The following is a 46131-nucleotide window of genomic DNA, read 5'->3' on the forward strand; positions in this document are numbered from 1 at the left end:
ATGGGTATATTGCCCGCCATTTTCTCGAATTCCCGGCACATAGCCTTTTATGTAACCCGGCTGCAGTTCACGACGCTCCTCTACTATCTGCACTGCACCAACCCGGACAACGGGCTTGTTCGCGACAAGACGCAACCCGACGCTCCGGCGAGCATTGCCGCGATCGGCATGGCCCTTGCCACAATCCCCGTGCTCGTGGAGCGGGGGATCATCATTCGCCAGTTCGCCTCGAAAATAGCGCGCCGACGGCTCAGATGTCTCCTGGAGTGTCCCCAGGGCCCTGAACCTGACGCGTCCGGCTACAAAGGCTTCTTCTATCATTTCCTTGACATCGAAACCGGCAGACGCGTGTGGGAGTGCGAATTGTCCACCATCGATTCAGCCTTCCTGTTCGCAGGAGCGCTGACTGTCGCAGCCTATTTTGAAGGGGATGCGGATGAAGAAGTCGAAATTCGCCGCCTGGCAAACGCACTTTACGAACGCGCCGACTGGAACTGGGCTTGCGATCACGGGCTCACGCTGACCCATGGCTGGCGGCCCGAAAACGGGTTCATACCCCATCGATGGCGCGGCTACGACGAAGGCCTGCTGCTCTACATCCTTGGCCTCGGTTCACCCACGCATCCGCTGCCGCCGCAATCCTATGCCGCCTACACCGAGAGCTATGAGTGGCGGAACCTCTATGGCCGAGAGTTGCTCTATTCGGGACCGCTGTTCACCCACCAGCTTTCGCATATGTGGATCGACTTCCGCGGCATCCGTGACGCATTCATGAGGGAGCACAACAGCGACTATTTCCAGAACAGCCGCCACGCGACCTTTGTCCAACAGGAATACGCCATACGCAATCCCTTGAACTTTGTCGGCTATGGCGAGCACTGCTGGGGGTTCACGGCCAGCGATGGGCCCGGTTGGACCAAGCGAAACATCGACGGCGTCGCCAGGGAGTTCTTCGACTACATCGCCCGCGGCGCTCCATACGGGCCGGACGACGGAACCGTGTCCCCGTGGGCAGTCGTCGCTTCGCTGCCATTTGCGCCGGAGATCGTCATCCCGACTGTTTGGAACTGTGCGCGCATGAATCTCGGCATGACGCGGCTCTACGGATTCAAGCCCTCCTTCAACCAGACCTACGCCGTGGAAAACAGCGAAACCGGGTGGTGGGTCAGCCCCTATCATTTCGGTATCGACCAAGGTCCCGTCGTTCTGATGATCGAAAACTACAGAACCGGGTTGCTGTGGAACATTATGCGTCGCTGCGCGCCACTGGTCGTGGGCCTGAGGCGAGCCGGCTTCTCGGGCGGCTGGTTATGAAGTGGGGTAAGCCGACTAGCGGAATGCCGACAGCACTGGACCTTCTGCAGAAAGGAAATCGCCATGAACAAGGGCTTGCTCTCTGATCAGCATGACGGGATCTCCAGAAGAGATCTCCTCGTGATGGCGGGCACTGCCGCCGCCACGCTCGCAAGCTACGGCCATACGGCGCGGGCGGCGCCTGCCGGAGGCGCCTTTGCAATTGACGAGGTCAAGCAGGGCGAGGACATCTTTGCCTATGTCAACAGGATCAAAGGAGGGTTTGATCAGACGGCTTACCAGCAGGTGATAGGCGCCGCGAACGCGTTCAAGGAAGGAGATCAAGCGATTGGCGTGGGGGCTGAAGATGAGACGACGCGAAGGAACGCTCGCACCCTTTTGGCAAACACGAAGATCGAAGACCTCCACCGGCGCCCGCTGTTTGAGGATGATCTGCAAAAATTGATCTGGCAGACGACGGACCAGCCCCAGTACGAAAAGGTCAAAGACTGGACCATGGGACAACTGAAGGAATTTCTTCTGGCCGAACCCGAGGAAAACATCAAAGGCATCATGAATGGCCTGACCAGCGACACGATAGGCTTTGTCCCGAAACTGATGAGCAATGAGGAACTGGTCTCGCTCAGTCAGAAAATCTTCAATGTAATGCCAGGTACGAGGATGGGAGCGAAGGGGTACATGGGTGCCCGGATCCAGCCCAATTCTCCTACCGATAATCCCGATGACATCGTCTGGCAGGTCTTCGATGCGTTCTCCTATGCAACCGGGGATATTGTCATCGGCACCAATCCGGTGGACAGTACGGTAGCGAGCGTCGTCGCCGTCGAACGCGCGCTCAAGGATATCGTCGATACTTTCGGGCTTGGTGAAGTGATCCCCTGGTGCGTGCTCGCACATATCGATGTCCAGGCCGAGGTCAACGACAGTTTCCCAGGAACGGTCTCCACAGTGTTCCAGAGCCTTGCTGGGACGGATGACTGCAACAAGATCTTCGACATCACCAATGAGAAAATCCTGAAGTACGCGCGCGCGAAGGAGGGGGAAAGATACGGCCTTTACTTCGAAACCGGGCAGGGTTCGGAATTCACCAACGGCGCCGCAAACGGCGTCGACATGATGGTGCTCGAGTCCCGAAAATACGGCTTCAGCAGAGCGGTGGGCATCGAACTCGCAAAGGTGCAACCCAGGGGCGCATGGCTGCATATCAACGATGTTGCCGGTTTCATCGGACCGGAGGTCTTCAAGAGCCGTGAACAACTAGTCAGATGCTGCCTCGAAGATATGGTCATGGGCAAGCTCCATGGGCTCACCATCGGTCTGGATATCTGTACGACCCTACACATGACGGTCAGCCTTGAAGACCTGGACTGGTGCCAGGATCAGATAATGCCGGCCAACCCCGCTTACCTGATTGCTCTGCCCACCAAGAACGACCCGATGTTGAGCTATCTCACCACGTCGTTCCAGGATCACGTGCGGATCAGGGAAAGATTTGGCTTCAAGGTCAACGATGCGATGTGGGACTTCTACAAGCGTATCGGGATCGTTGGCGAAGACAACAGCTACACAGCGAATTATGGAGATCCTCTCTGGGTATATTACCAGTATCGCCTCGCCAAAGGGGACGGACGTTCCAAGGACGCTATCTACGTCGAGGGCGGCCAGAAGATGCGGGAAGTTGAAGGAAGAGGTGTCGACCTGGCCACCGGGCATGGAGAGGAAATCTGGGATCTCAATGCAACGCTCGCGGCCAAGGTGAAGAGTCTCTACGACGACGCCAAGCAGTCTCTCTGGGCGGAGCTCACCCCGGAGTTTATCGCCGCCGTGCCTGACGTTGTGCCCGTCCGTACCTTATCCATGGACCGCAACGATTACATTGCCCACCCGAACACAGGTGAAACGCTGAGCCCGGATGCAATCGCGGAGATTCAACGAATAAGAGATGCGTGGGAAGGCAACATGCCCAAGGGCCAAATCGTCATCTCAGACGGTCTGAACGCCAAAGCCATCATGGACGACGGACACCTTGCGCCCTACCTCGAGGAGATGCGCCGGTTGCTCGCCGAAGCCGGTGTCACGATGAGCGACAAGAACATCATTGTCACCAGCGGAAGGGTGCGCGCCGGCTACCGGATCGGTGAAGTGCTTTTCGAAAATGCGGATCCAAACAGCTTCAGGGGCATTCTCCACGTCATCGGGGAGCGGCCTGGAACCATGCACCACGCCTACTCGGTCTACATCACCGTCGCCAAGGGCAAGCAATGGTCCGAGAAGAAGATCGATCACGACATGACGAAGCTGGTGAGCAATGTCGCAGACACTGCCTTGGCACCAAAGGAAGCTGCCAGGGAGACCTTGACCATTATCCGGGAGATCGTCGGCAAAGATGTGAATGGCAGCCGTCGTTATGGCTAATAAATGAGGGAGTAGGCACTAAGCTGGCATCGCAACGATTGAAGCCGCGCAACCTTGAACGGAGATCGTCCGGTTTTGGGAACCAGCACCAGAAATTCCGGTCGGCATGGTCCAATGACCGCAGTGGGTCGAAGGGAGCCGTTCTTCCTGAGCCCTGTGCACGGTTTGTTGCGAGGATGTTCACGTTCTGGGCTAGGAAGATCGCATAATGTATCGAAGGGAACTGCCAGCGCTGCCGTTAGAAACGGCAGCGCTCCCTACCGCTTGCACTTCTCTCAGGGCTCCAGGCCATGGTGCTGCGGTGAAGCTGCTTCGAAGATCGACTTCACTCGCTCAGCGTATTTGGCGAGTTGTCCTTCGTGTTGACTGCTGTGGAACTTGTTCTCGATGACGAACGCCCAGTTCAGCCGAGGTAAAAGAACGAAAATGTCGATTTGCTGCCATTCACGGCGAACTTCAGCGTCTCGTAGGTCAGCTTGCGCGATCTCCAACGCGGTTGGACTACCCAAGGCGCTCTGGCCTCTCATCGCCTCGCACAGGAAACCACGCAAAAATCTGTCGCTGAGACCGTGTGTCTCTCGAGGATCGAGAAGCCATGCGAGTATCGAAGAATGGCGGATCTCCATTCCGTCCATACGCATCGTCCTTATCGGATTAAACCTATTCAGATAAGCGGCAACCCGCTGCAGGTCTCTGTTATTGACAAATAGGTCTTCGAGTTCCTTTGGTGTGGGGAAAGCATAATGGGTAGTCAAGGCCGCTTTATCCCTTCGACCATCGGCGCGTGGCGTGTTATCGAACGATATCAACTATTTAAGGCTCCTTCACCCAGGTAGATAGCATATTGTGATGGAGCGAGGGTTCATATTCTTTCAAGGCGAGGGACAGGAGACATCCGGACTGGGCGGCATATTGCCGGCTTCCGGTGGTCTCAGTCGGGTGGAGAGTTCGCGTTACTGCCTCTGATCTGAACGTAGAGCCAAGGCCAACGTCAAACCGATCGGGGTTTCGCGACAACTAACAACTGTTTTCGGCTCGATGAATTCCAAGAGCATCGGACAACCGTGACGTAATCGTTTTCATCACATCGGGTGCGCTTCTATCCACGCCATAGACGAAACCAGGAAAATCCAGTGTCTTCTGGAGTGCCCAGATAGCTTCGTGCTGATCCGGCGACAGAATGTGCACTGGGTCACCGACAGCGACCCATCCGATAGGCACGGTCGAGCCCGGTTCCAACCGCGTTCGCAGGTGCACGGTTCCGTTGATGCGGACTTCCGACCCGCGCCCGATCTGCGCCCCGTGAAACACGGCTGCCCCAGTGGCGAGGAAAACTTCGACGTCAATTTGGGCGCCAACCACATGGCTGTTAGGACCAACAATACAATGGTCTCCAATGGAACAGTCATGACGACTGGTGGCTCGGATCACCGCATTCTCGAACACGATGCAATTCCGTCCGATGCGGATGGAGCCGCCGGCTTCCGCCACCAAGCGAGCACCATGCATGATTCTGCTACCTGCACCGATGGTAACATCGCCACAGACCGTCGCGTCCTGCGCAACCCAAGCATCGGAATCGATCGTTGGCGACTGTTCTTCGTAGGATAAAATCATGTTTTTTACTCCTGCCTCGATCTTGGCCGCTACGACGATGCCGAGACACTTTCGAGGTGCCAGACCTTTGCGACGATCCGCCAACCATCAATGCCTTTCACGAAGCAAAGATGATCGATGAAGACGTTCGCGTGGATCCGCAGCTTGACTTTTACGGTGGCCGCAGCCGGCGAAAGCCAATCAATTAGAATAATCTCGTCTTCGCGTTCCTGCGAGCGACTTGCGGGAGACTCACGCTTTGCAATCACCTGACGATAATCCGAAATCGGGTCCACCATGATTGCGCCTTCGTCAGCGTCGAACAGGCTGCAGGCCGGATGAAATATCTGGTCAAAGAGTGAGAGATCGCAGGTGTAGAGGGCATCGAAATAGATTTGTGTTGCGTTTAGCAGGTCGGTATCGCGGCTCATCGTGTTTCTTCCGTAGTTTGTTGGCGAGTGACCGTGTCGCATGCCGACAGCACGAGTTGCCAGCGGCAGGATTGCCAGATAAGACGGCATTCATGCCAAAAAATGAGAACCCGTGGTGTCCTGCAAACAGGCGTGTCGTCAGCCTCGTCTATGACGGCCTCTGTACCTTCGAGTTCGGGATCACGGCCGAAGTCTTTGGCTTGGATCGCCCTGAAGCAGGACCCAACTGGTATCAGTTCAAATCGGTCTCGCTGGAGGATCAGGTTCTTCATGCCTGTGGTGGCCTGACGGTCGCAGCAACAGGCACCGAGGCCGATCTGCACCGGGCCGGAACGATCATCGTCCCCGGCTGGCGCGGACCCGATGAGCCTGTACCGGACCAGATCTGTAACGCATTGGTCTGCGCTCATGCGGGCGGCGCTCGCATCGTTTCCATTTGCGGGGGCGCCTATGTGCTCGCAGCCGCCGGCTTGCTCGATGGCCGCCGTGCCACGACGCACTGGCGCTTTGCCGAGGGCTTGGCCCAACGCTACCCTGCCATCGAAATCGACGCGAGTTGCCTCTATGTCGATGAGGGTGACGTTCTTACCTCGGCCGGCAGCTCAGCGGGAATCGATCTTTGCCTGCATATCGTCCGTTCGGATTTCGGGGCGGAGCTCGCCAATACGGTGGCGCGTCGCCTCGTGATGTACAGCCATCGCCAGGGGGGACAATCCCAGTTCATAGAGCGCCCGGTGCCCATGAAGCGGGAGGCATATCGATTGTCATCGATCCTCGACCATGTTCGGGCCCACCTTCAACACCCACATACCGTCAGCTCTCTGGCCCGCCATGCCGGCATGAGTGAACGCACCTTTCAGCGCCGCTTTTGCTCATTGACGGGCTTGCCGCCGCTCAAATGGATCCTGAGGGAGCGGCTGGAGCAGGCCCGCATCCTGCTGGAGACGAGTTCCACCCCACCCAATGACATCGCGAGCGTGACCGGACTCGGAAGCGCTGAAAACCTGAGGTTTCAATTTGGCCGACACTATGGGGTTAGCCCATTGATCTATCGCAATCGTTTTGGGCAAGGGCCGGAAGGAGCACGACCGGAGACAAGTCAGGCCCTTCCAAGGCACCCTGGCTAAAATTCGTCGAACTCCGATTTCCGAGTTGATTGCGCTGCAGTTCCGCCCGCGAATGTCACGATTCATACTGCGGGATTGGCACGGCGCAAATATGGCCCGGCTTGAGTATCCGGTGAACCTGCCGAGGATAGTTGAACTGCTGCTTTCGGCGGCGGCATGCGTGTGCCGATGGCGAACAGAACTGCGCTGGCCGCCGCAAATCCAGCAAATAGCAGGAACATGCCGGGTCCGCCAAAGGCACCAAGCATGGCACCTCCGAGTGTCGGTCCTATGAAGTTCCCGATGGTCGAGAACGAGTGAGCACCAAAGTAACTGCCTCGGTTCCTGTTGTTCGAAATGCGGTCGACCAGCATGTATTCGCAAGGCACGACGAGAATCTCTCCGATCGTGAAAACAACCATCGAGGCCGCCGCTAGGCCCCAAAAGCCGGCGGCATTGAGAAAGCCGATTTCACTGAAGACAATCAAAACACAGCCGACTACGAGACCATTGAGTGCGCCCGTGCGTTCGATGAACCTCCGGGCAAACGGGTTCCCGATCAGAACCACAGCACCGTTGATCGAAACGAGATAGGCAAAGATTTCCATGCCTCCGATGATGTGTCCCGTAAGGTACGGAGCAAGTGTCGCTGACCATTGACCATATACCGCAATCAGCAATGTGCCGCCGCCGACAAAGAGAGCCAACCGTGGATCCCGTATCGCCATCTTGAGGCTCTTGAGTAGCGGCGCCGGTACGGGAGCAAGGGTATTGTCGCTTTGATGGATCGGCACGTGCAGCACGTGAAGGGCGAGCGCGAAGATCGCGTAGACGACGCCTGCAGTGATGAAGAGAGCGGTGGACGCAGCGCCAGCGGCGATCCCAATCAAGGGTCCGACGGCCCAGCCGACATTCGTGGCCGTGTAGCGCCAGGAAAAATAGTTGAGGCGTAGCGGCTCGGGGCAGACGTCACTCATTAGGGCGCGCGAAATCGGCTCATAGATCGCGAGAGCGACGGCGGCAACGATCTGAGCAATGCAAAATGCCAGAACGGTTTCGGCGAGCCCCATTCCGACCAGCGCAAGTGCCATGGAAAGCAGGGTGAGCGTCAGCACGCTCTTGCGCCCCATCCCATCCGACAGGGATCCCGCGAAGGGAGCCGCGACAGCACCCATTAGCGGGCCGATCCCCAGAAGCGCACCAATCATGGCCGGACCGAGCCCGAACGATTGTTGCAGCTTGATGGCAAGAAATGAGAGCGTCATTGCCCGCGCGATGGTCACGAGTCCTGAGCCCGCAACGAGGAACAGGACGTAGTTCAGTCTTTGTTTATCGTGGCTCATCTGCGCCCTCGGCCTCCATCGTCGTCAGCTATATTCGGATTCGCAAAATCCCGATTCTCAATCAGCTGAAACGCGGACCTTTGCAATCTGTGAAGTAAAGCTACTGCGACCACGCAAGTGATGCGGTTTTCGGGAGAGAAGCGCAACGCGAGCAACAGGAGCAGTCCGATCCCGACAGCCATCGTTGCCCAGGCTTGTGACAAGTCATCTGAATGGCTCCGCAGCCAGCCGGCCGCAAAAGGCATGATGCTGGCGATGATGTACCCGCCTCCCTGCACAAAGGCAGTGAGGCGGCCGGCGCTGGTCGGTTCGTCGGTGGTCGAGTGTGACGATCAACGACAGCGGAAACAGCGCGCCGATGCGACGATCAACTTGCCAAGTCTGGGTAGACTCACTCTGGATGAGCAAAGCGGCATTGAGAGCTGCGTCACGAGCGCTTCTGAAGAAGCAGGCGAGCCGAGGCGAAACAGCAGTGGCCGTTTCTCTGGGCGATGCCCTGCGCGTCGCATTTGCACCGAACGACACGCGAGGGAAGCACAAGTTGCTCGCTGGGTTTGAGCGTGCGATGCTCAACATCTACACAGAGGCATCCAGCTTTGGGTACCGTCCAAATGAGCTGCGGAGAATGATTCTCGAACACGGTGCCGTAGCCACTGTGCGGCGGCTCGTCATGTCACCGGCTCCGTCTCCCGGGTCATTAGACTGCTGGAGAATAATCGACTTGACCTTGCGGTAGCATCTCTTGTCCTGAAAGACGAATGGAAAGGTCTATTCGATGAAGAGGTAAGATCGGCCGCGGCGAAGAGGCTTCGGCCGTAGGACGAGGCAGCTGCCGGCATCGCTTCTTTGGCATTCTAGCGGGGAGCATTGCCGAGGACGTACGATCTACCGCTTACTTGGGTTTGGGGTTAACGAGTTGGCGCTAGGTAACACGCATGTCACGGGCTTGAAATGGTACGAGGCACAATCGGTCGCCGCGACGGGACACTACAAAAGCCACAAGGGTGAGAGGTGAGCCATGGCGCGATCCAGACGTAAGACTGCTGTCACCGGCATCACGACGGCCGAAAGCGACAAGGGTTTCAAGGTGAAGGAGCACCGGCGCGAGCGAGCAGCGTTGCGTGCGCTCGCAAGCTGTTTGGCGATCCTTGGCGGGGAGACAAGGACGGCAAGCAGTGGTTCGACGCGGCTGCGTACCCCCAGTTTATGCGCAAGTGATGCCGGGCGCCACGACCAAGCCCCCAATAATCGGCGCTGAGTGCTCTAAACAGTGACTATCGGCTGCGTAATCAAATCGGAGATCAGCATGGAGCTCTCAGAGTTTCACATAGGCGGCGACTTCTGGTGTGGTAATCGCAGATGGCGGTGTACGGACGTCGGCACGCGAACAGTTGTCGCCATCCGCATCGATCAGGTTGAAACGACGAGCCGCGACGCCGACGGCACGACCCACGAAACGCTCACGTATGAGCAGGCAAATGTGGCGGGCTGGTTTACCGACCCTCCGTATGCAGTCGCTGAGGTGGTATTCGACGAAAACGATCTTGAAGCCTGCTCGCTTGAGAGGGATGAGTTATGAACGGCCAACTGGGCGATGCTTTGATATAAGCCGTACGCGACGAACTGCTGAGCGAGAGCCTCTTCTGCGGGCTCGGCCACGCCCGCAGTGCCATTTCCGAATGGATCTACGCCTACAATACATTCCCGCCGCACTCGTCGCTCGTATACCGTACCCCGGCAGCCTATGCCGGGACCATCGCCGGAGCCGGCTCCAACGCTGCGCAAGATGAAAGCTACGCGACGATTGGCACCGGGCGTTTCTGGAAACGAGCTTCTCGGAAACACTACGAGATAGAGCACATCGGGTCTGCATTCGAGCATGACCGGCCCTACGCCCTCGCGTAACATGTAAATGCTTCTCGGCAGTTGGAGCAGGCTCCACAAACAACCCGACATAGAAAACTACTGCAAATTGTGGTAGGTCACAACTCAATCGCAGTGGGGGGCAACGGCCATGCCGATACAGGAAAATGCGATTGCGTTTATAGACGACTGCAACGGCAAGTACCAGATTAAGGCAAAAGTTCTGGGGAAGGAACCGCCGGTAAGGGCCGAAGGAAGCGCGATGCCTGGAAAGAGGCTGCGATGTTGTGGGGCGATGTTGTGTTCGTCCGCAAGTTCGTCGGCAGCAAAGTGGAGGTCTCTGCGAAGGGCCATATCCTCGAGATACCGAAGGCACGACTTACCGACGAGCCAATCCTCAATGTCTGGCAGATCGATGTCGGTCAGGGCGACGCCAGCCTGATCCGTTTTCCCGACGGCAGATGGGCGGCCATTGATCTCGGTCCCGCCCGCAGCGGATTCATCAACACGAACAGCGGGCGGACGGCTGTCGACTTCATGGCATGGATGGCTTTCGAAGACCACGGCTGGATGTTCCGCGGCGCTGCCAACGCCGACCGAACATTCCACCTCGACTGGATCGTCTTTACACACCCCGATGACGATCACATCGGGGTGTAAGCAATTCACCGACATGCTCGGCCGATATTGGAGCGTTGGGACCGTCTATCACAACGGGATGGGCCGCTTTGACGGGACACCACGGGAATGGACATCGTCGGTCGCCGGAATGTCACAACTCGGGGAAGTTAAGGGCAGTCACGAGGGCGAACTCTATCTGAGTTCGCTTATCGACGCGTTTGATGATGTGACGCTTACGAGAAACCCGATGGCGGGCGCTCGTGGAAGCTGTCCGGAAGCTGGGCGAACATTCTCAAAAAACTGCGCGATAATCGCGGAAGCACGGTGGGAGCCCTTGGACGGCTGTCCGATAAATCCAGCGGTGCTGCCCTTGGCTCGGCGCCGGTATCGGTCAGGGTGCTCGGTCCGATCGAGGACACTATCCCTGGCACAAGCGCAGTGGGGTTGTGGCTTGGCAGATAACTGTGAGAATGCGGCTGTTTCGCTTTGATTTGGCATTTAATTTGAGAATCGAGCGGTCAGAATTCTCAGGCTGACTGCCGTACACTGTTGCTATCTCATTGTATTTACGTATCTTTGTCTTCGTTCTTCATAGTAGCCGTGCGATCACGCTCCGGCGTTGGTTTCTCAAATTAAATGCCAAATGGCCGCCGTATGTCTCAAATTAAGTGGCAATTCTCAATTTATGTGTGCGTGACTAACTGTTTGAAATTATTGCAACTAGAGTCTGGCAATTAAATGGAAAGCGACACGCGACGCAAAAAACCAGCCAGCTCTGGCCAGCGAGCAGCTAGAGTTTGGTCACTCGGTACGCGCGAACATGGTCAATAAGTGCGCGCAGCTTAGGCGCCATATTCCGGCGATTGGGGAAATAGAGGAAGAACCCTGGGAACGGCGGCAGATACTCGTCCAACGCCGTGATCAAATCGCCACGATCGATGTATGGGCGAAACGTCTCTTCCAATGCGAATGTGATACCGCCGCCAGCGAGCGCAGTCCGGATCATCAGTTGCAGATCGTTTGTGGTAATCTGCGGATCAACAGCAACGTCGAAAGTTATGCCGGCCTCCTCGAACTCCCATCGGTACGGCGCTGCACTTGGAGAAGGCCGCCAACCGATACAGCGATGACGCACCAGTTCCCGAGGATGCCGTGGCATTCCGTGGATCTCGAAATATCTCGGTGTCGCGACCACCACTTCTCGCTCTTTGTTGGTTAGTGGCACCGCGACCATATCCTGCTCGATGACCTCACCCAGCCGAACTCCTGCATCGAAGCCGGCGGCAACGATATCGAATATGTCGTCGGTAACCGTGACATCGATCGTGATGCCGGGATGGGCTTCGGCGAAAGACGCGATCAGCGGGCCGGAAAGAAATTGTTCCGCAATCGATGTGACCGCGATCCGTAGCAAGCCGCTGGGTCTGGCGTCACCCGCCACGTTCTCGAATGCGGATTTTACGTCGGCTATTGGCTGAGCCAGCGTTTCACGGAAGCGGTTGCCCGCCTCGGTCAGCCGCACGCTGCGCGTCGTGCGGCTGACCAGCGCGATGCCGCAAATATCCTCAAGCCGTCTGATCGCTTGGCTCACGGCCGAGCGAGTGACGCCGAGGCGATCAGCGGCCGCCCTGAAATTCCCCTCTTCTGCGACTGCGAGAAACACTGGAACCAAGTTTAGATCGATTGTCATTGTCGTTTCTCACTAACCAATCACGTTAGCAGAAAGGGAATACAAGCGACAATCGAATTTGTCTACCTATTGCTCGTGGCCGACAGTCGCCCTAGCGGCACGGCAGACACGAAGACCGAGCATCGAAGGAGATATTCCCATGACACACATCAAATTCAGACTCGCCGCGGCTTTGGCTCTTGGCCTCTGCGCCGAACCTGTCGCTGCGCAGGATAGCTCCTGCCCTCGGGAAGGAGCCGATGCTCCTCTCGCACTCCATGCCGACTGGATCATGGAGGGTTGGGAACGCCATGAAGGCGACGGCAAGTTCGTGTTCGCGGAAAAGCTGAACCGGTATTACGACCTGGAAAACACCAAAGGGGTTTTCTACGACAATTTCGCGCCTGGCAGCACACAGCTCTTTGACCACTCCGCCCGCTATGGAGCGAACTGGGAGGCGTTGCAGAACGCTGCCCGATCGGTTCGCCACGGTCTAACCGGCGGTCACGACGCGATCGTCAGCGACACCGTTGCTTCGACGACGCTTGGCTTCGTCGGCCGCATCGATCGTCTCGACGGCAAGGTGATCGCTTTTGATGGTCGCTCGCAGCTCGGCTGGGCATGCACCGGCGGCAAATGGAAGATCCGCCATGAACTGAACTACGCCTGGGTCGTCGAGCCAGAGACCATTCAGTCTTTCCTGGGCAAGACGGAGCCGGCGCAATGACCACCCAAGCATTCTCGCACCCTTATGTCGGCATGTGGGAGACTGCAGACGGTCGCATCCGGCACCAGTTGCTCCCGAATGGCCGCTACGACGAGGCGCGCGGTTCACGCGAAAGCGCCTATCAAGGACGATACGAGGTGTCCGGAAATCATATCGAGTACTGGGACGATACCGGCTTTACGGCCGACGGCGATTTTGTCGATGACATCCTGCACCATGCCGGAATGGTTCTGTACCGCAAGCGGTAGTCCACGAATGATCACGCCTGCATATGCAGTGCCGGCGTGCTCTAATTTTCTTTCGCGCGATGCGATCGCCGGCACCCGGAAAAAACAGATTCAAGGAAGAAAGCGATGACAACGACCGATATCGAGCAGCAGCTCGAGAACTTGGCTTCGCCACGAGAGAGGGAGAGACTCCTGCGGGGTCTTGCCGTTCTGAAACAGATCGGGGGTGAGAATTTTGGGGGGCCGATAAGCCATCTTGCCAGCTTCTCGGGAGATTTGGCTCGCTTCACCATTCAATATCCCTATGGCGATGTGTTGTCGCGGGATGGCTTGGATCTGCGGACACGGCAGATTCTGACTGCCGCCACATTGTTGGCCCATGGATCGGCACAGTCTCAGCTTTCTTTTCACCTCAATGGATTGCTGAACGCCGGGGGAACCCGCGATGATGTCGTCGACCTGTTGTTTATTTCCGCGGGTCTTCTCGGATTCCCGACGGCGATCAACGCCGTTCCGATCGTCCGAGACGTTCTCGCCGCCCGGCACGAAACCAAAAACGCTACTGAGGCTCAGGCATCAGCTGCTATCCCGGACTTCCCCTCTGACCGTCTCGCTGTCCTCGATCGGATTGCGCCTGCGTTCTTGAAGTGGCGCCAACAGGTTCTCGACGAGGAGATGTTCGGCGCGGTGCATCTGGAGCCCAGGCTGGCCCATCTTGCGTCTGCCGCAATGCTGGCGGCGCGGGGGAAGGTAGGGGCGAACTTTGACGCCCATATCGCTTCGGCATTGGCTGCGGGTGCAACCGATAGTGACATTGTCGAAATGGTTATCCAACTGAGCGTCTATTCCGGGTTCCCTGCCGCGCTAAACGCTGCCGGCAGAGCAAGAAATGTCCTGGAGGCACAGGAGCGGCCCGAAGCGAGGGTCCAAAAAAGAGTCGATGCCATAAGGTATGATGATAAGCGCTTCATGCGGGGCGCCGCAACGCTTGCGGCGACATCGGGAGGATCCGGGGCCGATGTGGTCGATAGTTTCAAGGATATCGCTCCTGATCTCGGAAGACTTATAGTCGCCCACTGCTACGGCGATATCTTCTACCGCCCGGCCCTCAATCCCAAGATGCGTGAGTTGGGTGCGATCTCCGCTCTCGCCGCCCAGGGAACCGTCGCGGCAGAGAAGCCACTTGGCGTCCATATCGATGCCGCTCTCAATCTCGGGGCCGCCAGAGAAGAGATTGTCGAGACCCTCTTCAACGTCATTCCCTATGCCGGCTATCCATTGATCGAAAAAGCTCTGCTGATTGCTCAGGAGCGCATGGCGTTGTTTGAAGCCAGGCACGCGGACGACAATCCTTCATGATCACGGAAGACTATATCATGTCCTCCTACTGATCGTTTGAGGCCATAGCGCCTCCGGTCCGCTCTGGCGGCGGGCCGGTCTTTTTCACGAGCGACCTTGTGGCGCCATGCACCAAGCTTTGCAGAATCAACCAATTTGACTGGAGCGTCGTTCTCCCGTTCATCGGCCGTCATGGGCGGCATTTGCTTCATCGAACCACCAATGGAGCAGATCATGTTCAGCGATGCAGCAGTCACTTTCATTCGAACAGTACCGGGAGAGGGGGCGACCTTAGGTTCGCTCCTGGAAAAAGATGCTGTCTGCAGCTTTCGCAATTTCGCCGCTAACCTGGAGAAACCGGCTTGCGACGCAGATGCGAATTTCACTTGCCGCCGAGGGTTGAACGAGACCGGCATTGTTTTCATATCGGACGAACCCAAATGCCGCAGTGCATCATTGATGGTGGTTGCGGGCGCAGAAGTGAGCAGGGACATGTTCCATTGAAGCTCCATGGAATCTTAAGGCAGCTATCCCCGTCTAAGAGAGGATCCGCGTTGGCAAACATCGAAGCATCTCGTCAAAACGTATTGCCTTCAATGCCGGCTGATACCGGTAAGCCCATTTATCCAGCGACCCTCGTGCCTGAACTGGAAGAGGTTATTGCAAGGCCCGAGCGGACGTCACCGCTCGGGCTTGAACAGTATATAGCCGGTCGCACGCTTGTCAGTGGCGATAGTCCGGCGTGGACCGACATGTTCGTGCAGGTCTATTCTCGTCTCGATAAGCAGGAGGCCTTTCTCGTTCCCGCGGTTGCAGAACCCCTGATCGTCTGGGTGATGTCGGGAGAGGCCGTCGTCGAAGAGCGGGACCTTGACGGTGACTGGGTCGCAAACACAGTCACCGTAGGCGACTTCTTTCTGACTCGTTCCCCCACGCCCTATGAGATGCGTTGGCGGGCGCTCGGAGAAGCGCCCTTCCAGGTCATGCATCTTTATCTCTCCGTTCCGCTGTTCGAGCGCGTCGCCTACGATGTGTTGGGCTGCGCCGCCCCTCCTGCACTGCGCGACATCTCCGGGGGCAAGGACACGCAGCTGTCACACCTTCTTGCATTGATCCATCAGGAGCTGGCGTCTGAAGGGAAGGGGAGCCAGCTGTTCATCCAAGGCCTTGCCCAGACCCTCGCCGTGCATCTGATCCGGAATTATGCCGCGACTGAAGCTGCCGACGATCACCAAAATGCGCTTCCCGGCTTCAAGCTTCGTCGGGCCGTCGCCTACCTCGAAGAACATCTAGCCGAGCCGTTCAATCTCGCACAGCTTGCCGAAACGGTGGGCATGAGCGAATTTTATTTCAGCCGTCTGTTCAAGAAGGCGACAGGGCTCTCGCCCTCGCGCTACTTCATTCGCCAGCGCGTTGCCCGAGCGCAGCTTCTCCTGCAGGAGACGGATACGAGCATCATCGAGATCGGCATGTCGGTTGGCTATTCCAGCCCAAGCCATTTCGCGCAGGTATTCCGCCGGGAGACCGGCCTGCCGCCGAGCCACTATCGGCAAGGCTAGTTTTTTGACCTGTCGCGATTTCGAGCAAGATCGCGACAGGTCGAGCAAGGCCCCGAGAGAAGGGCGCCGATGAAAGGCTTAGCTTCCTCCTTGTCAAAACGAAACGCCCACCGCGGTGGTGGGCTTCAAGACAAGGAGTGAAGACAATGACTAACCTCAACGGAAAGATCGCACTGGTCACTGGTGCATCGAGTGGCATTGGCGCTGCTACCGCCGTCAAGCTTGCTGAAGCCGGCGCAAAGGTCGGCATCGCTGCCCGCCGCACCGAGAAGCTCGAGGATATCAAGAAGCAGATCGAAGCCAAGGGCGGTGAAGCTCTCGTGATCGAAATGGACGTGGTTGACACGACCTCGGTCGAAGCGGGCGTCAAGAAGCTGGTTGATGCCTATGGTTCGATCGACATCCTCGTCAACAATGCCGGTCTTATGCCGCTTTCCGATATCGATCAGTTCAAGGTCGACGAGTGGCACCGGATGGTGGACGTGAACGTGAAGGGTCTGCTCAATACGACGGCCGCTGTTCTGCCACAAATGATCAAGCAGCATTCCGGCCACGTCTTTAACATGTCCTCGATCGCAGGCCGCAAGGTCTTCAAGGGGCTGTCGGTTTACTGTGCCACGAAACATGCGGTCACGGCCTTCTCCGACGGCCTGCGCATGGAAGTCGGCCAGAAGCACGGCATTCGCGTGACCTGCATCCAGCCAGGCGCGGTGGCCACTGAGCTCTACGATCACATCACTGAGCCGGGCTACCGCAAGCAGATGGACGAACTGGCTAGCCAGATGACCTTCCTCCAGGGCGAGGACATTGGCGACACCATCGTCTTTGCAGCCCAGGCCCCGGCTCATGTGGACGTCGCAGAGCTGTTCGTCCTGCCAGTAGAACAGGGCTGGTAACAGGCCGGCCCTGACGGGTCCCTGCTTTAACGCAGGGACCTCTCAAGGGAGATTGACATGAAGGAAGTACTCGCATCTCAAGCCTATCGCGTCCTGGAACCTGGCCCGATCGTCATGGTCTCCACCAGCGATAACGGCAGGCCCAACGTGATGACGATGGGCTTCCATATGATGATCCAGCACGAGCCGCCGCTCATCGGTTGTGTCATTGGGCCTTGGGATCACAGCTATCAGGCTCTCCGGAAAACCGGAGAATGTGTCATCGCTGTACCCGGTCTCGATCTCGCAGAAACCGTTGTGGACGTCGGGAACTGTTCTGGGGATCGGGTGGATAAATTCCAGAGATACGGCCTCAAGACGCGACCTGCCAAGGACGTGTCAGCCCCGCTCCTCACCGACTGCCTGGCCAACATCGAATGCCGGGTCGTCGATACTAGGCTCTGCGACCCTTACAACCTCTTCATCCTTGGGGCGAGGAGGATCTGGATCAACGAGAGCCGCAAAGAGCGTCGAATGATGCATCACCGAGGTAACGGTACCTTCACCGTCGACGGCGGCACGCTCGATCTCAAAGACCGCATGGTCAAATGGCGTCACCTCCCCTGAGGAGGCGTCGTCCTCCACTTCAACCTATATCACCAAATCGAAGGAGAAATCATATGTCTGCCTACCTCGTCGTTGACCTAGACATCCAAGATACGAAGTCGATCGAAGACTATCGGTCTAAGGCACTGCCGCTCGTCGCCAAAGCGGGAGGTCGTCTGATCGCCTTCGATGCCGCACCGCTTGGGCTCGAAGGCTGGGAGGCTACCAACATGCTCATCATCGAGTTCCCGGACAGGCAAGCGATCCGTCGACTGTTCGCGTCGCCTGAATATGCACCGCTCGCTGCCCAGCGGCAGGCCGCGGCCAGGTCGAGGATCATTGCAATCGACGGCGTATGAATTTCGAGGCTGGCAGGGAGTACGGACATGGCCGAACTGACCAACGTAGCGTTCTTCAGGGCAAAGCCCGGTCGATCTGAGGATCTTGGCGCAGCACTTCTGGCGCTTGTTTCGCCATCGCGACAGGAAGCGGGCAGCCTTAGATACGAGATCCACCAGTCAATGGAATCGTCTAACGATTGGATGGTGGTGGAAGACTGGCGCTATCCATCGGACTTCGACGAACACATGGCGACTTCGTATGTGCGGGATTTTCTGGTGAAGGTGCCTGATCTCTGTGTCACCGACGTCGAGATCAGAGGTTTCCAGCAGCGATCGGCGCCGCATGTATGACGACCGGATCATAGAAACGCAAAAAGAGCCCGGGTCAAGGTCCGGGCTCTTTTTGTAGCTTATGCGGAGAGTTAGCGGCGGGCATCGAGACTGAAGCGACCCGCACCGAATGCCACGACCTGCAGGAGGCCACCCGCCATTGCGACGTTCTTGAAGAAGTGGATGAACTGGTTCAGGTCGCTGAGGTTGTTGTGGAATGCCAGCGCCGTGGCAAGGCTGAACAGGGCAAGGATCAGAGCGACGATACGGGTCTGGAAGCCGAGGATCAGGGCAATGCTGCCCAGGATTTCGATAACGACGGCTGCACCGTAGGACAGCGGCGGGAAGGGCAGGCCAACCACAGTGATATATCCGATCGTCCCAGCCGGATCCGAAATCTTGCTGATGCCGGAAAGAAGGAAGATTGCAGCGAGCAAGATACGGCCGGCGAGAGACGTGACGCCATTGAAGAGTGCCGACTGGGAAAGAGTTTCAACGCGCTGAGCAATTGCATCTGAATAAGACATCGACGTTCTCCTTAAGTTGGGACGTCGCCACGGTGGCTTCGTCGTGAGAAGAAATTGCCATTATCCGGGTGAACGAAAAAGCTGGATAATTTCGCCGATAATCGTCGAGAAAATCGAATGATGAGGCAAAGAAAAACCCGCGCTGTTGAGGGCGCGGGTCCGACTGGAGTGTCGAAAAACTTATATGACGGAGAGAAGGCCTCCGTCTACAAGAAGGGCGGTTCCTGACACATAGCTCGACAGGTCCGATCCAAGGAAAGCCACAGCATCTCCGACTTCTGACGGTTTGCCAAGCCGCCGAAGCGGCGTCCTTTGACGAAAGCCCTCGGAGGCCTGGGCGATACCTGGGCTCGTGCGAAGAAGCTCCGTGTCGATGGTGCCGGGTGCGACTGCATTGACGCGGATACCGTCGGGTCCAAGAGCGTCGGCCAGTGATTTCGCCATCAGCACCACACCGCCCTTGCTTGTGGAGTAGGCAACGGTGATGCCGGCGCCAGAGATCCCACCCATGCTCGCCATGAGGACAATGCTGCCCTGCTTGTTCAGTGCCTTCATCTGGCGCGCAGCTGCCTGGGCGCCGAACAATGGACCATCAAGGTTGACCGACATCAGGCGGCGGTAATCGTCTTCTGGAACCTCCGCACCGTCTGTCTTCAGCGTGATGCCTGCATTTGCCACCATGACATCGACGCCACCGAACTCCTCTGCTGCGGCAACCAGGGCGTCATTGTCGGCCTTGCGGCTGACGTCTGCTTTCACGAAAACGGATTGCGCTCCCAGTTTCCTGATCTCGGAGGCGGTTGGTTCACCGCCCTCGCGTGGTGCCTCTACGACGTCAGAGACGATAATTGCTTTGGCGCCGTGTTCGGCAGCCCGGACGGCGATGGCGCGGCCGATACCGCTCGATGCGCCGGTGACGATGACGACCCTGCCGTCGAGAATATTGCTGTTGCTCATTGTGGTGATCCTTAGTGTTCCGGCACTTTGGGAGCCGAGGAAGGCAGGGCGTCGAGTTGCTGCAGGAGGTAGTAGAGGTTGGCGACACCCCAGTGTTCGACGATCTGGCCGTTGCGAATGCGCATTGCGTCGACGGTTTCAAACTTGATCCGCCGGCCGGTTGGCTCAACTCCGAGGACCACGCCCCGATGCGTGCCGTGGTAGGTCTTGAAGGTCGTGACGATATCGCCATCGACCGCTTGCCAATGGATTTCGGCATGGAAATCGGGGAAGGCTTCGCGGAGCGCGTGGTACAGGCGGCGCGCACCTTCCTTGTCTGGTGTTCCGCCCGGCTGAGGCGTGTGGTCAAGAAAGTCGTCGGCAAAGAGCTCGTCGAACAGTTCAAAGTTGCCCCCGGACTGTACTTCGAGCGTATTGCGCCGGACGATTGATTTCAGTGCGTCATATTGGTCTGACATGGGATGATCCTTTCCTCGGCTCTGTGTCAGAGTTCAAAACCACCGATCGTCATGCCGCCATCGACGGTCAGCATGTGTCCGGTGACATAGGAGGCGGCGTCAGAGGAAAGCCAGATCGCGGCGGCCGCGATTTCCTCCGGCTTGCCGCCGCGTTTGGCGGGAATGGCGTTTTGGGCAAGTGCTGCAAAACTTGGGTTCTGCTGGCTGTTTGCCACGACCATTGGCGTTTCAGTCCAGCCTGGGGCAATCGCGTTGACGCGGATGCCATGGGCAGCATTTTCCATCGCGACAACGCGGGTCAGGCCTTGCACGCCGTGCTTGGAGGCGGCGTAGGCGCTCATGCCTCCAGGACCGGTCAGCGCTGCGACAGAGGCCGTGTTGACGATCGACCCGCCACCGCTGCGCTTGATCAGGGGGATCTGGTATTTCATCCCTAGAAACACGCTCTGCAGATTGACGGCGATGACCCGTTGAAAGTCTTCCAGCGGATAGTCTTCAATCCGCTTCGCAGGACCGGTGATGCCGGCATTGTTGAAGGCGGCATCGAGCCGACCGGATGCAGCGTCAATCTGCTCGACCCATCCCACGACCTGAAGCTCGCTCGCGACGTCGAGTTCAGTGATGAACGCCTGGCCATCTTCGGCGCGGATGAGGTTGGCGGTCTTGGCGAGCCCGTCGGCATCGCGATCAGCGAGATGTACTGTCGCGCCGTCACGAGCGAGCCCGATGGCAATCGCCCGGCCGATCCCCGAGCCCGCACCGGTGACAGCGACGACCTTGTTTGAGAAAAGTGTGGACATGACTTCTCCTTGCCAGCGATCGCGATCGGCCGGTTTGGTTGGAGCTGAATTTATGAGTGGATTGGGAGCTTTAGCTGCGGGCTGCGACGAGCGCTGCTGCTGTGCGAGCGACGATCTCGCCCTGATGGTAGGCACCAGCGAGTTCGATCTGCGAAGGCTGGCGCGACCCGTCGCCACCAGCAACCGTCGTTGCGCCATAAGGAGCGCCACCAACGATCTCTTCCGTGCTCATCTGGCCCTGGTGGCTGTAGGGCAGGCCGACGATCACCATGCCAAAATGCATGAGGTTGGTAATGATCGAAAACAAGGTGGTTTCCTGGCCGCCGTGCTGAGTTGCTGTCGAGGTAAAGGCTGCGCCAACCTTGCCGTTGAGGGCACCGCGTGCCCAAAGGCCGCCGGCCTGATCGAGAAACGCCGCCATCTGGGACGACATACGGCCAAATCGAGTGCCGGTACCGACGATGATCGCATCATAGTCGGCGAGTTCCGCCACGGTCGCGATGGGTGCGGCCTGGTTGAGCTTGAAGTGGGCCTTGTCGGCGATTTCGAGCGGCACGGTCTCAGGTACCCGCTTGATTGTCACCTCAGCGCCGGTGCTGCGTGCGCCTTCGGCCACTGCGCCAGCCATGGTTTCGATATGGCCATAAGAGGAATAGTAAAGAACGAGTACTCTGGTCATATTTGGTCTCCATCGGTTAATGAGGAATTCGATGGAGACAACTTCCCGGTTTTCGACATTTCGGGATAGGCGGATAATCTCTTGTGTTACGTTCGATCAGATTGGCATGTTGCCGCCTGCTACAGCCGTTCGCGACGCACTGAGTTCCAAACAACTACATGGCGACTGCTTCGGGCGTTGAGCGCTCTGATAATGTGCATGGCAATGGTGTGCGGCAGTTCATCTGCGTGGCCTAGCGGCTCGAGCGCTACTGACGCCGTAACCAGGAAATCCCAACATAGGCTTAGTTAGGATGCCTTCAGGAGCGGCGACTGCTCCACCATCTCGATCATGTACTGAATGAAGGCTCCATCCCGACGGGGCAGCGGTCCGCTGCCTACATGGATGGCGTAGATCAGTTCCAGATCACCTGGATTGCAGTCTTCAAGCAGAGGCACGAGCCTTCCGGTGGCGAGATCGGTCGCGACGTGAAAGAGTCCCAGTCGGGAGATACCGGGTCCGGCAAGCGCCACCTGTTTTATCGTATCGCCATTGTTGACGACCAGGCTTCCGGTGACCGGCTGGGCGACTTCCCGGCCCTGCCACAGGAAGAGCCGGGACGGGCTTTCGCCGTTGCAGTGTCTTCAGCCAAGGATTGGGAGCGGTGGCGTTCGACCTGGGCGAGGAGAACCAGGCTTACCGCGCCGTTGACCGGATGGAAGGAAAGCGGCAACGGCATGCTGTCCGCTGCCAGGATGACCTGGAGGAGGTGAGCAGGGAGCTCAGGTCTGCTCACCAGCACAAGCCTCTCAACCGGGAAAGAAGAGCGCTCCGGCCACAAGGCTTACGGCGGGAAACGACAACGCGCCACCAAGCACGGCGTGCAGACCCCATAAGCTGCTGTCGCGGAAGAGCGCCAGGCAGCGCTGAGAAGCTGGCCCAGGATCCCGACCGACAGAATCTAAGCCGCGCACGTGAACCACGCAGGGGTCCCTCGACCGAGACCTACGAACTTGTCACTGGTTTTCTCCATCACTCAGACGGCCTTCCTGGCGAGTTACTAATGTGGCCGCGATCCAGTTCTTGAGAGTGGCGGCATAGTTGGAGAGTCCATTCATCGTGACCGTACAGAACAGCCGACAGAAGCTGATGGAGGGCCCCATGCCGGTTTCAACCTTGGTTTAATCGTCCGGACGGCTCGCCCGTCTGAGCACGGGCGAGCCGCATAACGTCAGTCTTTCAGCAGATTTAGCGCGACGAGCGGCCTTCCAAACTGCTGGATAGGACCGGATGCGGCCAGCGTGCCGAGATCGACGGGGGCAAATCCGAGCGCTGCAATCAACTCCGAGACCTGCCTATTGGCGTCCGAATGGTCGCCGGACAGGAACAACACGCGACTACCGGCTCCCTTATCCGGATCAGCGGCAAGAACAGCAGCAGGCAGGGTGTTGAAAGCCTTTACCACCTTTGCCCCAGGCACGAGCTTGGACACGATCTCCGTGGACAGCCGGCCGCCGAGATCACGCGGTTTGAACGCCGGAAAATCAATGGCGTTCGATGCGTCCACGACGATGCGGCCACCCCAGTCGCTGACCTGCGTGACGATTTCCGGGATGGCGTCGTATGGAACGGCAAGAATGACGACATCAGCTTGCAAGGCATCCTTCAACTCCGCTGCTTTGACCGAGCCGCCGAACCGGTCGGTGATAGAGGAAAGCGAGGCGGGACCGCGGCTGTTTGCGATGACAGTCGGGATCTGAGCGGCATTGAAGCGTTCTGCGAGGGCCGAACCGATAGCGCCGGCGCCGATGATTGCATAAGTAGCCATGCGAAAATCTCCTGTGAGGTGGTTGGATGGGTGAAGTCAGCGGAAGTTTTCAGGAAGGGGTATGAATTCGTCGTCGTCGGGCACGCCGGGGAAGCGGCGCTCGCGCCAGAGATAGGCCGCATGTCGGATGCGCTCCTGATCGGTTGCGACGAAGTTCCAGCGAATAAATCGCTTCTCGGGAAGCGGCTCGCCGCCGAAGGCGAGAAAACGGGCGGGCTCGGTCGCCTTAACGACGATTTCCGACCCAGGCTTGAAGACGAGAAGACGATCCTGGCCGAAATTGCCGTCCTGCCCCACGATCTCGAGGGCGCCGGCGACGACAAAGATCGCCCGCTCGACATGTTCGCCATCGATCCGATACCGGGCACCCGCCTCAAGATGGACCTCGGCGGCGAAGAGATCAGAAAACACCGTGGCTGGCGACTGACGACCATGCAAGTTGCCAGCCAACAGCTTCATGCCAATACCTTCGCCGCTAACGGTTGGCAGCGAGCCTGCGTCGAGATGCTGGAAAAGCGGTGCGGTCTCTTCTGATTTCTTTGGGAGGGCAATCCAGCTCTGCAGCCCGGCCAGCTTCCCGCCAGTCGCACGTTGATGCTCTGGAGTCCGCTCGGAATGGACGATACCGGCGCCCGCGACCATCACATTGACTTCTCCGGGGCGGATCGATTGCACATAATGCTCGCTGTCGCGGTGCGTGAGTTCGCCCTCCAACAGATAGGTCAGGGTGGAAAGACCGATATGCGGGTGAGGTCGGGTATCGATACCTTCGCCCTCGCCGAAGCGTACCGGGCCGAAGCTGTCGAGGAAGATGAAGGGGCCGACCATCTGCCGCATCGGCGCAGGCAGTGCCCGACGAACCGAGAAGCCGCCGAGATCGCGGCTTGAGGGCAGAATGACCTGCTCGATATCGGCTGTCGAGATATGAGACATCGCCAGCTCCTTGGCTTGGTGAGTTGGTGATTTGAAGGTAGGAGCACTGGACGTTTCGGAAAACTCAGATAATTTCGCTCAAAAAGGTCGAGGAATTCGAAATGTCTGACCCAGGGCAGCCCACGCTTGATCAACTGCGCGTCTTCATCGCGGTCGTGGAGACCGGCAGCTTCGCGGCGGCCGCCCGCAAGCTCAATCGTGCGACCTCCGTCATCAGCTACACGATCGCCAATCTCGAGACCCAGCTCGGAGTGACTCTGTTTGATCGGCTGTCGACGAAGAAACCGCAACTCACGCTCGAGGGACGGACGGTCCTTGCTGAAGCGCGGAGCGTTTCGCATGGAATCGATAATCTGCGTGCCAAGGTCAAAAGCATGCTGCGTGGCATAGAACCGGAGGTGCACCTTGCTCTCGATGTCATGTTGCCCGCTTCACGCGTGATGGATGCACTGAAGGCCTTCCGTAAGGAATTCCCGAGCGTGTCGCTGAGGCTATACGTCGAGGCACTTGGCGCGGTGACGCAAATCGTTCTGAACCGCACGGCTACAGTCGGAATTAGCGGACCACTGGATGTTGACGTCTTGGGTCTGGAGCGTATTGGCGTCGGCTTCGTCCAGCTCGTGCCGGTTGCCGCGCCTGACCATCCCCTTGCAGGCGGCTCTCATGCTCCGGGTGCTGCCCGCAGTCATATCCAGCTCGTGCTCACCGATCGCTCCCCACTCACTCAAGGCCATGAATTCGCAGTGGTCGGCACTCACACATGGCGGCTTGCCGACCTCGGCGCCAAGCACATGCTTCTCAAGGAAGGGATCGGCTGGGGGAATATGCCCGAGCCGATGGTGCGTGACGATCTGGCAGCTGGCCGGCTCGTTCAACTCGACCTGCCCGATTGCAAGGGGGGGCCATACCGGCTACAGGCCATCTACCGAACTGATACACCGCCGGGGCCCGCCGGCCACTTTCTGATTGAACATTTTCAGGCTCAAGACGCGAAGACGCCCATTGCGGCTTGGTAAATTGCGCCTCCACAAAAACGGGGCTGGCTGCTGAAGCTGCGCAGCCAACAGCGGTCCAGTCCACGAAGATTCGTGAGCGATGGCTACGCCGGGATCATCTCGCTATTGCAATAGCAGGGTAGAGGAAATCAAATCGGCATCAGGGAGGGTGGAATGCAGTAGAGAGAATGGGGTTTGCATGAAGGGTCCGGGGACACCTACTTTTGATCAGTTGAAAGTTTTTCTGACCGTGGTCGACGTAGGGAGCTTTGCGGGGGCTGCCCGCAAGCTTAACCGGGCTACATCCGTGGTTAGCTACACCATCGCGAATCTGGAGGCGCAGCTCGGTTTTGCCTTATTCGATCGGGATTCCACACGCAGGCCGTGTCTTACGGATGCGGGACGGATTGTGCTCTCGGAGACCAGATCGGTAGCCAACGGAGTGAACCGTCTCCGAGCCAAGGCGCAGGGTCTCCTGCAGGGCCTCGAGCCCAGCCTGTCAATCGCCCTCGACGCGATGTTGCCCGCTTCCCGAGTGCTTGAGGCATTGAAGAGCTTCAGCAGCAAGTTTCCAGCCATTCCGCTGCATATTCGCACCGAGGGTCTGGGGGCCGTGACAGAACTCGTGTTGAATGGAGCTGCGTCTATTGGCGTTTGCGGCCCGCCCGACGTGGACATCGACGGGCTCGAGAGGATGGGCATAGGCAGCGTCGAACTGATTCCTGTTGCTGCGCCCGGTCACCCGCTGGCGCTTGCCAGCGACAAGCGCATCGGTGCTGGCCGAGAGCATATTCAGATCGTTTTGACTGACCGGTCGGAGCGCACGAAGGGCGTAGATTTAGGGGTGGTTGCAACCCACACCTGGCGTGTTGCCGATCTTTCGACAAAGCACATGCTGCTTCTCGAGGGCCTCGGTTGGGGCAACATGCCTGTGCCGATGGTTCGAGATGACCTGGTATCAGGCCGCCTGGTAAAGATTGACTTGCCGGACATCAAAGGTGGGAATTATCGCTTTTTTGCCATCCACCGATCTGACACTCCACCGGGACCCGCAGGAACGTTCCTCATGGAGACGTTCGCCAACCAAGTTCCAGATTGGGCACTGGGGACCTGCGACGTTCATGCTCTCTAAGCTTGCTGGATTCGCAGAGCTCTAATCTGCAGCACGCAACGTTCGATTTATCGCACCCCGTGAACGATTTTATCGCACTTTTTCACAAAGTGAGCTCGTGGCAGCTTGTATTCCGAAATCCAGCGCACGGGTAACCATCTGTTTTAATTAAGGAATAGCAATGACAAGCGTAACTTTCTCGAAGACCGGGCTTGAGGCAATGCTGACGCCGGACAACTGCGTCCTGATGCTCATTGATCACCAGCCTTTCCAGGCTGCGGCCGCCAAGAATGTTGACGTTGCCACGATGATCAACAACACCGTTTCGCTCGCCAAAACAGCCAAGGCCTTCGGTGTCCCCACGCTTCTGACAAGCGTTCTCAAGGACAGAGGCGGTCTGATCTTCAAGCAGATCACGGATGTCTTTCCGGAGCAGACCCCAATCGACCGCACGTTCATCAATACCTGGGAAGACGAGCGTTGCGTCGAATGGGTTAAGGGTACCGGCCGCAAGAAAGTGGTTATCGCCGCACTTTGGACGGAAGTCTGCCTCGCATTCCCCGTCATTCATGCCCTTGGTGATGGCTATGAGGTCTACTTCGTAACGGACGCCTCAGGCGGCACCAGCGTTGAAGCGCACGAAATGGGAATCGCCCGCATGATCCAAGCGGGGGCCGTGCCACTGACATCTGGTGTGTTCATGGCCGAACTGCAGCGCGATTGGGCGCGCTCCGAGAGCGCTGCCAAGATCGCCGACATCATCCTCGAGCATGGCGGAGCTACTGGCACTAGCCTGGCTTGGGAACTGCAATTGCTCGCAGGACCGCATCGCGCATAGGCGCAGCCTCAACCTAATGGCACGGCGCCGGCCGACGGTTTTGTCGGCGCCAAGCCCTTGGTTGATGACGATTGGGCGAGCTGCGTCTATTGCTGGATGTGCGACTGCTCATGTCGGTCGGCACTTAATCGTTAGAATGCGGTGGTCCGGCGAGTTGTGGCACTTAATCTGAGAACCTTTTAGACGGGTCTTCGCGCTTAACGGCTGCTGACACGGAGGCAACCCTTTGTAACATCTCCTATTTGCTGATGCACTCAGCCAAAAACAGCCATTTTAGTCATCGCGGCCGTTCTCAGATTAAGTGCCAAATTCTCAGTGCGATTCTCAATTTATTTGCCTATTCTCAATTTATGTGCCGGGCCAAGTCGTTGATATCGCTCACATCAGAGGCTTACGATTAACTGCAAAACGACATCTCTCTCGAAGAGATATGCCGCTGACTGCCCATTTCGCTCTCACGCACGCCTGCCGATGCGACTAAACTCCTTATGGCGCGCGAAGCGACGCCTCCCAACGGCCGCTTCCTGTCTCACGCACCTAGAAGCCGTCAGTCGGCGAGCGGCCTCAAATCAGTCATTCCAGCCAGGCCAAGTGTTCGGCTCGCCTACTGAATCTCTTGGATAGGAATTTTGTAATAACAGGGTCGTTGGTCGTGATCCCTTCAAGGCGAGGGATCCGCATCGCCATGTGCAGGGATTCACACCGAACAAACAGACGTGCGTTCGACAAGTCGGCAGGGCGCAACGCGGCTCAATGGGTCGACGTTATTGCCTGAGACCAGCCCATTCAACCACTCCGCCCCTTGGAAGCCGAGCTCATGATATGGCAACGCCGCTGTGGTCAGTTCCGGTTTAAGCGCCATCGAAACCGTTCGGAAATCATCGAAGCCGACGATGCTAACATCCTGGGGAATTCGCAATCCCAGCGACAACGCAGCGATGTAAATTTGAATCGCCATCTCGTCATTGCCGCTCATGATCGCGGTCGGTCGCTCCTTTTGTCGCAGCAGCTCCGTCGCCGCCGCGAAGACATAGTTCTCCTCGGCGCCAACCGGCCCCTTCATTCCAAGACGGATGGAAAGGTCATCCTCCGCGAGGCCGAATTCCTTCGCGGTCTGACGAAAGGCGTTGAGGCGCAGCTCTGCGCCGACGAGAACGGGATTGAGCCTGATGTAGCCGATCCTGCGATGCCCTCGTTCGAGCAGGTAGCGGGTGAGATCCCTGGCACCCTGAAAGTCGTCGGGCGCGATAGATGGGAATAGCTGGTCTGTCCGTGGTCTGCAGTTGATCATCACTGTCGGGATGCTGACGTCGCCGGCATCGGGGTCCACGACACGATGGTACATTGTCACATAGAGAACTCCGTCGATCCGATGAGCCTGGAAAGTTTTCCAGACTTCCGCCTCTCGTTGGGACGAGCCGCCAGTATTGGCGATCAGGATAGTTTTACCGTTCGTATTGGCCCAATCCTGTATTCCCCGCACAATGTCGACCGAATAGGGCGTGGTGGACACATAATCTGTCATGATGCCGAAGGTGTTGGAACGGCTCGACCGTATGAGGCGCGCAGCCATGTTGGGGATGTAGCCAAGATCCCGAATAGCCTTCTGCACGCGCTCACGTGTTTCGTCTGTCACGTAGGGCTCGCCGTTAATGACGCGAGAGACTGTCTTATTCGAAACCCCGGCCGCTTTCGCGACACTGATAATGCTGACCATGTCCCGCCAATCTCCTTGCTTTGGAAACCGTTCTAAACCAGTTAGCTGACAACGTCGACATATTTCTATGACAACGTCGACAACACGTGTTGACAACGTCGTCATGCAGAGATTATGTTCCAGGAAAGCAAGGGTGCTAACGCAAGCGCCCCGGCGAGCAAGGGAGGAATCAATGAAGAAAATGCTTGGTGCCAGCGCGCTTGCGCTCATCTTCATGGCGGCCGCGGCGAAGGCCGAAACCATCAACATCCTCGTCGAAGGCGGCGGCGAGATGCTGCAGAAGGCGGTGGCCGAGAAATTCACTAAAGAAACCGGCATTGAGGTCAAATTCACCGTCGTTCCGTACCAGGGCGTCTTCGACAAGTTCTCTGCCGAGATCGCCTCAGGCTCGTCGGCATTCGATATCGTGACCATCGACGTGGTCTGGAACGCGAAGTTCGCGAACCACGTCGAGGACCTCTCGCCCCTCTTCACCGACGCAGTGCGCAAGGATCTGCCGCCGGCTTTGCTTGCCGACGCAAAGGCTGGCGACAAGATGATCGGAATGCCCGCCTGGGCGAATGCCGAGATCGTCTTTTATCGCAAGGACCTCTTCGACAAGCCGGAGGAAAAAGATGCCTTCCAGGCGAAATATGGCTATCCACTTGCTCCGCCGAAGACCTGGCAGCAATGGCGCGATATGGCGAAATTCTTCACGCGTGACACCGACGGCGACGGCAAGGTCGATTTCTGGGGCACCAATACGATCGGCACCTTCTCGGAGGAATGGATGGCCCATGTGCTGCAGGCGGCCTCGCCGGGCGTCATCCTCGACGATGACGGCAAGGTCATCATCGACAACGAGGCGCACAAGAAGGCGCTCGAGTTCTACATCGCGCCACACTGCACCGATCACTCCGTCCCGGAAAACGTCAACGAAATCGGATGGGGCGAGGCGCAGAATCTGTTCTATCAGGGCAAGACGGCGATGATGAAATTCTGGGCGCACGCCTATAAGATGACGCCTGAGGATTCAAAGGTCAGCGGGAAGGTCGGCGTCGCTCCGATGCTCGCCGGCGATGCAGGAATCGCAGCTATTCCCGGCCCCTGGTACAATGTCGTCCCCTCGACTTCGCAGCACAAGGGCGCGGCGAAGAAGTTCATCGCTTTTGCAATCGCCAACAACGCATCGGGCATCGAGGCTCCCCTTGGCCTTGCCGCAACGAACTCGGCCTATAACAGCTACGCCAGCAAGCCCGGCTATGAGCATTTCAAGCCGCTGCTTGAAACGTTGAGCGCGCCGGCAACGCAAGGCCGGCCGATGAACGAAAAGTATCAGGAAATCGTCGACGAAGCTGTCCTCCCGGCTGTCCAGCAGGCGCTGACGTGCAAGGCGGACGTCGGAGAAGCGCTCACGGAAGCCAAGGAAACGATCGAGGATATCCTCAACTAGTCCGATCTTTCCCTCGGTATCGTGGGAGGTGCATTTTCACCCCGCGCCATCAGCTTTCGGAGGCGAACATGTCGGATGAAGACCGTTTTGTGCTCTGCATGCTCGCGCCCGCGGTTGCGATCCTCGGCTTGTTGGTCGCGTACCCGGTGGGGCTGCTGATCTTCGATTCCTTTTTCAAGGTCGAAACGATCACGCCCAATATACGTGAATGGGTCGGGCTGCAGAACTATGTCGATGCCCTGACCTCGAAACGTGTCGCCGAAAGCGCTCTGCGGACACTGCAATATTCGGTCTTCGCACTCTTTTTCGAATTCACGTTCGGCTTCTGTGCGGCCCTGCTGTTCTCGGCCATGGTCGGCCAATCGCGTTGGCACCGCACGATCTTCGCTCTGCCGCTGATGGTTCCGCCCATCGTTGCCGGCCTGCTGTGGCGGTTTCTGCTGGTCGGCAATATCGGCATCCTGAACTACGGATTCGTTCGCCTGGGGTTGATCAGCGACCCCAATGAGATCGCTTGGCTCTCCAACGAGGATATCGTGATCTATTCCGTATCCTTTGCCGACATCTGGCTGACGACCTCGTTCGTTGCACTCGTCTCCTATGCGGGGTTGACGAACATTCCTAAGGATCTGCTTGAGGCGGCACGGATCGACGGGGCGAACGCGCTCAAGCGATTCTGGCATGTGACCCTGCCTCTGATGCGGCCGGTGATCGCCGTCGTGGTGATCGTCCGCGGCGTTGACGCGGCCAAGACCTTCGACCTGATCTGGATTCAGACGCAGGGCGGTCCTCGCCATGCTTCGGAAGTGTTCTCGATGAATATCTATCAGCGGATGGTCCGATTTGGCGATCTCGGCGAGGCCTCCGCATCCGGCACGCTGTTCCTCATCGTCATGATGATTCTGGCCGCCGTTGCCTATTGGAAGATATGGAGGCCGGCCCATGCATAGAGCGTCTCGCCTCAATATCAGCGGAATTCTGATAAACGCGGCAGCCCTCGTGCTCGTGCTGTCCTACGCTCTGCCATACATCTATCTGTTGATGACCTCGATCAAGCCGGCGGCAGATGTCCAGCAGATCCCGCCGAGCTTTTTTCCCGCGGTCATATCGTTCGAGAATTTTCGCGAGGTCTTGCAATCGTCTACTTTGCCGAAGGCCTTCGTCAATTCCCTCACGGTGGCGGTGCTGACGACCGCGCTCTCGCTGGTGGTGGCCGTGCCGGCCGCCTATGTTGCCACCCGGTATCGCCGCCGGATCACGACGCTTTTCCTGCTCTTTGCCCTGATCACCCGCATGGTGCCGTCGGTGTCGCTCGGTGTGCCGCTGTTCCAGCTTTTGAAGTCCATGGGCCTGCTCGATACCATTCCTGGCCTGGTTCTCGCTCACACCTCGGCTGCTGTGCCGCTGGCGCTGCTGCTCATGTCGGCTTTTTTCGAGGGCGTGCCGAAAGAGCTTGAAGAGGCCGCGCGAATGGATGGCTGCACACGGTTCCAGGCCTTTCGCAAGATCGTCCTTCCGATCATGACGGGCGGGATCGCGGTGACCGCGCTCTTTACCTTCATCACCAGCTGGAACGAATTCCTCTATGCACTGCTGCTGACGTCTGAATCGACCAAGACGGCCCCGATCGTCATTGCCGAATACAATTCCGTCTATGGGCTTGCCTGGGGAGCCATGACCGCGGCGGCCGTGCTCTATTCACTGCCCGTCATCATCGTGACGCTCGCACTTCAAAAACAGATCGTCGGCGGGCTGACGCTCGGTGCAGTGAAGGGATGAGGAGACAAGCATGGCCGGTATAGAATTGCGCAATATCAACAAGATCTACGGAAACAGCTTTCACGCTCTTCATGATCTCAACTTCGACATCAAGGACGGCGAGTTCATGGTGTTTGTCGGTCCGTCGGGATGTGGGAAGTCGACAGCGCTCAGAATGATCGCGGGCCTGGAGAGCATTTCCAGCGGTGAACTCAAGATCGGCGACAGGGTTGTCAACCATGTCGATCCCAAGGATCGTGACATTGCCATGGTCTTCCAATCCTACGCGCTCTATCCGCATAAGACGGTGCGCGAAAACATCGCCTTTCCCTTGCTGATGGCCGGACTGCCCAAGGCCGAGATCGACAGCCGCGTGAACGAGGCGGCGCGCATTCTCGAGCTGACGGCATTGCTCGACCGCAAACCGGCGCTTCTCTCTGGTGGGCAGCGCCAGCGCGTCGCTATGGGACGAGCGATCGTTCGTAAGCCGGCGGCATTCCTGATGGATGAGCCGCTCTCCAACCTGGACGCCAAACTGCGCGTGCAGATGCGCGCCGAGATCGCCAGCCTGCAAAGAAAACTGAATGTCACGACGATTTATGTGACCCACGACCAGGTCGAGGCGATGACGATGGGTGACCGGGTGGCCGTGATGAAAGGCGGGGTGCTGCAGCAGATCGACACACCGCAGAACCTGTACAATCGTCCTGACAACGTCTTTGTCGCGGCCTTTATCGGATCGCCCTCGATGAACTTGTACGAGGCCGTTCTGAATGGAAGGACGCTGACCCTGGGCAGCAACAGTTTCGAAATCCCTGGCCGGGTTTTCGAATGCCGCCCCTCGCTCAGCGGCGCGTCTAACCGTCAGGTCATTGTCGGTATCCGGCCCGAGCACATGAACGACGCCGCAATCCGGCCTTCGTCGGCCGAGATTTCCGCCCCGGTCACTCTTGTCGAGGCGCTGGGTTCGGAATCCATGGTGCATCTCAACATCGACGCGCCCTGGGTGGATGCGGGCGACCCGGACGCAGCCGCCGACATCGGCAACGAAAAGGCTGCTGTAGCCCGTTTTTCTCCGAAGAGCACAGTTCGCGCAGGCAGCATCGCGCGCATCGCTGTCGATGCAGAAGAACTTCACTTCTTCGAACCGGACACCCGCACCAGCATCTGGTGATCAAACAGAGAGCTGGTTTGAACGCATTTCCCCAGGCGCGTTTGAGCAACGATTAACAACATCAGTTACTCCCGCTGCTGAGTAAGAAATGTCCGAGGAGACATTAATAATGATTAGCGAGAATTTTTTCGATGTAACGAAGTATCCTGATGGGAATCCTTATGAGGATATTGGGGAAGTCATCAATAGCATCATTGCAGATATTAAAAGCAGGCAATCAGTTTCCGACCTAAACAATGGCGGAAAACCTGGAGCAGTGATCTATATACCGCCAGGTGATTATCGTCTTGTCACTCAAGTCGTCATAGACGTGAGCTATCTAAAGATCATGGGCTCTGGACATGGCTTCACGTCTTCGAGCATCCGTTTCAACACACCTGCAAGCGAGCTGACACACTGGCACGAAATATGGCCGGGAGGAAGTCGCATAGGTGTGGACATTTCTCCAGAGGCTGCCGACGGTGAGGCTGCCGGAGCCGCGTTTTATGTTAAGCGCGCCGGAAACCCCCGCGTAAGCTCTGTGGAGTTTGCAGACTTTTGCATCGATGGCCTGCACTTCCTTGACGATGGTTCGGGTCAAGATGATGCGGAAAATACATACAAGAATGGCAAAACGGGAATCTATGTAGGCGGCGCCAATGACTCATTCCGTATAACGGGGATGGGTCTTATCTATCTGGAACATGGAATTACTGTTCATGATGCAGATGCGCTCGCGATAGATAACAATTTTATCGCAGAGTGCGGCAACTGTATCGAATTGAAAGGAATGGGCCAAGCCTCGAGAATAGCAAACAATTTTGTAGGCGCGGGATATAGAGGACATTCTATTTACGCGGAAAATTATGGAGGCATTCTAGTATCTTCAAACAACGTATTTCCTCGAGGAGCTAGCAGCCTCTGTTTTTCGGGCGTCGTCCGTTCCTCAGTCACAGGAAATAGATTTCATTCCTTTTATCCCGGAATGTTGATTCTCGCTGATAACTGCTGCGAGAATTTGGTCTCCTCAAATCATTTTTTGCGAGATCGTGAGCCATGGGCGCCCATGCAGAAGTACGATAACGGCTTGGATGATCTGTTCGGACTTTTGCAAATTGACGGCAGCAACAATTCGGTAATCGCGAACCACATCTCGGAAACAATAGATACTCAATATATCAAGCCTCTCGGCGCAAAGCCCGTGATAATTAATGTGGTTTCCGGTAGCGGCAATTACATAGCCAATAACCACATTGTGGCCACAACCGAAATATCGCAAATCAATGACGCACCAAACAGTGCCTGTTTTTCAACGCAAGTCGGCGCATTGCTTTCAATTAACAATTTGAAGGCGCTCGAAGTAACCGCGGTACTGGTGCAAAAACGGTCGGTGCGTAATACAGTCCTTGATTCAGGCAGTGACGAACAGATTGATATAGACAGAACGATAAATGCATTTAGGGCCACTCCAGTTCCTGGACAATAGTGAGAATTTTCAATATAGACCGATTGTAGCAGACCGTCTGTCGACAATTCAGTGATGGAGTTTTGTTCATGGCGAACGAAATAGAACGGGAAGATGGTCCACTGATGAAGCAAAGCTATTCCTACCTGGGTACTGCTTGGTTGAGCCTCGGGCGGCGACTTTCTTCGTATCGACGCAGGCGTCGATCCCAAATCCGCCGACATCACAGCGCCGGTCAGTTGCGTGGACCCCGTCGATTCGGAGTCCATGGTGCATCTGTTAATCGATGCGCCATCGATGGACGCCGGTGATCCAAAGCCAGGCAAGCCCGATATCGGGGAAGCGACGATCTAGAACAGCGAAAGGCTGCTCGCGTTTCGCTGCCATTCAATAATCACGTTGGGAATAGCGTCCACACGTCCTACAGGGGCGCGCGTTCAATGAATCTGCCCTTGAGCCTCAGGACCTGCGCACCTTGTGCGCCATCGATGGCAAGGTTCATCGCCGCCCGGCCCATCTCGTAGTAAGGCAGTTCCATAGTGCAAAGACCGGGTTGCAGATGGCTTGCGATGGAGTGGAGCTTGTCGAAGCTGGCCACCGCGACGTCTTTCCCCACCTTCAGCCCCAGTTGGGCAAGGAGGAAATAAACATTCATGGCCATGAGGTCCTTGCCGCACAGGATCAGGTCGGGTGCCGGCTGCTCGGCCATTAGCCGCGGCAGGATCTGATCGGCGACGTAGACGGGCGGTTTTCCGGCCTCCAGAACCTCCGCCGTGTGCACCGCGTTCGACAGGTCGCGCCCGTGAGCCGCTACCGCATCGACAAAGCCCCGGGCACGCAGTTGGCTGGCAACGATCGCGGTGGAAAGATTCAGGAAAACGGGGCGCTGATAACCACGCTCGAAGATGATCCGGGTCAGGTCATAGGCCAGTTGATAATCGCCGCTGAGGCGGAGGCGTCGCGGTTCGGCGTCAAGGTACGGGTCGGTGACGCCGAGGAGACGCTCGTCGGCTACGACGCGACGACCGGCGAGGTCTTCATCGACCGCACCGAATCCGGCATTATTCCCGCCAAGAGCTTTGCAGCCGTCCATACGGCGCCGCTCGAGGTCACGCCGGAGGGCGACATCAAGCTCCATATCTTCGTCGATGCGGCCTCGGTCGAGCTCTTCGCCAATGACGGCCTGCGCACGATCACCGACCAGATCTTCCCCGATCCGGAGAGCCTCGGCGTCGAACTCTTCGCCGAGGGCGGCAATGCGGCGGTCGATCTCGACATCTGGAAGCTCTCGACCGAGGACGGCATAGCGAAGGCGCCGCGCAACTATATTGGTTCCGACGGCAACGATCTGCTGAGGGCATGGGAGGGAGCAAAGGGTGCACTTCGCTTCGACGGCCTTGGCGGCAACGACGTGATCGTCGGAAGCGCCGGGCTCGACCGGATCGAAGGCGGGGCCGGCGCCGACGTATTGCGTGCCGGCCGCGGCAGCGATTGGGTCAACGGCGGAAGCGGCAATGACATCGTCGCGGCCGGCGGGGTCGCGCTCGATAACCTGCTGGGCGGAGCCGGCGCCGACGTCTTCCTCCTCGCCACGGAGACAAATGATGGTCATCGCGACCGCACAGTGGTCGGCGACTTCAAGGTCGGCATCGACGCAATCGACCTTGGCGACGCCGAGGTCGTGCACCACAAGAGCCTGTTCGGTTCGCTGGTGCTCACCCTCGACGGGGACGCCGACCAGATCGTCTTGACAGGTGTCACGCGATACGACGACTCGCTCTTCCTCTGAGCGCGGAGGCGCGGCCGACTTTGCTCGGCCGCGCGCTCGAACTAGCCATGCGCGACGGAACTTTCCACAGCAATACCCAACAGCCGGACCTTGCCACGTCGTTGCGAAAGGCTGCGCCTACGCGGTTAGCGCTGCGAGAACGAAATACAGAGAATCAAGCGACTATTTCAGTGGCGCAACCGAGCCGCGACGGATGAGCTCGCAGCGATACTTGAAATGGCTTTCGGCAGGCGGGCGACCGGCAATCATGTCGACAAGCATGCGCACGGCCAAAGCGCCCATCTCACGATAGGGTAATGCCATCGTCGTCAGAGGCGGCTGAATACCGGTGGAGACGACCTGGAAATCATCGAAACCAACGACTGAAACGTCCTCCGGCACTCTGAGCCCGAGATCCGCGGCCGCACAGTAGACCTGCAGGGCGGTCTCGTCATTTCCGCAGACGATCGCCGTCGGTCGATCAGGGCTGCTTAAAAGACGTCGAGCATTCTCAAAGGCGACGAACCGATCGGCAAAAATTGCACCCACACGACCTGGCACCACCCAATCCTTCCGTACTTTGATGCCGGCTGCAGCCAATCCGTCGAAGAAAGCCCGGCCGCGAAGGTCCGCGGCCAGGAGCAACTCGTTCAGCATGACATATGCGATTTTTCGGTGTCCCTGCTCGACAAGATAGCGGACAACGTCCAGTCCGCCTTGATAGTCGTCCGGGACGACGGAAGGTAGAGCGCGTTCGGGAGCACTGCAGTTTACCAGCACCGTAGGTGTGTTGGGGAACTCCGTCTCGGGCGGAACGTGGCGGTGAAACATCGTCACGTAGAATACCCCGCCGATGCCATGCTCGCGGAAGATCTGCCAGGCGCGCAGCTCTTTCGCCGGATCGGCGGAGGTGTTTACCGTCAGAAGCGTGTAGGGCGTGCCATCAAGGGCATCCTGAATACCGCGCACGATGTCGGTCGAAAACGGCGTCGTCGATACGACGTCGGTGATCAGTCCGAGCACGCTGGAACGGCTGGTGCGCATCAATCGGGCCGCCTGGTTCGGAACGTAGCCTAGCGTCTCGATCGCCTTCTGAACCTTTTTCTTGGTCTTCGGACGGATCAGACCCTCGCCGTTGACGACGCGTGATACGGTTCGATCCGACACGCCGGCAAGTGCTGCAACGTCCTTAATGCTGACCATTGTCTTCCCCAAACCTGAGCGCACAAACCGCGACACGGGCGTCTCGATAACATTACAATCACGTGCATGGCCACCGGCTCACCTGATCAACCACAAACCCGTCAGCCTTTCACGCCGGCCCGCACAAAGGAGTCGATGATCCAACGCTGCGCCACCAGGAAGATCAGCAGAACCGGCAGAATCGACAGCGATACCGCCGCGATGACCTCCGAGGTTGCAGACGAGTTCCCGACCGGGTCACGGATCGACATGATCCCAACCGGCAGCACCATCTGGTCCACCGAATTCAGGAAGATCAACGGCATAAAATAGTCGTTCCAGGTCATCGTGAAGATGATGACGGAGAGCGCCGCGATCTGCGGGCCTGCTAGTGGCACGGCAATCGACCAGAACGTACGGAAATGTCCGGCGTTGTCGACACGCGCCGCCTCGAACAGCTCTTTGGGAAGCGTCAGGAAGAACTGCCGCATCAGGAAAATGCCAAACACGCCCGACATGCCAGGCGCGAAGGCGCCGGTGAGGCCCGGAACGATAATCGACCATTGGCTGTCGACCAGGCCGAGCCAGCGCATCAGCAGGAACAGCGGCACCAGCGTCGTCTGTATCGGCACCATGAGGGAGACTAGTAGCAGGGCGAATAGCGCGTTCTTGAACGGAAAACGAAGCCGCGCGAAGGCGTACCCGGCAATGGTGGTGGTTGCGACGTAACCGAGCGTGACCGAGGTCGCAAGCACCGTCGAGTTCCAGAAGAAGCGGCCGATCGGGACATCCGACGAAAGCAGCCGGCGGTAGCTTTCCAGACTGGAATCAAGACCGGGCAGCCAGCGTGGCGGAAGCGTGAAAGCCTCCGACACTGGCCGGAAGCTGGTGGTGAACATCCATAGGAACGGCGCCACCATCACCAGCGCGCCGAGCCCGAGCACCACATAGATCACGGCGGTGCGTAGACGCGAGAGCATTGCCCGTGTTTCGGGCGAGAGACGACGGTCCGACAAGCCGGCCGGCGCCAAGTCCCACGAGATGTGCATCGGCTTATTCATAGAAGGCCCACCGCTTGGAAAGTGCGAACTGGATCGCCGTTATGATGACCGTAACCGTGAGCAGCAGCAGCGAGATCGCTGAGGCATAGCCCATGTTGAACGACTTGAACCCCTGCTCATAGATGTACATGACCAGGCTTCGCGAGGCATCGCCGGGCCCGCCATTGGTCAGGACGACAATCGACTCGAACACTTTAAAGGCGCCGATCGTGTTCATGGTGAGCAGGAAAAGGATCGTCGGCGACAGCAACGGCACGGTGATCTGCCAGAAGGTCCGCAGACTACTCGATCCATCGACGCGCGCGGCGTCGTAGTAGTCCTTGGAGATGCTCTGAAGTCCTGCCGTCGCGATCAGCATGGCGAAGCCGACATTCTTCCAGATGTCGAGGATGATGACGGACCAGAGCGCCTTGCGCGCGCTGGAAAGCCAGCGGACGGGCTCAATGCCCACGAGGCCGAGGTAGTAATTGATCACGCCGATGTCGCGCTGGAACAGGAATTGCCAGATCACCGCAACGAAAATCAGGCCAACTAGAGACGGGAAGAAAAAGGCGGCCCGATAGGCATATTGCACGGTCTTCGACATGTTCCGGTTGAGCAAGACCGCGAGAACGACGCCGAGGCCGACATTGCCGGCCACAGCAAAGACCGCGAAGAATGCAGTGTTGCTGAAAACCTTCCAGAGTCGCCGGTCGTTCAGCATCGCCTCGAAATTGGCGAGGCCAACGAAGCTCGGCCGGCTGAACAGATCATACTTCATTAGGCTGAGGACCACCGTGGCGACCATCGGCCCTGCGACGAAGACCGCAAAGCCGATCAAGGCCGGCGCGATGAAGAGAAGACCGGCCGTGGTCTCCCTACGGTTTTGCGGCGAGAACCAACCCGCCGCGGTGTCGTTGGCGATCTTGGTCATGAGTCACCCCCGCTGGATCTCGGCTTCGAGTTCTTCATGAGCTGCGGCAAGCGCTTCCTCCGCCGTCAACTCCTCGGTGATGATCTGATCGAAGGTGCGCCCGAGGATCCGGTCAAGCGCGTTGAAGAAGGCCGGCGCCGCGACGGGCTTCGCCGTCTTCAGCGCATCGAAGAAGACCGGTGCGCTCTTCGGTGCAGAAAGGAAGCTCTCCTGCTTAGCGGCTTCCTCGTAGATTGGGATTTGTTGTCCAATCTCCATCAGCGCCGTCACCGTATCGAGCGAGATCAATTGTTTGATAGCCTGGAAGGCGAGCTCGGGATGCTTCGATTGCGGGCTGATGCCCCAGCCGCCGCAGCCGAAGACGGTTTCGGCGCTTTCCTTGCGCGGCCAGGGCACGATGTCGAAATCGGTGAAGCCGTTTTGGACCCAGCCGGTCACCGGCCAGCGGCCGGCGCCAACCATGGCGAAACGCCCGGCAGCAAACTGGTCATAGACATTGAGCCCGATCGGGTCGGGCGAGACGCCGTGCTCGTAAACGAGCGCGTGGATGAACTCGGCAACCTCTCGGATCTTCGGATCATGGAGGTTCGAACGCTTGAAATCCGCGGTTACCGGATATGTGCCATTGGTCAGGTACCAGGGATGAATGGCGAAATTGAACCAGGGCAAGCCATAGCCGTAGATCTTCTTGTCGCCTTCGCCGGTCGTCAGTTTCTTGGCAATCGAGACGAAATCGTCCCAGGTCCAGTCCGGCTTCGGCGGCTCGACGCCCGCTTCCCTGAAGATGCGGGTGTTATAGTGGATGACCATCGTCTGACCGCCGTTCGGAATCTCATAGAGCTTGCCGTCGACGGTAAGGGCGTCCTTCAGCTTGGCGGGTATCTTGTCGACCAGGGCCTTGGCTTCCGGGTCGGCGGCAATCAACTCGTCGAGCGGCATCAGCAATTGCTTGTCGACGGCCAGCCGCACCCCCTCGACCGCGATATTGATGATGTCGGGAGGATTCCCGCCGGCGATCTGAGTCACCAGCTTGTCAGCATAGTCCGACCACGAGGAGATCGGCGCGATGTTGTCCTGCACCGTGACGTTCGGATAGATCTTTCGAAATCGTTCGAACGCCTCGCCATAGGCCTTCGCCTCCGAGGGGTTGCCCCAATTGTAGGTGGTGAGCTTGGCGGCGGTGTCTTTTGCCGGAGCGCCTGCCCGCGCCCTTACGGGGAACATGGCTGGTGTCAGGACACCGGCTGCTGCCAACGCCGTCGCCTTGGTCAGAAAGTCTCGTCTGTTCATGCTCATTTCCTTCTCCTCCTCAGGATGAGCGCCGAGTGCATGTCAGCGGTTTTCGTGGCGGCAGTCACAAGAACAAAGACCTGAAGCGCGTCGCATGACGAATGCGACGCGCTTCAGCGTTTTAGTTTCCTTTCGATACATTCGCCGCCGAGCGGCGCCGAGTCGTCTCCAACTTCTTCTCGATTTCGATGTCCCGGAGTTCCGCATAGGCGCGGAAACGCCCGTCGGCAGCATCGAACTGCCTGGTCTGTTCCGGCGTCAGGCGATCGCGGGCGACCCTCTTCGGAGCGCGGTCGCCGGGCGGCGTTGGCAGCCTTTCCTCGACGGGCAGGATGGTCAGCTTCGGAGATGGAAGCGTCTGGTACCAATAGGCGGTAGAGGCCCAATCGTCGCTCAGATGATTGGCGTGCCCGTGCTCGATCGTCACGCGGATGCGGTTCCTGAATCGAACGGGATCGGTGAGATGAAAACGATAGGAAACCTGATAGCCCGGCACGATGCTCTCGTGGATAACCGAGCCGTTCGTTAGGAACGCGTTGTTCTGCATCCCCCAGGCGTGATTGAAATAATCTTCGGTGCCAGTGCCATGGATCGACGGCGGCCAGGTGTCTTCGTCGACGAAGATCATCTCGTCACCTTCGCCCCACCAGGAGCCTTGGAAGTGCGCCACCGACAGGTTGCAGCCGACATATTGCCCGCGCCCCTCGGTCTCGAGGATGACGTAGTTGTCCTTGCCATCGAGATTGGGGATGTTGGTTTCGGGGCTATTGGTCTGCAGATTCGGACCCCAGCCGCCGCACGGGTTCTCGCGCCGCCACGACGCATGGAAATAGGCGATGTCGTCCGCCAGCGGTGACTCGTATCGTTCAAAGTCGACGTAGAAGTATTGGCCGTAGGGAACGTCGTTCTGGTTTTCGATCTCGATGATGGCGCGCTTGCCGAACGGCATCTGGAAATAGCTGTTGAACGCAGCGCTGCCCCCAAAGCGATAGCGCTCCTCAGGCTTGCTCGAGACGGAGATCGGCAAAGAAGAAAAGTTGCCGGGCATTGAATGACCGGTGCAGAAGAAGTCGCCGAGCGGCACCAGGACCGACGGGGTATCCTGGTCGTCCCAATAGATCTTCAGCAGCACCTTGCGATAGTAATGGGGGTCTGCGACCTCCCAGTTGAGGCCGAGGGCGTTGTGTATCTCAAACACCGGCGCGACATAATTGCCGGCAGTCGGATCGATCAGCCCGGCGCCGAGAACGCGACGGCAGAACTGCGTCATCCAGATATGCGTGATGCAGCCCGGTCCCTCAATATCGGCGAGCCGCACGGTGGAGTTGGGCGGGATCAGCCAGTAGTCCTGGTTCTTGCCCTCCTGGTCCCAACTGGAAAGGCGTCCGGTCCGCGCGTCCTTGACGCGCGCGAGGTCGGCAAGCATCGAATGTCCTGGGTGGCTGCTCGTCATCAATGAGTTCCCTTGGTTGAATGGCCTAGACGATTGCCGTCCGGTCCGAAGAAGTGCGCGCTCTCTGGCGCAAAGCGGAAATGGAGCGTGGCCCCGTCGGTAAGTGCCGGCCCGTCCGGCTCCTTGGCGATCAGATCAATGCCGTCGCTCGTTCCTGCGTAGATCAGGCGATGCTCGCCAAGATGCTCCTCGAACTGCAGCCGCGCGCTGAGAAAAGCCTGATCTGGTTCACACAGAACGAGGCTTTCCGGCCGCACGCCCAGCGTTGCACGGCCTGTCGGACCGGCAGGGGCCGGGATGGCCATCCCGAGCGGGCCGCGCGCCAGCCCTTCGCGTTCAAGGGTTACCGGAAAGAAATTCATCTTGGGGCTGCCGATGAAGCTGGCGACGAACAGGTTTGCCGGCGTTCGGTAAAGTTCGAGCGGCGTGCCGACCTGCTCGATGCGGCCCTGGTTGAGCACCACGATCCGGTCAGCGAGCGTCATGGCCTCGACCTGATCGTGCGTCACGTAGATCATCGTCGCATCCACCATTTTGTGGAGCCTGGCGATTTCGATCCGCGTTTGAACCCTGAGCGCCGCGTCGAGGTTCGACAGCGGCTCGTCGAACAGGAACAGGCGCGGCTCGCGCACAATGGACCGACCAATTGCGACGCGCTGGCGCTGCCCGCCGGACATGTCCTTCGGAATGCGGTGCAGCAGCTCCTCGATCTGCAGCATCCTGGCGGCGCGGGTGACGCGCTGGTCGATATCGCTTTTGTCCAGACCGGCGATTTTCAGGCCAAAAGCCATGTTCTTGTAGGCGGTCATATGCGGATAGAGCGCGTAGGACTGGAACACCATGGCGACGCCGCGTTCGGCAGGCTCGAGCAGGTTCGCCACGGTTCCTCCGATCCGGATCACCCCTCCGGAAATCGGTTCCAGGCCGGCGATCATGCGCAACAGAGAGGACTTTCCGCAGCCTGACGGGCCAACGAAAACGACGAACTCACCGAACGGAATGTGAAGATCGATACCGCGGATCACCGTGGCGGCACCATACGATTTGGTGACGCCCTCAAGATGTAAATCAGCCATGTTCTCCTCCTCGACCAGGTTCACCGCGTGTAACGGGCTTGCCAAATGTCGACGTCGAAATTAAATATCGACGTCGACATTTGTCAAGCTTGAATCTGCACCGCGCTGCCGGCGCGAAGGGAGGAGCCATGAGCACTAGTGTGGAATTGCACGTAACGCGCGGGGCGCGGTTTGAGTTTTGGGCTCGACGGAAGCCCGCGGAATCCGAGGCGGAGTATGCTGATGAAGAGGTGTTCGCCCTGCGCACCGGCGAGCGCATCGTCTATCGGATCGCCGCGCTGCCGCCCTACTTTCAGTTCTACACCTACACCCACCACGCTGACGGCCCCCTCACGCTGGAGTGGGACGAGAACGTCATCGAGATCACGCTATTCTACCGCTACGATCCAGCCGACGTGGCTGAGGAAGGCGTAACATTCCTGGAACTGAAGGGGGATCGGCTTGTTGCCCGACCGAAGGAAGCTTGGCCGGCATGGTATCAGAGCGATCCCGATCGCCCGCAGCTACGCTTCTCGCCATTTCAGGCATGGATGAACGATCCCAATGGCCTATGTTTCATCGACGGCCGTTACCACCTGTTTTACCAGTTCCATCCGACCGAAGCCGAATGGGGACCCATGCACTGGGGCCATGCGGTAAGCGACGACCTTTACCGCTGGACGCACCTTCCGGTGTTTCTCCATCCGGAACAGAACCTCTGGTCGCTTGGGGCCACCGGCGGCGCATTCTCGGGCAGTGCCTTCATCGGTCCGGACGGGCGGTTGAGCTTCTATTACACGGAGCGTTTGCCAGCCTATGATCTCTTCAAAGACTACAAGGAGGTACAGAAGCACGTCCTTCCATCGGCGGACTTGCTGCGTCCGGAGGTCAACTCCCTGGTGCTCGTTGACGGTCCGCCCGGCAGTGCCCATGACTTCCGCGATCCCAAGGTCTGGTACGATTCAAACTCTGGCGCTTTCCGCATGGTGCTCGGAGCCGCGATCGACGGTGACCCTGCGGTGCTGCTCTACGGCTCGAAGGATGGCGCGGACTGGAAATTCTTGGCGGTCCTTTACCGCGCTCCGGAACATTTCCGCCGGCATGGCGCACGCTGCGTCGAGTGCCCGGACTTCTTCGAACTCGACGGCCGCTTCGTGCTCGTGATGGGTTTCGTGGGCTTTACCGAGCCGGAAACCGGCCGGCACAATCTTCTTTACGCACAATTGGGGTCATTCGAAGACGACCGTTTCACGCCCCTGACCCCCGCATTGCAGGAGCTGGACTTCGGCACTGATTTCTACGCGATGCAGAGTTTCCGCGCGAAAGAGCGGCAGATCGCCTTTGCCTGGCTCTTCAACTGGGAGTTCAGAAAGCCGGCAGGCTCCCCCTATAGTGGCGAATTGTCGTTACCCCGTGTGCTCGGTCTCGACGGTGAACTCCGCCTGACGATGCTGCCTGAGGAGGGCTATCGAACACTGCGCTCACGCGTGTTGACGCAAGCATCCCCTGGCCACTTTGTCTGCGAACCCGGACAGCCGCTCGAAGTGTCGTTGGTAGGCGCTCTCGACGGAATTCGCATCGTCGGCCGCGGCGGCGAAGGCGAAAGCTTTACGATCGCGCACCGCGCCGAGCGGCTACAGGTCAGCGTGGCGGAAGATACCGGCGAAATCGAATACCACTCGACACCGCTGACACTTGAAAATCTGAGGCTCTTCTTCGACCGGGGGGTGCTCGAGATTTTCGCTAATGACGGCGCCGTCTGCGGCACGCGCCGCACCTATAAGATCACGACACTGACTGCGCTGGAGTTAATTCCGTCCGCCGCAACCCGTATAGATGCCTGCGAAGCTTGGAGCTACCACTCAGTCTGGCGAGACTAACGCGCGCCAATACGAGCACTGAAAGGACATGCAGCGGACCTCGCTGTGACGTCCGCTGCAGCAGAGTTTGGTTTTCGTGTGACAGGGTACACGCCTCAACAGCGACTCGCGCGATTGGCCGCTTCCAGGGCTAATTCGAGACTTTCCCCCTGCCTTTCATGGATGTTGCTTTGGGTCTAGGAGCCGTCTTCACGAGCCCTGTGCGACAATGTTCACGTTCTGGGCTAAAAAGATCGCATAATGTATCGTCTGGAACGCTCTACGTATCCGGAGAAACATGCCGCTGGCCCGCAAGTCCGACAGGGCTTTCTCGTCACGATAGAGATGCCGCAGATACAGAGCCAGAAACCGTCGTGCACATGGCACCACCAACGGACAGCTCTTTCCGAATCTCAGCGAGACTTCAGTCCGCTTTTCTTGCGAGCGGCAGGTGGCGGCTCATCTTCTCCCCAGTGAGGCTCGCTAACTGCGACAGATTCCGAACGCTGCGGTTCCCTGCTCGAACATGCATGGGACCTATGCGGAAGCGCATCGGACG

General features: G+C 58.2%; 44 protein-coding genes and 2 pseudogenes. 25 read left to right on the top strand and 21 right to left on the bottom strand.

Annotated features, from left to right (window positions below):
• Together QN219_RS20770 and eutB are read left to right on the top strand one after the other, a co-directional pair.
• Complete coding sequence (locus QN219_RS20770; RefSeq protein WP_284001773.1) at nt 1-1314, top strand: glucoamylase family protein; 1314 nt, start codon at nt 1-3, stop codon at nt 1312-1314.
• 63 nt (nt 1315-1377) lie between these two features.
• Nucleotides 1378-3729: an ethanolamine ammonia-lyase subunit EutB gene (gene eutB, locus QN219_RS20775; protein ID WP_284001775.1), complete on the top strand. Its 2352-nt coding sequence runs from the start codon at nt 1378-1380 to the stop codon at nt 3727-3729.
• Nucleotides 3730-4004: 275 nt separating this feature from the next.
• Here eutB and QN219_RS20780 read toward each other — a convergent pair whose 3' ends face one another.
• The 3 genes from QN219_RS20780 to QN219_RS20790 all read right to left on the bottom strand — a co-directional run bounded on the left by QN219_RS20780 (nt 4005) and on the right by QN219_RS20790 (nt 5756).
• A complete protein-coding gene (locus tag QN219_RS20780) occupies nt 4005-4538 on the bottom strand; it encodes a PD-(D/E)XK nuclease family protein (RefSeq protein ID WP_284001776.1) in 534 nt (177 codons plus the stop codon).
• 208 nt (nt 4539-4746) lie between these two features.
• Nucleotides 4747-5346: a gamma carbonic anhydrase family protein gene (locus QN219_RS20785; protein WP_284001777.1), complete on the bottom strand. Its 600-nt coding sequence runs from the start codon at nt 5344-5346 to the stop codon at nt 4747-4749.
• Between the two features lie 29 nt (nt 5347-5375).
• Nucleotides 5376-5756: a nuclear transport factor 2 family protein gene (locus tag QN219_RS20790; RefSeq protein WP_284001779.1), complete on the bottom strand. Its 381-nt coding sequence runs from the start codon at nt 5754-5756 to the stop codon at nt 5376-5378.
• A 71-nt stretch (nt 5757-5827) separates the two neighbouring features.
• Here QN219_RS20790 and ftrA point away from each other — a divergent pair, with 71 nt between their 5' ends.
• Entirely contained in the window at nt 5828-6883 is a 1056-nt protein-coding gene (ftrA, locus tag QN219_RS20795; protein WP_405052182.1) for a transcriptional regulator FtrA, read from the top strand.
• 62 nt (nt 6884-6945) lie between these two features.
• On the opposite strand, the gene QN219_RS20800 is transcribed toward ftrA, so the two are convergent.
• Entirely contained in the window at nt 6946-8205 is a 1260-nt protein-coding gene (locus QN219_RS20800) for an MFS transporter (protein ID WP_284001783.1), read from the bottom strand.
• 1306 nt (nt 8206-9511) lie between these two features.
• Between QN219_RS20800 and QN219_RS20805 the strand changes: the two genes are divergently transcribed.
• The 3 genes and pseudogenes from QN219_RS20805 (at nt 9512) to QN219_RS20815 (ending at nt 10728) form a co-directional block, all read left to right on the top strand.
• The gene (locus tag QN219_RS20805; protein WP_284001785.1) at nt 9512-9784 is read left to right on the top strand and encodes a hypothetical protein; all 273 of its coding nucleotides are present in this window, start codon (nt 9512-9514) and stop codon (nt 9782-9784) included.
• A 32-nt stretch (nt 9785-9816) separates the two neighbouring features.
• Nucleotides 9817-10005: pseudogene (locus tag QN219_RS20810) on the top strand (integrase core domain-containing protein); the annotation flags it as partial.
• A gap of 345 nt (nt 10006-10350) precedes the next feature.
• Nucleotides 10351-10728, top strand: a complete 378-nt coding sequence (locus tag QN219_RS20815; protein ID WP_284001787.1) for a hypothetical protein — start codon at nt 10351-10353, stop codon at nt 10726-10728.
• 751 nt (nt 10729-11479) lie between these two features.
• Here the strand turns inward: QN219_RS20815 and QN219_RS20820 are convergent.
• Nucleotides 11480-12379, bottom strand: a complete 900-nt coding sequence (locus QN219_RS20820) for a LysR family transcriptional regulator (protein ID WP_284001789.1) — start codon at nt 12377-12379, stop codon at nt 11480-11482.
• Between the two features lie 139 nt (nt 12380-12518).
• Between QN219_RS20820 and QN219_RS20825 the strand changes: the two genes are divergently transcribed.
• The 9 genes from QN219_RS20825 to QN219_RS20865 all read left to right on the top strand — a co-directional run bounded on the left by QN219_RS20825 (nt 12519) and on the right by QN219_RS20865 (nt 18382).
• Complete coding sequence (locus QN219_RS20825) at nt 12519-13085, top strand: hypothetical protein (protein ID WP_284001791.1); 567 nt, start codon at nt 12519-12521, stop codon at nt 13083-13085.
• Nucleotides 13082-13333 carry an Atu4866 domain-containing protein gene (locus QN219_RS20830; RefSeq protein WP_097540402.1) on the top strand — a complete coding sequence of 84 codons (252 nt, stop codon included), beginning with the start codon at nt 13082-13084 and terminating at the stop codon, nt 13331-13333. The genes QN219_RS20825 and QN219_RS20830 overlap by 4 nt, the downstream gene beginning before the upstream one ends.
• 105 nt (nt 13334-13438) lie before the next feature.
• Nucleotides 13439-14671 (top strand): carboxymuconolactone decarboxylase family protein, encoded by a 1233-nt coding sequence (locus QN219_RS20835; RefSeq protein ID WP_284001792.1) that lies wholly within the window; start codon nt 13439-13441, stop codon nt 14669-14671.
• A gap of 96 nt (nt 14672-14767) precedes the next feature.
• The gene (locus tag QN219_RS20840) at nt 14768-15154 is read left to right on the top strand and encodes a hypothetical protein (protein ID WP_284001794.1); all 387 of its coding nucleotides are present in this window, start codon (nt 14768-14770) and stop codon (nt 15152-15154) included.
• 50 nt (nt 15155-15204) lie between these two features.
• On the top strand, nt 15205-16209 hold the full coding sequence (locus QN219_RS20845) for an AraC family transcriptional regulator (protein WP_284001854.1): 1005 nt from the start codon (nt 15205-15207) through the stop codon (nt 16207-16209).
• Nucleotides 16210-16355: 146 nt separating this feature from the next.
• The gene (locus QN219_RS20850; protein WP_284001795.1) at nt 16356-17105 is read left to right on the top strand and encodes an SDR family oxidoreductase; all 750 of its coding nucleotides are present in this window, start codon (nt 16356-16358) and stop codon (nt 17103-17105) included.
• Nucleotides 17106-17162: 57 nt separating this feature from the next.
• On the top strand, nt 17163-17711 hold the full coding sequence (locus QN219_RS20855) for a flavin reductase family protein (protein ID WP_284001797.1): 549 nt from the start codon (nt 17163-17165) through the stop codon (nt 17709-17711).
• 53 nt (nt 17712-17764) lie between these two features.
• Complete coding sequence (locus tag QN219_RS20860; RefSeq protein ID WP_284001798.1) at nt 17765-18049, top strand: DUF1330 domain-containing protein; 285 nt, start codon at nt 17765-17767, stop codon at nt 18047-18049.
• Nucleotides 18050-18076: 27 nt separating this feature from the next.
• Nucleotides 18077-18382 (top strand): putative quinol monooxygenase, encoded by a 306-nt coding sequence (locus QN219_RS20865; protein WP_284001800.1) that lies wholly within the window; start codon nt 18077-18079, stop codon nt 18380-18382.
• A gap of 71 nt (nt 18383-18453) precedes the next feature.
• On the opposite strand, the gene QN219_RS20870 is transcribed toward QN219_RS20865, so the two are convergent.
• The 8 genes and pseudogenes from QN219_RS20870 to QN219_RS20905 all read right to left on the bottom strand — a co-directional run bounded on the left by QN219_RS20870 (nt 18454) and on the right by QN219_RS20905 (nt 24522).
• Nucleotides 18454-18888 carry a DoxX family protein gene (locus QN219_RS20870; protein ID WP_284001801.1) on the bottom strand — a complete coding sequence of 145 codons (435 nt, stop codon included), beginning with the start codon at nt 18886-18888 and terminating at the stop codon, nt 18454-18456.
• Between the two features lie 180 nt (nt 18889-19068).
• Nucleotides 19069-19845: an SDR family oxidoreductase gene (locus QN219_RS20875; protein WP_284001802.1), complete on the bottom strand. Its 777-nt coding sequence runs from the start codon at nt 19843-19845 to the stop codon at nt 19069-19071.
• Nucleotides 19846-19856: 11 nt separating this feature from the next.
• The gene (locus tag QN219_RS20880) at nt 19857-20303 is read right to left on the bottom strand and encodes an ester cyclase (protein ID WP_284001804.1); all 447 of its coding nucleotides are present in this window, start codon (nt 20301-20303) and stop codon (nt 19857-19859) included.
• Nucleotides 20304-20329: 26 nt separating this feature from the next.
• The gene (locus QN219_RS20885) at nt 20330-21103 is read right to left on the bottom strand and encodes an SDR family oxidoreductase (RefSeq protein WP_284001805.1); all 774 of its coding nucleotides are present in this window, start codon (nt 21101-21103) and stop codon (nt 20330-20332) included.
• A gap of 70 nt (nt 21104-21173) precedes the next feature.
• Nucleotides 21174-21782, bottom strand: a complete 609-nt coding sequence (gene wrbA / locus QN219_RS20890; RefSeq protein WP_284001806.1) for an NAD(P)H:quinone oxidoreductase — start codon at nt 21780-21782, stop codon at nt 21174-21176.
• A gap of 287 nt (nt 21783-22069) precedes the next feature.
• Nucleotides 22070-22384: pseudogene (locus QN219_RS20895) on the bottom strand (LysR substrate-binding domain-containing protein); the annotation flags it as partial.
• Between the two features lie 608 nt (nt 22385-22992).
• A complete protein-coding gene (locus QN219_RS20900; protein ID WP_284001808.1) occupies nt 22993-23589 on the bottom strand; it encodes an NADPH-dependent F420 reductase in 597 nt (198 codons plus the stop codon).
• A gap of 36 nt (nt 23590-23625) precedes the next feature.
• Nucleotides 23626-24522, bottom strand: a complete 897-nt coding sequence (locus QN219_RS20905) for a pirin family protein (RefSeq protein WP_284001809.1) — start codon at nt 24520-24522, stop codon at nt 23626-23628.
• A 101-nt stretch (nt 24523-24623) separates the two neighbouring features.
• On the opposite strand from QN219_RS20905, the gene QN219_RS20910 reads away from it, so the two are divergent.
• The 3 genes from QN219_RS20910 to QN219_RS20920 all read left to right on the top strand — a co-directional run bounded on the left by QN219_RS20910 (nt 24624) and on the right by QN219_RS20920 (nt 27466).
• Complete coding sequence (locus tag QN219_RS20910; RefSeq protein ID WP_284001810.1) at nt 24624-25538, top strand: LysR family transcriptional regulator; 915 nt, start codon at nt 24624-24626, stop codon at nt 25536-25538.
• Between the two features lie 178 nt (nt 25539-25716).
• The gene (locus QN219_RS20915) at nt 25717-26649 is read left to right on the top strand and encodes a LysR family transcriptional regulator (protein ID WP_284001811.1); all 933 of its coding nucleotides are present in this window, start codon (nt 25717-25719) and stop codon (nt 26647-26649) included.
• A gap of 160 nt (nt 26650-26809) precedes the next feature.
• Nucleotides 26810-27466: a hydrolase gene (locus QN219_RS20920; protein ID WP_284001812.1), complete on the top strand. Its 657-nt coding sequence runs from the start codon at nt 26810-26812 to the stop codon at nt 27464-27466.
• A 697-nt stretch (nt 27467-28163) separates the two neighbouring features.
• Here QN219_RS20920 and QN219_RS20925 read toward each other — a convergent pair.
• Entirely contained in the window at nt 28164-29183 is a 1020-nt protein-coding gene (locus QN219_RS20925; protein WP_284001813.1) for a LacI family DNA-binding transcriptional regulator, read from the bottom strand.
• 172 nt (nt 29184-29355) lie between these two features.
• Here QN219_RS20925 and QN219_RS20930 point away from each other — a divergent pair, with 172 nt between their 5' ends.
• From QN219_RS20930 to QN219_RS20950, 5 genes are all read left to right on the top strand, one after another.
• The gene (locus QN219_RS20930; protein ID WP_284001814.1) at nt 29356-30615 is read left to right on the top strand and encodes a sugar ABC transporter substrate-binding protein; all 1260 of its coding nucleotides are present in this window, start codon (nt 29356-29358) and stop codon (nt 30613-30615) included.
• Nucleotides 30616-30683: 68 nt separating this feature from the next.
• Nucleotides 30684-31565 (top strand): sugar ABC transporter permease, encoded by an 882-nt coding sequence (locus QN219_RS20935; protein ID WP_284001815.1) that lies wholly within the window; start codon nt 30684-30686, stop codon nt 31563-31565.
• Nucleotides 31558-32394: a carbohydrate ABC transporter permease gene (locus QN219_RS20940; protein WP_284001816.1), complete on the top strand. Its 837-nt coding sequence runs from the start codon at nt 31558-31560 to the stop codon at nt 32392-32394. Before QN219_RS20935 ends, QN219_RS20940 begins: the two co-directional genes overlap by 8 nt.
• Nucleotides 32395-32404: 10 nt before the next feature.
• On the top strand, nt 32405-33547 hold the full coding sequence (locus QN219_RS20945) for a sn-glycerol-3-phosphate ABC transporter ATP-binding protein UgpC (protein WP_284001817.1): 1143 nt from the start codon (nt 32405-32407) through the stop codon (nt 33545-33547).
• 109 nt (nt 33548-33656) lie between these two features.
• Nucleotides 33657-35012, top strand: coding sequence for a NosD domain-containing protein (locus QN219_RS20950; protein WP_284001818.1), 1356 nt, complete (start codon nt 33657-33659; stop codon nt 35010-35012).
• Nucleotides 35013-35412: 400 nt separating this feature from the next.
• Here the strand turns inward: QN219_RS20950 and QN219_RS20955 are convergent, their stop codons facing one another.
• Nucleotides 35413-35910, bottom strand: a complete 498-nt coding sequence (locus QN219_RS20955) for a substrate-binding domain-containing protein (protein WP_284001856.1) — start codon at nt 35908-35910, stop codon at nt 35413-35415.
• Here QN219_RS20955 and QN219_RS20960 point away from each other — a divergent pair.
• Nucleotides 35794-36780: a GH32 C-terminal domain-containing protein gene (locus tag QN219_RS20960; RefSeq protein ID WP_284001819.1), complete on the top strand. Its 987-nt coding sequence runs from the start codon at nt 35794-35796 to the stop codon at nt 36778-36780. The two genes, QN219_RS20955 and QN219_RS20960, sit on opposite strands and share 117 nt — an antisense overlap.
• A gap of 162 nt (nt 36781-36942) precedes the next feature.
• Here QN219_RS20960 and QN219_RS20965 read toward each other — a convergent pair whose 3' ends face one another.
• The 6 genes from QN219_RS20965 to QN219_RS20990 form a co-directional block, all read right to left on the bottom strand.
• Complete coding sequence (locus QN219_RS20965) at nt 36943-37962, bottom strand: LacI family DNA-binding transcriptional regulator (RefSeq protein ID WP_284001820.1); 1020 nt, start codon at nt 37960-37962, stop codon at nt 36943-36945.
• A gap of 101 nt (nt 37963-38063) precedes the next feature.
• Nucleotides 38064-39002, bottom strand: a complete 939-nt coding sequence (locus QN219_RS20970) for a carbohydrate ABC transporter permease (RefSeq protein WP_284001822.1) — start codon at nt 39000-39002, stop codon at nt 38064-38066.
• Entirely contained in the window at nt 38995-39915 is a 921-nt protein-coding gene (locus tag QN219_RS20975) for a sugar ABC transporter permease (protein ID WP_284001823.1), read from the bottom strand. The genes QN219_RS20970 and QN219_RS20975 overlap by 8 nt, the downstream gene beginning before the upstream one ends.
• A 3-nt stretch (nt 39916-39918) precedes the next feature.
• Nucleotides 39919-41211, bottom strand: coding sequence for a sugar ABC transporter substrate-binding protein (locus tag QN219_RS20980; protein WP_284001825.1), 1293 nt, complete (start codon nt 41209-41211; stop codon nt 39919-39921).
• Nucleotides 41212-41326: 115 nt separating this feature from the next.
• Nucleotides 41327-42658 carry a DUF2961 domain-containing protein gene (locus tag QN219_RS20985; RefSeq protein WP_284001826.1) on the bottom strand — a complete coding sequence of 444 codons (1332 nt, stop codon included), beginning with the start codon at nt 42656-42658 and terminating at the stop codon, nt 41327-41329.
• Nucleotides 42658-43734: a sn-glycerol-3-phosphate ABC transporter ATP-binding protein UgpC gene (locus QN219_RS20990; protein ID WP_284001827.1), complete on the bottom strand. Its 1077-nt coding sequence runs from the start codon at nt 43732-43734 to the stop codon at nt 42658-42660. The genes QN219_RS20985 and QN219_RS20990 overlap by 1 nt, the downstream gene beginning before the upstream one ends.
• 128 nt (nt 43735-43862) lie before the next feature.
• Between QN219_RS20990 and QN219_RS20995 the strand changes: the two genes are divergently transcribed.
• The gene (locus QN219_RS20995) at nt 43863-45593 is read left to right on the top strand and encodes a GH32 C-terminal domain-containing protein (protein ID WP_284001828.1); all 1731 of its coding nucleotides are present in this window, start codon (nt 43863-43865) and stop codon (nt 45591-45593) included.
• The last annotated feature ends 538 nt before the right edge of the window (nt 45594-46131 follow it).

It is taken from the genome of Sinorhizobium sp. 8-89 (genome assembly GCF_030124325.1).
Taxonomy (GTDB): Bacteria; Pseudomonadota; Alphaproteobacteria; order Rhizobiales; family Rhizobiaceae; genus Sinorhizobium.

Excerpts from the sequence above, each read along its gene's own strand:
- QN219_RS20915 (WP_284001811.1), top strand. The coding sequence starts at position 25,717 with ATGAAGGGTCCGGGGACACCTACTTTTGATCAGTTGAAAGTTTTTCTG.
- QN219_RS20875 (WP_284001802.1), bottom strand. The coding sequence starts at position 19,845 with ATGAGCAACAGCAATATTCTCGACGGCAGGGTCGTCATCGTCACCGGC.
- QN219_RS20790 (WP_284001779.1), bottom strand. The coding sequence starts at position 5,756 with ATGAGCCGCGATACCGACCTGCTAAACGCAACACAAATCTATTTCGAT.
- QN219_RS20965 (WP_284001820.1), bottom strand. The coding sequence starts at position 37,962 with ATGGTCAGCATTAAGGACGTTGCAGCACTTGCCGGCGTGTCGGATCGA.
- QN219_RS20865 (WP_284001800.1), top strand. The coding sequence starts at position 18,077 with ATGGCCGAACTGACCAACGTAGCGTTCTTCAGGGCAAAGCCCGGTCGA.
- QN219_RS20910 (WP_284001810.1), top strand. The coding sequence starts at position 24,624 with ATGTCTGACCCAGGGCAGCCCACGCTTGATCAACTGCGCGTCTTCATC.
- QN219_RS20815 (WP_284001787.1), top strand. The coding sequence starts at position 10,351 with ATGTTGTGGGGCGATGTTGTGTTCGTCCGCAAGTTCGTCGGCAGCAAA.
- QN219_RS20835 (WP_284001792.1), top strand. The coding sequence starts at position 13,439 with ATGACAACGACCGATATCGAGCAGCAGCTCGAGAACTTGGCTTCGCCA.
- QN219_RS20995 (WP_284001828.1), top strand. The coding sequence starts at position 43,863 with ATGAGCACTAGTGTGGAATTGCACGTAACGCGCGGGGCGCGGTTTGAG.
- QN219_RS20905 (WP_284001809.1), bottom strand. The coding sequence starts at position 24,522 with ATGTCTCATATCTCGACAGCCGATATCGAGCAGGTCATTCTGCCCTCA.
- QN219_RS20950 (WP_284001818.1), top strand. The coding sequence starts at position 33,657 with ATGATTAGCGAGAATTTTTTCGATGTAACGAAGTATCCTGATGGGAAT.
- QN219_RS20930 (WP_284001814.1), top strand. The coding sequence starts at position 29,356 with ATGAAGAAAATGCTTGGTGCCAGCGCGCTTGCGCTCATCTTCATGGCG.
- QN219_RS20870 (WP_284001801.1), bottom strand. The coding sequence starts at position 18,888 with ATGTCTTATTCAGATGCAATTGCTCAGCGCGTTGAAACTCTTTCCCAG.
- QN219_RS20850 (WP_284001795.1), top strand. The coding sequence starts at position 16,356 with ATGACTAACCTCAACGGAAAGATCGCACTGGTCACTGGTGCATCGAGT.
- QN219_RS20770 (WP_284001773.1), top strand. The coding sequence starts at position 1 with ATGGGTATATTGCCCGCCATTTTCTCGAATTCCCGGCACATAGCCTTT.
- QN219_RS20925 (WP_284001813.1), bottom strand. The coding sequence starts at position 29,183 with ATGGTCAGCATTATCAGTGTCGCGAAAGCGGCCGGGGTTTCGAATAAG.
- QN219_RS20830 (WP_097540402.1), top strand. The coding sequence starts at position 13,082 with ATGACCACCCAAGCATTCTCGCACCCTTATGTCGGCATGTGGGAGACT.
- QN219_RS20975 (WP_284001823.1), bottom strand. The coding sequence starts at position 39,915 with ATGACCAAGATCGCCAACGACACCGCGGCGGGTTGGTTCTCGCCGCAA.
- QN219_RS20985 (WP_284001826.1), bottom strand. The coding sequence starts at position 42,658 with ATGACGAGCAGCCACCCAGGACATTCGATGCTTGCCGACCTCGCGCGC.
- QN219_RS20920 (WP_284001812.1), top strand. The coding sequence starts at position 26,810 with ATGACAAGCGTAACTTTCTCGAAGACCGGGCTTGAGGCAATGCTGACG.
- QN219_RS20990 (WP_284001827.1), bottom strand. The coding sequence starts at position 43,734 with ATGGCTGATTTACATCTTGAGGGCGTCACCAAATCGTATGGTGCCGCC.
- QN219_RS20885 (WP_284001805.1), bottom strand. The coding sequence starts at position 21,103 with ATGTCCACACTTTTCTCAAACAAGGTCGTCGCTGTCACCGGTGCGGGC.
- QN219_RS20980 (WP_284001825.1), bottom strand. The coding sequence starts at position 41,211 with ATGAGCATGAACAGACGAGACTTTCTGACCAAGGCGACGGCGTTGGCA.
- QN219_RS20935 (WP_284001815.1), top strand. The coding sequence starts at position 30,684 with ATGTCGGATGAAGACCGTTTTGTGCTCTGCATGCTCGCGCCCGCGGTT.
- eutB (WP_284001775.1), top strand. The coding sequence starts at position 1,378 with ATGAACAAGGGCTTGCTCTCTGATCAGCATGACGGGATCTCCAGAAGA.
- QN219_RS20820 (WP_284001789.1), bottom strand. The coding sequence starts at position 12,379 with ATGACAATCGATCTAAACTTGGTTCCAGTGTTTCTCGCAGTCGCAGAA.
- QN219_RS20880 (WP_284001804.1), bottom strand. The coding sequence starts at position 20,303 with ATGTCAGACCAATATGACGCACTGAAATCAATCGTCCGGCGCAATACG.
- QN219_RS20805 (WP_284001785.1), top strand. The coding sequence starts at position 9,512 with ATGGAGCTCTCAGAGTTTCACATAGGCGGCGACTTCTGGTGTGGTAAT.
- QN219_RS20945 (WP_284001817.1), top strand. The coding sequence starts at position 32,405 with ATGGCCGGTATAGAATTGCGCAATATCAACAAGATCTACGGAAACAGC.
- QN219_RS20900 (WP_284001808.1), bottom strand. The coding sequence starts at position 23,589 with ATGGCTACTTATGCAATCATCGGCGCCGGCGCTATCGGTTCGGCCCTC.
- QN219_RS20860 (WP_284001798.1), top strand. The coding sequence starts at position 17,765 with ATGTCTGCCTACCTCGTCGTTGACCTAGACATCCAAGATACGAAGTCG.
- QN219_RS20970 (WP_284001822.1), bottom strand. The coding sequence starts at position 39,002 with ATGAATAAGCCGATGCACATCTCGTGGGACTTGGCGCCGGCCGGCTTG.
- QN219_RS20800 (WP_284001783.1), bottom strand. The coding sequence starts at position 8,205 with ATGAGCCACGATAAACAAAGACTGAACTACGTCCTGTTCCTCGTTGCG.
- wrbA (WP_284001806.1), bottom strand. The coding sequence starts at position 21,782 with ATGACCAGAGTACTCGTTCTTTACTATTCCTCTTATGGCCATATCGAA.
- QN219_RS20785 (WP_284001777.1), bottom strand. The coding sequence starts at position 5,346 with ATGATTTTATCCTACGAAGAACAGTCGCCAACGATCGATTCCGATGCT.
- QN219_RS20940 (WP_284001816.1), top strand. The coding sequence starts at position 31,558 with ATGCATAGAGCGTCTCGCCTCAATATCAGCGGAATTCTGATAAACGCG.
- QN219_RS20855 (WP_284001797.1), top strand. The coding sequence starts at position 17,163 with ATGAAGGAAGTACTCGCATCTCAAGCCTATCGCGTCCTGGAACCTGGC.
- QN219_RS20825 (WP_284001791.1), top strand. The coding sequence starts at position 12,519 with ATGACACACATCAAATTCAGACTCGCCGCGGCTTTGGCTCTTGGCCTC.